Source organism: Hominimerdicola alba (assembly GCF_900109655.1).
GTDB lineage: Bacteria > Bacillota > Clostridia > Oscillospirales > Ruminococcaceae > Hominimerdicola > Hominimerdicola alba_B.
The window spans coordinates 139929-185174 of the sequence record NZ_FOAT01000002.1 but is presented as its reverse complement, the minus strand read 5'-3'; the positions used below and the strand labels follow the sequence as shown (position 1 = coordinate 185174).

The 45246-nt window shown below is 47.6% G+C and carries 44 protein-coding genes and 5 tRNA genes (1 of these 49 cut by a window edge); 23 read left to right on the top strand and 26 right to left on the bottom strand.

Features of this window, described 5'->3' with window-relative positions:
- The first annotated feature begins 61 nt into the window (after positions 1-61).
- The 5 genes from BMY75_RS17840 (at position 62) to BMY75_RS02930 (ending at position 456) form a co-directional block, all read left to right on the top strand.
- Positions 62-132: transfer RNA gene (locus BMY75_RS17840), tRNA-Gln, on the top strand.
- A 4-nt stretch (positions 133-136) separates the two neighbouring features.
- Positions 137-215, top strand: a tRNA-Asp gene (locus BMY75_RS02945).
- Positions 216-220: 5 nt separating this feature from the next.
- Positions 221-292 (top strand) — tRNA-Gln (locus tag BMY75_RS02940).
- Between the two features lie 13 nt (positions 293-305).
- A tRNA-Cys gene (locus BMY75_RS02935) sits at positions 306-376 on the top strand.
- 9 nt (positions 377-385) lie between these two features.
- Positions 386-456 (top strand) — tRNA-Trp (locus BMY75_RS02930).
- Here BMY75_RS02930 and BMY75_RS02925 read toward each other — a convergent pair.
- Positions 431-715 carry a hypothetical protein gene (locus BMY75_RS02925; protein WP_074829478.1) on the bottom strand — a complete coding sequence of 95 codons (285 nt, stop codon included), beginning with the start codon at positions 713-715 and terminating at the stop codon, positions 431-433. The genes BMY75_RS02930 and BMY75_RS02925 overlap by 26 nt on opposite strands.
- A 202-nt stretch (positions 716-917) precedes the next feature.
- Positions 918-2267 carry an MATE family efflux transporter gene (locus BMY75_RS02920; protein WP_074829476.1) on the bottom strand — a complete coding sequence of 450 codons (1350 nt, stop codon included), beginning with the start codon at positions 2265-2267 and terminating at the stop codon, positions 918-920.
- 566 nt (positions 2268-2833) lie between these two features.
- Between BMY75_RS02920 and BMY75_RS02915 the strand changes: the two genes are divergently transcribed.
- On the top strand, positions 2834-4780 hold the full coding sequence (locus BMY75_RS02915; RefSeq protein WP_074829475.1) for a leucine-rich repeat protein: 1947 nt from the start codon (positions 2834-2836) through the stop codon (positions 4778-4780).
- A 109-nt stretch (positions 4781-4889) separates the two neighbouring features.
- On the opposite strand, the gene BMY75_RS02910 is transcribed toward BMY75_RS02915, so the two are convergent.
- From BMY75_RS02910 to BMY75_RS02875, 8 genes are all read right to left on the bottom strand, one after another.
- A complete protein-coding gene (locus BMY75_RS02910; RefSeq protein ID WP_074829472.1) occupies positions 4890-5387 on the bottom strand; it encodes an NUDIX hydrolase in 498 nt (165 codons plus the stop codon).
- 180 nt (positions 5388-5567) lie between these two features.
- On the bottom strand, positions 5568-7202 hold the full coding sequence (ptsP, locus tag BMY75_RS02905; protein ID WP_074829468.1) for a phosphoenolpyruvate--protein phosphotransferase: 1635 nt from the start codon (positions 7200-7202) through the stop codon (positions 5568-5570).
- A gap of 24 nt (positions 7203-7226) precedes the next feature.
- On the bottom strand, positions 7227-7487 hold the full coding sequence (locus BMY75_RS02900) for an HPr family phosphocarrier protein (protein ID WP_074829465.1): 261 nt from the start codon (positions 7485-7487) through the stop codon (positions 7227-7229).
- A 24-nt stretch (positions 7488-7511) separates the two neighbouring features.
- A complete protein-coding gene (locus BMY75_RS02895) occupies positions 7512-8474 on the bottom strand; it encodes a carbohydrate kinase family protein (RefSeq protein ID WP_074829462.1) in 963 nt (320 codons plus the stop codon).
- Positions 8467-9807, bottom strand: coding sequence for a glycoside hydrolase family 32 protein (locus BMY75_RS02890; protein WP_074829458.1), 1341 nt, complete (start codon positions 9805-9807; stop codon positions 8467-8469). The genes BMY75_RS02895 and BMY75_RS02890 overlap by 8 nt, the downstream gene beginning before the upstream one ends.
- Before the next feature lie 27 nt (positions 9808-9834).
- Positions 9835-11679, bottom strand: coding sequence for a PTS sucrose transporter subunit IIABC (locus BMY75_RS02885; RefSeq protein WP_074829455.1), 1845 nt, complete (start codon positions 11677-11679; stop codon positions 9835-9837).
- A 182-nt stretch (positions 11680-11861) separates the two neighbouring features.
- Positions 11862-12854: a LacI family DNA-binding transcriptional regulator gene (locus BMY75_RS02880; protein WP_074829450.1), complete on the bottom strand. Its 993-nt coding sequence runs from the start codon at positions 12852-12854 to the stop codon at positions 11862-11864.
- A gap of 156 nt (positions 12855-13010) precedes the next feature.
- Positions 13011-13820, bottom strand: coding sequence for an MBL fold metallo-hydrolase (locus BMY75_RS02875; protein ID WP_074829447.1), 810 nt, complete (start codon positions 13818-13820; stop codon positions 13011-13013).
- A 300-nt stretch (positions 13821-14120) separates the two neighbouring features.
- On the opposite strand from BMY75_RS02875, the gene hisC reads away from it, so the two are divergent.
- From hisC to tsaD, 5 genes are read left to right on the top strand one after another with little or no spacing between them, the layout of a single operon-like run.
- Positions 14121-15188, top strand: a complete 1068-nt coding sequence (gene hisC / locus BMY75_RS02870; RefSeq protein ID WP_074829444.1) for a histidinol-phosphate transaminase — start codon at positions 14121-14123, stop codon at positions 15186-15188.
- 5 nt (positions 15189-15193) lie between these two features.
- The gene (locus tag BMY75_RS02865; RefSeq protein ID WP_074829441.1) at positions 15194-15724 is read left to right on the top strand and encodes a class I SAM-dependent methyltransferase; all 531 of its coding nucleotides are present in this window, start codon (positions 15194-15196) and stop codon (positions 15722-15724) included.
- Positions 15718-16152 carry a ribosomal protein S18-alanine N-acetyltransferase gene (gene rimI / locus BMY75_RS02860; protein WP_074829438.1) on the top strand — a complete coding sequence of 145 codons (435 nt, stop codon included), beginning with the start codon at positions 15718-15720 and terminating at the stop codon, positions 16150-16152. The genes BMY75_RS02865 and rimI overlap by 7 nt, the downstream gene beginning before the upstream one ends.
- Before the next feature lie 15 nt (positions 16153-16167).
- Positions 16168-16911, top strand: coding sequence for a GNAT family N-acetyltransferase (locus BMY75_RS02855; RefSeq protein ID WP_074829435.1), 744 nt, complete (start codon positions 16168-16170; stop codon positions 16909-16911).
- A 21-nt stretch (positions 16912-16932) separates the two neighbouring features.
- Positions 16933-17949 carry a tRNA (adenosine(37)-N6)-threonylcarbamoyltransferase complex transferase subunit TsaD gene (tsaD, locus tag BMY75_RS02850; protein ID WP_074829431.1) on the top strand — a complete coding sequence of 339 codons (1017 nt, stop codon included), beginning with the start codon at positions 16933-16935 and terminating at the stop codon, positions 17947-17949.
- A gap of 59 nt (positions 17950-18008) precedes the next feature.
- On the opposite strand, the gene BMY75_RS02845 is transcribed toward tsaD, so the two are convergent.
- The 5 genes from BMY75_RS02845 to nrdD form a co-directional block, all read right to left on the bottom strand.
- Positions 18009-18923: an NAD(P)/FAD-dependent oxidoreductase gene (locus BMY75_RS02845; protein ID WP_074829424.1), complete on the bottom strand. Its 915-nt coding sequence runs from the start codon at positions 18921-18923 to the stop codon at positions 18009-18011.
- Between the two features lie 4 nt (positions 18924-18927).
- The gene (trxA, locus tag BMY75_RS02840; RefSeq protein WP_074829419.1) at positions 18928-19236 is read right to left on the bottom strand and encodes a thioredoxin; all 309 of its coding nucleotides are present in this window, start codon (positions 19234-19236) and stop codon (positions 18928-18930) included.
- 5 nt (positions 19237-19241) lie between these two features.
- Positions 19242-19691: a MarR family winged helix-turn-helix transcriptional regulator gene (locus tag BMY75_RS02835; RefSeq protein ID WP_074829416.1), complete on the bottom strand. Its 450-nt coding sequence runs from the start codon at positions 19689-19691 to the stop codon at positions 19242-19244.
- On the bottom strand, positions 19688-20227 hold the full coding sequence (locus BMY75_RS02830; RefSeq protein ID WP_074829413.1) for a glutathione peroxidase: 540 nt from the start codon (positions 20225-20227) through the stop codon (positions 19688-19690). The genes BMY75_RS02835 and BMY75_RS02830 overlap by 4 nt, the downstream gene beginning before the upstream one ends.
- A gap of 237 nt (positions 20228-20464) precedes the next feature.
- A complete protein-coding gene (gene nrdD / locus BMY75_RS02825; protein WP_024858331.1) occupies positions 20465-20737 on the bottom strand; it encodes an anaerobic ribonucleoside-triphosphate reductase in 273 nt (90 codons plus the stop codon).
- 367 nt (positions 20738-21104) lie between these two features.
- On the opposite strand from nrdD, the gene BMY75_RS02820 reads away from it, so the two are divergent.
- From BMY75_RS02820 to BMY75_RS02810, 3 genes are all read left to right on the top strand, one after another.
- Positions 21105-22442: a PepSY1/2 domain-containing protein gene (locus BMY75_RS02820; RefSeq protein WP_074829411.1), complete on the top strand. Its 1338-nt coding sequence runs from the start codon at positions 21105-21107 to the stop codon at positions 22440-22442.
- Positions 22443-22465: 23 nt separating this feature from the next.
- Complete coding sequence (gene rbr, locus BMY75_RS02815; RefSeq protein WP_242940150.1) at positions 22466-23059, top strand: rubrerythrin; 594 nt, start codon at positions 22466-22468, stop codon at positions 23057-23059.
- 134 nt (positions 23060-23193) lie between these two features.
- Positions 23194-23403 (top strand): DUF1858 domain-containing protein, encoded by a 210-nt coding sequence (locus BMY75_RS02810; protein WP_074829405.1) that lies wholly within the window; start codon positions 23194-23196, stop codon positions 23401-23403.
- Between the two features lie 64 nt (positions 23404-23467).
- Here BMY75_RS02810 and BMY75_RS02805 read toward each other — a convergent pair whose 3' ends face one another.
- Entirely contained in the window at positions 23468-26440 is a 2973-nt protein-coding gene (locus BMY75_RS02805; protein WP_074829402.1) for a sensor domain-containing protein, read from the bottom strand.
- Between the two features lie 398 nt (positions 26441-26838).
- On the opposite strand from BMY75_RS02805, the gene queD reads away from it, so the two are divergent.
- The 5 genes from queD to queF are packed head-to-tail and all read left to right on the top strand — an operon-like array spanning position 26839 to position 29695.
- On the top strand, positions 26839-27261 hold the full coding sequence (gene queD, locus BMY75_RS02800; protein WP_074829398.1) for a 6-carboxytetrahydropterin synthase QueD: 423 nt from the start codon (positions 26839-26841) through the stop codon (positions 27259-27261).
- 1 nt (position 27262) lies between these two features.
- The gene (gene queE / locus BMY75_RS02795) at positions 27263-27937 is read left to right on the top strand and encodes a putative 7-carboxy-7-deazaguanine synthase QueE (protein WP_074829395.1); all 675 of its coding nucleotides are present in this window, start codon (positions 27263-27265) and stop codon (positions 27935-27937) included.
- Positions 27938-27939: 2 nt separating this feature from the next.
- Entirely contained in the window at positions 27940-28500 is a 561-nt protein-coding gene (gene folE, locus BMY75_RS02790) for a GTP cyclohydrolase I (RefSeq protein WP_170844234.1), read from the top strand.
- A gap of 8 nt (positions 28501-28508) precedes the next feature.
- On the top strand, positions 28509-29195 hold the full coding sequence (gene queC / locus BMY75_RS02785) for a 7-cyano-7-deazaguanine synthase QueC (RefSeq protein WP_074829388.1): 687 nt from the start codon (positions 28509-28511) through the stop codon (positions 29193-29195).
- A gap of 2 nt (positions 29196-29197) precedes the next feature.
- Entirely contained in the window at positions 29198-29695 is a 498-nt protein-coding gene (queF, locus tag BMY75_RS02780; RefSeq protein ID WP_037288311.1) for a preQ(1) synthase, read from the top strand.
- Between the two features lie 63 nt (positions 29696-29758).
- On the opposite strand, the gene BMY75_RS02775 is transcribed toward queF, so the two are convergent.
- The 3 genes from BMY75_RS02775 to BMY75_RS02765 all read right to left on the bottom strand — a co-directional run bounded on the left by BMY75_RS02775 (position 29759) and on the right by BMY75_RS02765 (position 32626).
- Positions 29759-30100 (bottom strand): phenylpyruvate tautomerase MIF-related protein, encoded by a 342-nt coding sequence (locus BMY75_RS02775; protein ID WP_074829384.1) that lies wholly within the window; start codon positions 30098-30100, stop codon positions 29759-29761.
- 15 nt (positions 30101-30115) lie between these two features.
- On the bottom strand, positions 30116-30643 hold the full coding sequence (locus BMY75_RS02770; RefSeq protein WP_074829382.1) for a nitroreductase: 528 nt from the start codon (positions 30641-30643) through the stop codon (positions 30116-30118).
- A 234-nt stretch (positions 30644-30877) separates the two neighbouring features.
- Positions 30878-32626, bottom strand: coding sequence for a hypothetical protein (locus BMY75_RS02765; protein WP_074829379.1), 1749 nt, complete (start codon positions 32624-32626; stop codon positions 30878-30880).
- 379 nt (positions 32627-33005) lie between these two features.
- On the opposite strand from BMY75_RS02765, the gene BMY75_RS02760 reads away from it, so the two are divergent.
- The 4 genes from BMY75_RS02760 to BMY75_RS02745 all read left to right on the top strand — a co-directional run bounded on the left by BMY75_RS02760 (position 33006) and on the right by BMY75_RS02745 (position 38127).
- Complete coding sequence (locus tag BMY75_RS02760) at positions 33006-35087, top strand: glutamine synthetase III family protein (RefSeq protein ID WP_074829376.1); 2082 nt, start codon at positions 33006-33008, stop codon at positions 35085-35087.
- 357 nt (positions 35088-35444) lie between these two features.
- The gene (locus BMY75_RS02755) at positions 35445-35876 is read left to right on the top strand and encodes a GNAT family N-acetyltransferase (RefSeq protein ID WP_074829374.1); all 432 of its coding nucleotides are present in this window, start codon (positions 35445-35447) and stop codon (positions 35874-35876) included.
- 279 nt (positions 35877-36155) lie between these two features.
- A complete protein-coding gene (locus BMY75_RS02750; protein ID WP_074829371.1) occupies positions 36156-36659 on the top strand; it encodes a hypothetical protein in 504 nt (167 codons plus the stop codon).
- Between the two features lie 454 nt (positions 36660-37113).
- Complete coding sequence (locus tag BMY75_RS02745; protein WP_074829368.1) at positions 37114-38127, top strand: diacylglycerol/lipid kinase family protein; 1014 nt, start codon at positions 37114-37116, stop codon at positions 38125-38127.
- A gap of 55 nt (positions 38128-38182) precedes the next feature.
- On the opposite strand, the gene BMY75_RS02740 is transcribed toward BMY75_RS02745, so the two are convergent.
- From BMY75_RS02740 to BMY75_RS02710, 7 genes are all read right to left on the bottom strand, one after another.
- Positions 38183-39376, bottom strand: coding sequence for a DHHW family protein (locus BMY75_RS02740; RefSeq protein ID WP_074829365.1), 1194 nt, complete (start codon positions 39374-39376; stop codon positions 38183-38185).
- 139 nt (positions 39377-39515) lie between these two features.
- A complete protein-coding gene (locus tag BMY75_RS02735; protein WP_074829362.1) occupies positions 39516-40109 on the bottom strand; it encodes an HdeD family acid-resistance protein in 594 nt (197 codons plus the stop codon).
- Positions 40106-40753, bottom strand: coding sequence for a V-type ATP synthase subunit D (locus BMY75_RS02730; RefSeq protein ID WP_074829359.1), 648 nt, complete (start codon positions 40751-40753; stop codon positions 40106-40108). The genes BMY75_RS02735 and BMY75_RS02730 overlap by 4 nt, the downstream gene beginning before the upstream one ends.
- Positions 40754-41086: 333 nt before the next feature.
- The gene (locus BMY75_RS02725; RefSeq protein ID WP_074829356.1) at positions 41087-42496 is read right to left on the bottom strand and encodes a V-type ATP synthase subunit B; all 1410 of its coding nucleotides are present in this window, start codon (positions 42494-42496) and stop codon (positions 41087-41089) included.
- A gap of 1 nt (position 42497) precedes the next feature.
- Positions 42498-44252 carry a V-type ATP synthase subunit A gene (locus tag BMY75_RS02720; RefSeq protein ID WP_074829353.1) on the bottom strand — a complete coding sequence of 585 codons (1755 nt, stop codon included), beginning with the start codon at positions 44250-44252 and terminating at the stop codon, positions 42498-42500.
- A gap of 115 nt (positions 44253-44367) precedes the next feature.
- Positions 44368-44961, bottom strand: a complete 594-nt coding sequence (locus BMY75_RS02715; RefSeq protein ID WP_074829349.1) for a V-type ATP synthase subunit E — start codon at positions 44959-44961, stop codon at positions 44368-44370.
- A gap of 17 nt (positions 44962-44978) precedes the next feature.
- Positions 44979-45246, bottom strand: partial view of a V-type ATP synthase subunit F gene (locus BMY75_RS02710; protein ID WP_024858292.1) — the 3' portion only. The gene runs 41 nt beyond the window's last position; only the last 268 of its 309 coding nucleotides appear in the window; its start codon lies off the right edge, out of view; the stop codon is at positions 44979-44981.

Here is a 45246-nt window from a genome sequence, read left to right as displayed (position 1 = left end):
TGGTAGAGCGCGGGTCTGAAGAACCCGGCGTCACAAGTTCGATCCTTGTCGAAGGCACCAGTTCCGTTTCGTCTAATGGCAGGACAACAGTCTCTGACACTGTAAATGTAAGTTCGACTCTTACAACGGAAACTACGGCTCCGTAGTTCAGTTCTGGTCAGAACACCTGACTGTCACTCATGAGGTCACTGGTTCGAGCCCGGTCGGAGTCGCCAAATATTTCCGTTTCGTCTAATCGGTAGGACAACGGTCTTTGAAGCCGTGAGTGAAAGTTCAAATCTTTCAGCGGAAGCTTTATGGTATATGACTGTGTAGCCAAGTGGCAAGGCAGCGGACTGCAACTCCGCCAGCGCAGGTTCGACCCCTGTCACAGTCTTTTAATTACAGGAAAGTAGTTCAATGGCAGAATGGCGGTCTCCAAAACCGCAGATCACAGTTCGACCCTGTGCTTTCCTGCTTTATATGATGTTCTATTATAATAGTATAAAAGGACAGACATACTCATATAAAAGCCCCGAAGCGATTCATCAAGTGCTTCGGGGCTTTTGTTTATCTTATTTGTTGGATTTTTCGGATAGTGGCTGTGATCGATGGTTTGAGAGTTTTCGTCCCTCGTTCCTCTGGTCGAGAAATCGGATAACAGTGACTGCGTCGACCGCGTGCCGCGCCTTGATGCGATGGCTCTGCCCTTAACAGTCAGCTTCTGCGCAAACATCCCGCAAGCCTGCTGGCGCGAGGCATATGCCGACGCAATCGCATAAACCGCGCGCTTTATTCCGCGGCATAGATTGCTTGATGTGCAAGTTTGTTGCCGCGAAATTGGCCAACGTTGACTGCGTCGAACGTGTCCGCCCGAGGACCTTTTCGCGAAAAGCTTGACCAAAAGCTCCCCTCTTTGGCAGTTTTTACAGAATCACCTAAATCTTTCGGGAAATCGCCTGACTGTTTTTCTTGAAAACAAAATACGCTATAAAGCACATGATTATCTGCAAAACTGTTGAACATGGTGTCGCAAGACCTATCTTGAACAATGATCCGCCGCCTGTTTCTTTCATGAAGAATGCAACGGGTATCCTAACAAGGAAAGCACCGCAGATGCCCTGCGCCATAACGAAAGTGGTCTTTTCGATTCCGTTATAGAATCCCACAAAGCAGAACAGGAAGCAGGTGAACAGGCAGTCGATGGCATAGGCTTTTAGGTAATCCCATGCGGCGGCAACGGTATCGGGCTTATTGGAGAATACTCCCGCAAGGATATCGCCGCGGAAGAAAGCCACGAAAAACATCACAATACCAAAGATAAGAGATACTGCTATACCGCTTTTCAGGGCTTTAACAGCACGGTCGGTATGACCTGCGCCGTAATTCTGGGCAACGAATGCCGCCATGGACTGCATGAAAGCCAGCGGCACCAGCATGATGAATGCGCAGACCTTCTGGGCTACGCCCACACCTGCCGAAGCGGTAACTCCCAGTTTATTGACTATCGCCATCAAAACCAGGAATGACACACTTACCAGAAAGTCCTGCAAAGCTATTGGTGAACCTATACGGATTATATTAGCCGCATAATTGCTTTCAAGTTTCAGGTCTGACCTGTGGAATTCAAAGGGCAGCTTGGTTCTCCTTATTATAAAGAAGGATATGATAACGCTGACCAGCTGCGCCATTACTGTAGCGAGGGCTGCGCCTTTTGCGCCCATGTGGAACACCGAAACAAAGATCAGATCACCGATGATATTGAACGCACAGGCTATACCCACGGCGATGAGGGGCGTTTTTGAATCGCCCAGCCCCCTGAAAATACTGCCCAGCAGATTATACGCGGTAATAACGATGAATCCGCCGCCGCACACGCGGATATAGCTTTTGGTGAGGTCATAGGCTTCTTCGGGGGCTTGCATTACCTTTGCAAGACCGCAAGCGCCAAGTACGCTTATGACAGTGAAGACCACTCCCGTTATGGCAAATATCACAAGACCCGTGCCAACTGTCTTCGCGGCTTCCTCGGGACGTCGTTGCCCGATACGCTGTGCCACCGCCACTGTGATGCCCATAGAAAAGCTGACGATGAGGTTTGTAAGGGTCTGAAGGATCTGCGAGCCTGTGGATACGGCTGATACATCGGCATCAGAACCGAATCTTCCCACCACCAGCAGATCGACTGCACCGTACATAGCCTGCAGAAACATGGCAAACAGCACAGGCAGCATAAACTTCAGGAGCTTTGGCAGTATAGCTCCCTCGGTAAAGTTATTGTTTTTCATTTATATACCTCCACAAAAAATGCCGGACAAAACAGCAGGCGTTTCAGCCTGCAGTCTTATCCGGCATTACATTTCTATCGAATGTTTTGCCCTCCGAACCAGCATTTGTAATTATAGCACAAGGCTGATTTGGTGTCAATCGTCAAATTGTTGAATCATGGTGTCAGACATTGGCGGCTTTTTATTAAATATCTTACAGTTAGATACAAAAAAACACTATTTGTTTACAAAATATTACGAATTCGCCGAAACTTACGAAAAGCAATTGTGAACTTTTTCGACTTATTTTTACTACATATAGATTTTATTACAAATCAAAACACTATATATAGAAACGAAAATGTTTTCTGGATATAATTAATTAAAAATACTCGCCTATTAATGAAAATTATACTCGAAGTTGCTTGAAGATTGTTACAGAATAATGTATAATTTAATCAGGATAAATGATATGGGTAATTTCAATATAAATTATCAAATTTAACTAGATAGTTAGTTTGAATGTGTACTTTATATTTCGTGGTATAAACAAATAACAAATGGTAATTTGGATGGAGGTATTTATTATGACTAAGAGATTTATTGCAGGACTTATGACTTTAGTATTAGTATTCGGCGGCGCAGCTCTTTCAGACAGCAACAATAACATTATTAATACCTCTATAACTGCCAGCGCAGCTAACAGAGTTGAAGGTTATTTCGAGTATGCTTTCATAGATGACGTAAGAAGCGGCGTTAATATCCTTGGTTACAACGGCAACGAGTCCAACGTTGTTATACCTTCTTATATCAATGGTGCTCCCGTAGTCAGCATAGGCGATTACGCACTTTGTCACAACGGCATGACAAGCGTTACCATACCCGCATCTGTAAAGTCGATCGGAACATACGCTTTTTATCACTGCTCCAACCTTTCCGTTATAAACAACGGCAGCGGTATCAGCGATATCGGAATGTATGCTTTCAGCTGCTGCACTTCCCTTTACAAGATAACCATACCCGGCAGCGTTACTGAGATAGGCTACGGCGCATTTGATTCTTGTTCAAATCTTGAAAACATCAATTTCCCCAAGAACCTGACCAATTTCCACGCTAATGCTTTCGCAGGCACAAAGTGGCTCGCAAACAAGCAGAGACAGAGCGATCTGGTCATCGTAAACGGAACGATCATCAACGGCGCAAACTGCAGAGGTTATGTAAGCATACCCAGCGGCGTTACCGGCATCGGCGACCACGCTTTTGCAGAAAACAGAAACATCACCGGTATCAACATGCCCAGCACTGTTAAGACTATAGGCGCTTTCGCATTCGGATGCTGCGATAAATTAAGAAGCATCAACATACCCAACAGCGTTACCAGAATTGAATACGACGCATTCAAGGGCAGCTCGAATCTTGAAAATATAATCATACCCAGCAGCGTTACCTACTTCGGTTCTGACGCTTTCACAGATACCAAGTGGCTGGCAAATCAGAAGCACAGAAATCCTCTGGTAGTAGTAAACAACATCGTTATAGACGGCAAAAGCTGCTCCGGCAACGTAGTTATACCCAACGGCGTTAAGGCTATATGCAACAACGCATTCGCACTGAACAGCATGATCACTGACGTTTCGATGCCCGGAAGCTTAAGAGAGATCGGCGATTACTCCTTCACTTCATGTACAGCTCTTCAGAAAGTCGTTATACCCTACGGTGTTACTTCCATAGGTTCAAATGCTTTCCTCGAAGCAAGAAGCATCAAGTATGCTGAGATACCCAACAGCGTTACCTACATGGGTCAGGAAGCTTTCAAAGAGTGTTCCGCACTCGAAGCAGTTAACGTACCCGGCAGCGTAGATACTCTTGAACTTGCAACATTCCAGGAATGCCGCAGCCTTAAAGCCGTAAATATCGAAGACGGCGTAAAGACTCTGAAAGAATATGTATTCTCAAACTGCAGCGCACTTACCGATATCTACATCTCAGGCAGCGTTGAAACCGTCGGCTGGCGCACATTCTACGGCTGCAACAGCCTTAACGAAATAACTTTCAACGAAGGTACTTCCTCGATCGCAGCAGATGCTTTCCAGAAGTGTGATTCTATAATGACAGTTACTCTGCCCAAGAGCTTAACAAACATCACTGCAACATCTTTCAACTACAGCATACCCGGCTTCAAGATCAGAGGCTTCGCAGGTACTACCGCACAGAGACTGGCAGCTTATGCAAATGTAGGCTTTGAAATACTTGAAGAACCCATAATCGCGACCGAGATCAAGATCCAGAACAGCGAACCTAAGCTGAACAGCAACGCAAAGAGTGAGACTACTTCCTACAAATATACCGGCAAAGGCGATGTAAACGGCGACGGCAAATTAAACACATCCGATTTTGCCAAGGTAGCAGCTCACATAAAGGGCAAGAAGCTGCTTGACAATGCAAGCGTAGCAGACGTAAACAACGACAACCTCGTTAACATTACCGATCTTTCTAAGATCGCAGCTCACATCAAAGGCAAGAAGATGCTGTGATAATAGAAACGGATCAATAATATAAAAAGCAATAAATCCTCTTATAAATAACCTCCCCCCAAAAAAGTCCCCCGCATATATAATGCGGGGTTCTTTTTTGGTCGACCTCTTATTCAAATCGCTGTTTAAGTTTAATATACTCTAGCAGTGCAGTGTATTCCCGCAGGTATGAACCACGTTTTTCCTCACTGATTTCTGCATACTTCTGATGGCAGGAAAATATATCCACCGCTTCATCTAGTGGGAGCCATTGAGGTTCAAGACCACGTTTCTTCTCTGCTTCTGTCAAGGATATATGCCCGCGACCCGTTACTTCGCATACATAATAATGACTGATATAGCAATATTCCTCGTAGTACTCATGAAGGATCAGGAATTTTTGAACAGGCGATACTATATATCCGGTCTCCTCTTCAACTTCTCTTGCACAACATTCTTCGAGTGATTCATTCTCTTCAAGGCCTCCGCCGGGTATCAGCCACCAACCCGATTGGGTCTCATGTGAAAGAAGGATCTTACCGTTATTTATAATGACAGCCCGACTGCCTGAACGAGTTTTAGTAAAGGTTTCAAAACGGTTTGCACCGAGTATTTCAATTTTTTTCATAATGTTCTTCCTCAGATACGGATTTATACAATAGCGATTATAGCACAAAAGCTGAACTTTGTCAAATAAAACGCAAAGCGGATTCCGACACCGGGCATCGGAATTCCCTTTGATGTATGGCGAGCATATTTTTGCAAAAAAAGACCGCGCAGAGATCGTCTGCACGGTCGTAAAAACATATCATCTGCTGAGATCAAGGCTTCTCACCTTTTCGCGGAGAGGAAGCACATAGGGCGGAGAAACTGAAAGTTCGTCTATGCCCATGCGCATGAAAGTTTCGGTAAGGGTCAGGTCAGCCGCAAGTTCACCGCATATTCCTATCCATGTACCGTTATTGTGGGCGTTCTTTGCCGACATCTCGATAAGGCGAAGCACAGCTTCATGGTGGGTATCGACAAAGGGTTCGAGCCTTGCGTTCTGGCGGTCGCAGGCGAGAGTGTACTGCGTAAGATCGTTGGTGCCTACGCTGAAAAAGTCTACCATCGGTGCGAGAAGATCGCTTATCATGGCAGCGGCGGGAGTTTCTATCATTATGCCTATCTCGGTATCCTCATTGAACCTTATGCCGTCGTTTTTAAGTTCCGCTTTTACTTCCTCGCAGGCAGCTATGCACTTTTCAACTTCCGAAACGCTTGTTATCATCGGGAACATTATGCCCAGATCACCAAAGGCAGAAGCTCGGTACAGCGCCCTCAGCTGGGTCTTGAATATCTCGGGGCGGGTAAGGCATATGCGCACAGCCCTGAGACCCAGTGCGGGATTTTCTTCCTTTTCAAGGCCAAAATAGTCTATCTGCTTATCTGCGCCGATATCAAGAGTGCGGATAATGACTTTCTTTCCTGCCATACTTTCCAGGACTTTGCGGTAAGCGCTGAACTGCTGTTCCTCAGTGGGATAGTCCTCGCTTTCCAGATAAAGGAATTCGCTTCTGAACAGACCTATGCCGCCTGCATCATTGGCAAGCACAGAACCGATACTGCCCACTCCGCCGATATTGGCGAAAATGTTTATTTTGGTACCGTCAAGGGTGACATTTTCCTTGCCTTTCAGCTCCTGTAAAAGCTGTTTCTTTCTAGCGTCCTCAGCCTGCTTTGCGGTGTATTTTGCTATAGTTGCATCATCGGGCGAAACTATAAGTTCACCTGTATGACCGTCAACGATGAGCATATCGCCGTCATGGATATTTTTGAGGAAGTCCTCACCTGCGCATATTACCGCAGGGATATTCATATTTCTGGCGAGTATGGCTGTGTGAGAATTTGAAGAACCGAAGGCTGTGACAAAGGCAAGCACCTTATCCTTGTCAAGAGAAACGGTCTCACTGGGGGCAAGGTCATCGGCACAGATTATCATTTTTTCATCTGAACTGTTCTGCGCCTTTCCGCCGCCTGTCAGGCAAGCGATAAGACGTTCGGAGATATCCTTTACATCAGCGGCACGAGCCTGCATATAGGCATCGTCCATGCTTGAGAACATCTCGGCAAAATTATCAGCTGTGACAGCAACGGCGTATTCGGCATTGACCTTCTGGGTCTCGATGATGCTTTTTATGGAGTCGTTATAGTCCTCGTCATCAAGCATCATCATGTGGACCTCAAATATCTCGGCATTGGCTTCGCCTACCTCTTTGAGGGCTTTGCTGTGTATCTCCTCGAGCTGTCCGACTGCCATTTCCTTGGCAACTTCAACACGCGCGAGTTCTTTTTCTGCATCATCGACAGTCATGCGGCGGACATCGATCGAACTACGGCTGAATACAGATACTTTGCCGACTGCGACCGCACCATAGACTCCTTTGCCATGATAAACGTCCATAACCATCACCGCCCTTTCATTTGTTTAAAGATTAGCGTCCATGAATTCTGCGATCTGCTGAAATGCCTCTTCTTCGTCTTCGCCCTCAATGGTGAACTTGACTGTATCGCCGCATTTTACGCCCAGTCCCATGATCTTCATCAGGGCTGTTCCGCTGACAGGAGGCTTACCCTCTTTCTCGAGTGTCACGGTGCTGGAAAAAGTTTTTATAAGCTTCACCAGATTGCCTGCGGGTCTTGCGTGGATACCTATCTCGTCTTCAATAATGTATGTGAATTCTTTCATAGCAGTTATTCCTTTCGTGTCATATTATTTTATCTGCATCTCGTCCAAAGCAGGATAAGACGCTATCGCACCTTTTCGCTGAACGCTCAGCGCACAGAAACTGTTGGCGAACGTTAAACATTCCAGAAGTTTTTCTTCGGTGATACTCCCAAGGATATCGTCACCCGAGGTGATATCTCTCAGCTTCCACAGAAACGAACCTGTGAAACCATCGCCTGCACCTGTTGTATCAACTGCATTCACCTTTAGCGACGGTGCATAGACCTTAACATTCTCCGTGAATGCATAAGCGCCGTCAGCGCCGCAGGTATAAAGCACAAGCTTCACGCCCTGACCAAAGAGCATTTTTACGCCTGTTTCGATATCATCTGCACCTGTTACATAGCTGAGTTCTTCATCGGATATCTTGACGATATCGCTGAGGGGAATGAACTCGCGTACTGCACCGACAAGTGCTTCTGTGCTGTTCCAGAGATTGAAGCGAAGATTGGGATCAAAGCTTATTATGCCGCCTTTTTCCCGCATTATCCCGATGGCTTTCTTATGCGCCTGCTTCATCGGGAAATCTCCGATATCCACACTGCAGAAATGCAGGGCGAAAACATCATCGAAGTATTCTACCTTTACACTTTCGGCGCTGTACAGCATATCTGCCGAGGGCTTGCGGTAAAATGAGAACGTTCTGCCGCCGTCTTTTTCAAGGGATACGAAAGCTAGAGCTGTATTTGCTTCGTCTGTAAGAGAGATGCAGCTCGTATCCACATTTACAGATTTCAGCTCACCGATTATCTTGTGCCCAAAAGGGTCATCGCCAAGCTGAGTTATCATTTTTGACTTTCCGCCCAGCTTTGAGAATGCCGCGCACACATTTGCGGGAGCTCCGCCGACTTTTGGAGAAAATGCACCCACTTCATCGAATGAACAGCCGCTCCTGTCGGGGATAAAATCGATAAGCGCTTCACCTATCGCTGCAAGCACATTATTCATCGGTTATCACCTCGATCCCGTTTAGTTCATATAAGGTTCCGCTTATGCCTTCAGCCGACAGAGTTATCTCGGTATCCTCGGGGTACATTCTGGCTGACATTACTGTTTCACCGCCGTTGATGTACACTTCAACCGAAGCTTTATCGGCTATGATACGTATATCCCTCAATTCGGGGATATATGCGTATCTTACATCTCTGCCGCAGCCTGCGCTGTCGTTCAGGAATTCAAGTTTGGATTCACTGCCGCAGGATACGAATTGCAGGACGTTATCAAATCTCACCTTTATATCCCCCGCCGCTTTTGCAGCAAGGTCAAACGGGAGACTGATCTTTACCGTATCGCCGCTGTTTATAGGGGCGGCGTTTTTGCGGAGAGAATCAAGTTCTCTCACGGGGTTTTGCAGTATTTTTCCGTCATCGGTAACTGTCAGTTCGCGTGGAAGAGTCAGGCAGTGCTGCCAGCCCAGTTCCACCGTGGGATTGGTATAGGGTATATCCCCTATGCCCTCCCAGCCCAGCAGTATACGCCTGCCGTCGGGTGCTTCAAAGCTCTGGGGCGCATAGAAATCGAAGCCTTTGTCCCATTCAGTAAAATCGGTGAGATTGCCGTTTTCCATACGGTAATGCCCCGAGCTGTAAACATTCTGGTTATCGAACTTTCCGTGAACAAGCCCCTGAGGGGATATGCTCAGGAATCTCTGTCCGTCTATTGTGAATTCATCGGGACATTCCCACATATAACCCATATCATCAGCGGTATATTTTTCAAGGAAAGTCCAGTTTTCAAGGTCATCGGACACATAGTGGAGCACGCAGCCTATATCCTGCAATGTCCTTGCGCCAAGCACCATATGGTACCTGCCGTCTTCCTCCCATACCTTGGGGTCGCGGACATGGCAGGAACATTCTGCGGGGTAATCGGAGTTTCTCAGTAGTATTTTCTTCGGGCTCATATCGTGCCCGTTTTTTGTCGTGACCAGTATAACGTTGGCACCGCGCCCCGATGTTATATAATCGTGGTCGCCGTCCTCTTTGACGTTGCCTGTGTAGAACAGATACAACGTATCGTCTTTAACAAATCCACAGCCCGAATATACGCCGTCCTTATCATCGGGTGTATCGGGGAAAAGCACTGTTCCTGTTGAACGCCAGCTGATAAGATCGGGACTTTTCCAGTGTCCCCAGCATTTTCTTCCGCTGCCTGAGGGACTATCGGGCGAATACTGATAGTATACATGGTATTCGCCCTTGAAATAACAGAGACCGTTGGGATCGTTTATCCAGCCACTTTTAGGCTCAAGATGAAGCTTTTGTCTGAAATCATTTTTCATATACCGATTCACCGTCCGTGGGGATCATCACTTTTGGGTTGTGATCAGTTCGTCATAGTAGTTTATGCCGCCGTCAGCAGTTCTGCGGATATCCTTGAAATCATCTACATTAGTAATGATAACGGGGCTGATAACGCTGTAACCCTTGTTCTTCAGTGTCTGGATATCGAAGGTTATGAGGGTATCTCCGCGGGAAACTCTGTCACCCTCCTTGACATAAGCGTCAAAGCCTTCGCCGCCGAGTTCAACAGTGTTCATACCGATATGAACGAACAGCTCCATGCCGTTATCAAGGGTCAGACCAACAGCGTGATGAGAATCAAACAGTGTAGAAACCTTGCCGTCTGCGGGAGCAACTACCTTGCCGTCCATAGGATCAATTGCTGCGCCCAGTCCGAGTGTGCCTTCTGCAAAGGTCTTATCGGGAACTTCTTCCAGAGCGATAGCTCTGCCGCTCATAGGAGAGTATACACAGTTATCCTTGTACTCCTTAGCAGGAACCTTTTCCTTGGTAGGTGCGTAGAGTATCCAGGAAAGAACGAATGCTACAACTGCTGCTACTGCGAATGTGAGCAGATAGCCGAAGAAGCTGTCGGTTGTGATCAGGAAACCGAATATACCTGTAACGCCGTTTGCAGTTGCGTATACGTTCATCATGGAAGCTACTGCTGCGCCGCAGGCGCCGCCTGCCATACCTGCTACCAGGGGCTTGCCGAAACGTACATTTACACCGAAGATAGCAGGCTCAGTAATACCCATAAATGCGGAAAGTGAAGCAGGAAGAGCCATAGACTTGATCTTCTTGTTCTGAGTCTTGAGAGCTACTGCCAGAGCTGCAGCACCCTGTGCTACGTTAGCTGCTGTTGCGATAGGCATCCAGATGTTCTGACCGTTGTCAGCCAGCATCGAAAGCTCGATAGCGTTGTACATATGGTGAACGCCTGCAACAACTGTAGGAGCATAAACAGCACCCATAACAAATGAACCGATACCGAAAGGCAGGGCGATGAGCCACTGTGCACCGGTAAGTACCCAAGATTCGAGCTGTGCGAACACAGGACCGATAACTGTCATTGTAAGGAATCCTGTTACAAGAACGGATACCAGAGGTGTAACAAAGAGGTCGAACATCTCGGGAACGTGCTTGTGCAGCCATTTTTCAATGACTGACAGCAGAAGGATCGCGATAACTACGGGTATAACGTGACCCTGATAGCCCGATGCGTTGATATTCCACAGACCGAACCAAGACCAGAGTGTGGGAAGACCGCTGCCGTCGCCAACAGACCATGCATTTACAAGATTGGGGTGGATCATTATCATACCGATAACCGCACCAAGATAGATGTTTGCGCCGAATATCTTAGCTGCACTTACAGCTATGAGTATCGGCAGGAATGTTAACGCTGCGTTGGAGAACATATCCAGCAGGGTATACAGATGGCTGTCCGCCATGCTCGGGAATGCCTTTGAAAGACCGCCCAGAAGTCCGCACAGAAGACCTGTGGCAACTATTGCAGGTATGATAGGTACGAATACATCACCAAGTGTCTTGATAGCTCTCTTGTACCAGGGAGACCTCGCCGCTGCCGCTTTCTTAACATCTTCCTTGGAAGCAGCCTCAATGCCTGCAAGCTGTATGAACTCGGCATACACCTTGTTTACAGTACCTGTGCCAAGTATGATCTGAAGCTGTCCTGAAGCCTCAAATACGCCCTTGACACCGTCAAAGTTTTCGAGGTCAGTTTTTTTCACCTTGTTGTTATCAGCTATTACAAGTCTTAACCTTGTTGCGCAGTGTGCTGCACTCGCGAGGTTCTGTTTTCCGCCAATTGCTTCAAGTATTTCAGATGCTAGTATTTTGTAATCCATAGAACCCACCCTTTCTGTTTCCAATTTTTTACTGAAAATGTATCACTTATTTATGTGATAACGCTTTCATATCGTAATCTCATTATAACACAGTTTTCTTTACTTGTCTATTGGCATATAATTAGAATTGCAGAGCGGTTTTCGGTAAGTTTCACACAGTTTCACATTCAATTTTGTACATTTCAGCCAATACGATTTGTTGACTCTCTTTCAATGATGTCATATTCCAGCTGAACTATACGGTGTACCTCGCTGCTCTTTTTCATTTCAGCAAGAAGCATATTCGCACCTTCTCTGCCCGCCGTCTTATAATGCAGGTGAACAGAGGACAGCGGCACATAGAGCACTTTATCAAAGCGCGAATCGCCTACAGCACCGATCATGAGGTCTTCAGGGATACGGATACCGTTTTCACGGCAGTACAGCATAGCGCCCGCCGCGATATTGTCCGTAGCGCAAAACAGGCAGTCGGGCTTTTCTCTGCCCGAAAACATGTGCTTTGCCTTTTCATAACCCGAATCCATGCTGAATCTCGCTATCTCGCAAAATCTGGGATCAAGAGTCAACCCTGCATCGAGGACAGCTTTCTCAAATCCGACCCTGCGGTCTTTTCCCGCCGCCATATCCTCGGGGTTCGCACCGATGAAGGCAGGACGTTTCGCCCCCTTATCCAGCATGAGTTTGGTCATGTGATACGATGCGCCCAGATCGTTATGGCACACACAGTTGAAGCCTTTGAGCTTCTGTCCGACAATTATCGTGGGTACGCGCATTTTTGCGAGCAATGCGCGATGCAGGTCGGTTATGACGCTTGCAAGCAGTATCACGCCATCTACACGGTTCTGCCTGAACAGTTCAAGAGAGCTTATCTCGCGGTTATAGTCGTTGGCAGTGTTCACCAGCAGAAGTTCAAAGCCTTCCTCGCCCAGTACTTCGCCAATGCCCTCGGTTATCCTCGCTATACTCTCACTGGAAAGTTTAGGCAATATGACACCCACGAGCTTTGTCACCTTTGAGCGTACGGTCCGCGCCGAATAACTCGGCACATAGCCTGTTCTTTCGATGGCAGCCTCTATCAGAGCACGTTTATCGTCTGAAAGATAGCCGTCATTGAAATATCTGCTGACTGCCGATACCGATACGCCCGCTTCTTTGGCAAATTCCGAAATATTCATACTGCACCTCCTCGTATGATATTGATTTCATATATTATACCACATATTTCACTAAAAGTAAATATGAAACAAAAAATGTTTACAACTGAAAACAAATTTTCAGACTGAAAAAAGCACCGTATGAAACCTACGGTGCTTTTCACTCTATATCATGTTCTATATCACTTCTTCGCCGCTGTGCAGAGCGATAAGCTTGTCGCCCATTATGGTCTTCATCAGCTCAAAGGCGGGAATACCCGTGCAGTGTCCGCTATAATAAATAGTATCCGTCTGCGCCAGCTCGCGGGCTGTCTGAATGATGACTTCTTTTTCTTCCTCTGTGTGTTCGCCGTCATTCTTCATCATGTGGAAGCCTGTGATAACACGGTCAGGGGCACTGCCGAAGATATCTCTGTATCGGTCGAGGATATTCAGTATGCCGTTATGGGAACACCCTGACAGCAGCCAGCGCTTGCCTTCCTGTTCAATGACAAGGCACTGTTCGTGGGCGAAATCGTCCTGTACTTTTTCGCCGCCCTCATCACGCAGGAGCTTTCTGTTGCCCTGTGGGAAGCATCGTCTGCCTGTTATGCCGCTGAACAGGAAAAGTTCATCATCGAGCCTGACATCACCCTCGATAAGGTGTACATTCGGCAGGGCGAGAATATCCTTATCTATGCCGATATAGCGCTCACCATTATAATGCGGCTCTGCGGCGGACTTCTGCATGATTATCTGTGCCCTGTCATTTATCCGCGAAAATGGCATTATCCCGCCTGAATGGTCATAGTGTCCGTGGCTGAGTATAACGGTATCCACCGCTGTCAGGTCTATGCCGAGGACTTCAGCGTTTTTCACAGCCGCGTCAGTCTGCCCGCAGTCCAGCAGAAGCTTATGCTTTTCAGTTTCGATATATACCGATAATCCGTGTTCTGCGATACAACCCTCATGTCCGCAGGTGTTTTCAACAAGTGTAACTATTTTCATAATTTTCATACTGTCGCCGACAATGTAGCGACTCTCCTTTCTTACTTATTTCGATGATATCATATTCGGACGGTGATGTCAAGGTATTCATAATTATTGACAGAGCGGTGATGTAGTTTGGTAAACATATCCTCGTGCTTTTTCACAAAAAATGCAATAGCCTATTGACATATGTGACGAAGCGTGCTATACTGTTCGTGTTGGTAACATGGTAATACTTTACCACGCTGAATTTGACAGAGGAACGTCGTTGTGATATAATAAATTCGGATATGCCCGAATCGTAAGGAGTGCATTTAAATGAGCGAAAAACTTTGGAGAAAGAACCTGATAAACATTGAGCCCTATGTGGCAGGCGAACAGCCTAAAAACGAGAACATCATCAAGCTGAATGCCAATGAGAACCCCTACCCCCCCGCGTCAGGAGTGCAGGAAGTTCTGCGCAAAAAGGATATTTTCGACCTGAAAAAATATCCCTCGGCAGACGCTGTGCCGCTGAAAGCCGCTCTTGCGGAAAGATACGGTCTTGCACCTGAGAATGTGTTCTGCGGCAACGGCTCGGACGATGTGCTTGCCACAGCTTTCAGAGCATTTTTCAACTCGGATAAGCCTGTATTTTATCCCGATATAACATACAGCTTCTATACTGTATGGTGTGAGCTTCTGAAAATACCCTACGAGACAAAGCCCGTTGACGGTGACTTCCTTATAAATGTAAAGGACTTCTACCCCGAAAACGGCGGTGTTGTTATACCCAACCCCAATGCGCCGACTGCTATCGGTGTGGGCAAGGATTTCATCATCGACCTGCTTGAGCACAACCGCGATGTCATCGTCATCATCGACGAGGCTTATGTGGATTTCGGACGTTACAGCTGTGTCGAGCTTATCAAGGAGTACGATAATCTCATAGTTACCCAGACTTTCTCCAAGTCCCGTTCTCTTGCGGGAATGAGGATAGGTATGGCTTTCGCACAGCCCGAGCTCATCAGCTATATGCAGGCAGTCAAGGACAGCTACAACAGCTATCCCCTTGACCAGCTGGCTATCGAAACTGCTATCGCAAGCCTTAATGATGAAAAGTATTTCAGCGATACCGTTGAAAAGATAAAGGCTACCCGCGACCGCTCTGCAAAGGCTTTCAGGGATATGGGCTTCAAAGTTACCGACAGTGAGACCAACTTCCTGTTTGTATCGCACCCCGATATCCCCGCTGAGGAGATATTCGCATATACCCGCGAAAAAGGCATATTCATTCGCTACTTCAAAAAACCGGTTATCGACAAATGGCTGAGAATAACCATCGGTACGGATGAACAGATGGATAAGCTCATCGCCGCTGTTAAGGAGTGTATCGAAAGCAGGTGAACATTATGTTTCTTGAATACGCCGTCAAGCTGAAAAATGCAATGAACAGGCGCAAGGAAGAAAACGAACACTATGCCGCCGTAAGGCAATTCATAAACGCACCCGCAGGGGGCAAGCTGCTGGATATCGGTCTGGGCAGTGATGTTATGCTGCAAAAACTCAGCGATAAGGGGCTTGACCTTTACGGGGTGGATATATCCGCTTCAGACAGGGAGAGAAGCATCGACGAGATAGCCCTGATGGGGCAGGCAAACATCGAAGAACTGCCTTATTTCGATAATTTTTTCGACTGCGTGACTACTCTGCACACTCCCCCTTTGTGGGAAAACAAAACAGCCGCACTCAAAGAGATACTAAGGGTGCTGAAAGAGGGCGGAAGATTCGTCTGTCTGTTCACTTTTGACAGCGACACAGGTCTAGGTACACCTCCGCGTTCACTGAGAGAAACAGTAAGGCAGGCGGGTTTTGAAAAGGTCGCGGTCAAGATACTGCGTTCGGATGGTTCGTATCTGCTGACAGGAGAAAAGCCATGCTGAAAATAGTACCCATGACAGAGGAAAACGTGGCAGAAGCCGCAGCGCTTTCCGCAGCCTGCCTGAAAGAAGCATGGAGCGAGGAAGTCTGCCGCGCACAGCTGAAAAACGCAAATGACCACACTCTGCTGGCATATTCCGATGGCAGGGCGGCAGGGTTTCTCAGTTGCTGGTACATTGCGGGTGAAGCCGAGATAAACAATATCTGTGTTCTGCCCGAATTCCGCAGACAGGGCATAGCGCGAGCGATGTTTGAAGAGATATTCGCTAAACTTTCAGATGCCGAAAGCTGGGTACTGGAAGTCAGGGAATCGAACTCGGCGGCCATAGCCCTTTATGACAGTCTGGGTTTTGAAAAGGCGGGAGTTCGCAAGAACTTCTATGAAGACCCATGCGAAAACGCCGTTATAATGACTAAGCAAAGCACCTGACCGAGAGGTTTAAGTATGGCAGTATTCAGGAAGATACCACAAAACAGCTACCGTGAATTTATACAAACAGCCGATAAGCTTCCTTTCGGGAAGATATATCCCCTTTCCATAGCCGATGGCAGACAGGCGGGAGATATCTATACCGACGGAAAGGCTGTGCTGTTCCACCATCTGTGCGGTTTCGGGTATGTTGCGGACAAGGCTGATGATACATTTATAAACTGGGTCAAAGACCTTATGCGTAACGGCAGGCGGCGACTGGTGCTGTTTGCTGATGATGGTCTTGCAGAACATTTCGGTGAGGGGTTTGCTGTTGACAGCAGACTTTTCTTTGAGTACAGAAAGCCATCACCGCCAGAGTTTAATCTGCCCGAGGGCTATTCGCTTAAACGGCTTGACAGCGGACTGATATCGCAGATGGAGGGGCGTATCGTACCTGCTTTTTCGTGGGAAAGTACTGAAAGCTTTCTTGCAGGAGGAACAGGCTTCTGCGTGACCTTTGATGGCAGACCCGCGGCGTGGGCATTCTCGGCGGCGGCTGGCGGCAGAGAAGTCGATATAGGTGTTGAGACTGCCGAAGCGTATCGCAGGAAAGGTCTTGCCTATATAGCGGCGGCAAAAACCATCGACGATATACTCGATAGCGGCAGAACGCCGGTATGGGCGTGCCATGCAGGAAATGCAGGCTCGGCAGGGCTTGCAGAAAAGCTCGGATTCGAGCGTATAGGGGAATGTAAGACTTGTGTCATTACACCGTGATTTCACAATACGGAGGATAATATGAAGATCTTAGGAATAGAAAGCTCTTGCGACGAAACAGCGATATCCGTTACCGAAAACGGCAGAACTGTGCTTTCAAACATCGTCGCTTCACAGATAGATGAACACAGGCTGTACGGCGGAGTTGTGCCCGAGATAGCTTCGCGCCGCCATGCCGAAAATATCTCTTGGGTGGCAAAAGCCGCTCTCGAAGAGGCAAACTGCACCATGGACGATATCGATGCCATAGCTGTTACTTACGCCCCGGGACTGATAGGCGCACTGCTGGTAGGCGTAAGCTTCGCCAAGGGACTTGCAATGAGCACCAAAAAGCCCCTTGTGCCTGTGCATCATATCGCGGGACATATCGCTTCCAACTACATCTCCCACCCCGACCTTGAACCGCCTTACCTCTGCCTTGTGGCATCGGGCGGACATTCCCACATCGTTGAGGTGAAGGATTATACACACTACCATGTTGTGGGCAGAACACGCGATGATGCGGCAGGCGAATGTTTCGACAAGGTTGCGAGAACTCTGGGTTACGAATACCCGGGCGGAAAATTCATCGATGCCGCCGCAAAGCTAGGTGACCCCAAAGCCTATGACCTTCCCAAACCCCGCGTGCAGGGCAGCGAATATGACCTTAGCTTTTCGGGATTGAAGACCGCGGTGATAAACCTCGTCCACAACGCCGAGCAGAAAGGTGTTCACATCGACCGTGAGGGTATGGCGGCTTCTTTTCAGGCGACTGTAGCAAAGGCACTGGTGGATAAGACAATGCTCGCCGCTGAACATCTGGGCTACAAGACCATTGGTCTTGCAGGGGGCGTTTCAGCAAATTCGGGTGTGAGAGAACTGCTGCAAAAGGAGTGCGACAAGCGCAGTTTCAAGGTATATATGCCCGAGCTGAAATACTGCGGTGACAACGGCGCTATGATATCCTGTCAGGGTTATTATGACTACCTAGCAGGCAAGCGTGCAGACGGTTCCCTTAACGGCATAGCAACACTTTCGCTTGATGCGATTTCCGAATAAATAACGAAAAAAACAAATCGGAGAAGGCCTCTTTTATAAAGGTCTTCCCCGATTTTTTGTTATGCCTTTTTCTCATTGAGGTATTTTACAGCAGCCATAGCCGCAACTGCACCGTCAGCGGCGGCAGTTACAAGCTGACGCACTTCTTTCACGCGGTTGTCGCCCGCGACGTATATGCCCTCGGTCTTTGTCAGGCAGTTTTCGCCTGCAACAGCATAGCCCTTGTCATCAAGGTCTATCACCGACGAGAAATTCTGGTTTTCGGGAACTCTGCCCACTGCCACGAACAGTCCGCTTGCGCTGATATCACGCACACTGCCGTCCTTGGCGGTTATCTCGATAGCTTCCAGAGCGTTTTCGCCTTTCAGTGCGGTAATATTGCTGCTCAGAAGTATCTCCACATTCTCACGCTCTTTCAAACGCTCGAATTCAGCCTCAGAGCCGCGGAAACTGTCCAGCTTATGAACGAGGTAGACTTTCTCCACAACGTCTGCCAGATAAAGCGCATCTTCAAGTGCGACCCTTGTTCCGCCTGCCACAGCAACAGTCTTTCCGCGGAAGAACGCACCATCACAGGTAGCGCAGTAGCTCACGCCCTTGCCGATAAGCTCGTCCTCGCGGGCTACGCCCAGCTTGCGCTTATCCGAGCCTGTGGCTATGATCACAGTTCCTGCGCGGTAGCTTGCGGTGGGAGTATTCACCTGCTTGTACTCACCCTTATCCTCGATGCCAACAGCCTTTTCAAATACGAACTCAGCCCCCAGTGCCGATGCCTGTTCGTAAAGGCGCATAGCAAAGTCGAAGCCTGAGATATGAGGTGCTGTGGGGTAATTCTCAATGCTGTGAGCGTTGATTATCTGTCCGCCGAAGCTTGCGGCTTCAAGCAGAAGCACCGTTTTATTGGCGCGTCTCGCGTATACTGCGGCTGTCATGCCCGCAGGACCTGCGCCTATGATAACTACATCGTAATTCATAGCATCACCTCAGAAGCTCTTCGATAGCGCCCTTTCCGCGGAAACCTATGCTGCGCTTTGTTTCTGCACCGTCCTTGAAAGCAATAAGACAGGGAATGGAAGATATCCCGAACTGAGCGGCGAGAGCACCCTCATCGTCAACATTTACGCTTACTACCTTTATATCATCACGTGCGGCTGCTATCTCTTCCAGCAGAGGTGCCAGCATCTTGCAGGGACCGCACCAGTCTGCGTTGAAATCAACCAGAACGGGCTTGTCCGACTTCAGTACCACGTTTTCAAAATCAGCTGTTGTTACCTTAATTACTGCCATAACAGTCACTCCTTTTCAGTGTTTTCAATATTGTTGAGAACTTTCATTATCAACCCATAGAGAGCTGCGCCCTCTTCGGGGGTCAGACCTATGCAGCATCTCATCTGCTCGGGTACTGACAGCGCCTTGTCTTTAAGCGCCGAACCTTTCTCCGTCAGCACTATATTCAGGCTGCGCTCATCAGTCTCACTGCGGGTGCGGGAGATATACCCTTTGCTCTCCAGCTTTTTCAGCAGAGGTGTGAGGGTACTGGGGTCAAGCATAAGCGTATCGCCAATCTGATGAACGGTACAGCCGTCCTGCTCCCACAGGTACATCATCACAACGTACTGGGTATAGGTGAGGTCAAGCTCATCCAGTATTGGGGTATATTTACGCGTTACTTCCTTTGCACAGAGATAAAGCGGGAAGCAAAGCTGGTTTTTCAGTCTTAAAGCTTCGTATTTATCGCTCATATATATTTCTTGATCTCCTTTTCAAGCTCTTCGGGCTTAGTGGTGGGTGAATATCTGCCAACTACATTTCCTTCGCGGTCAACAAGGAATTTTGTAAAATTCCACTTGATGTCTCCCGCCTTTTTACAGCTGGTGCTGAGTTTTTCAACGCCCTTCATTATGGTCTTGTTGATAGGGCCTGTTACGCTGTCCTCAGCCATCTGCGATTTCAGGAAAGTATACAGAGGCAGTTCGTTTTCGCCGTTAACCTCGGATTTTGCAAATCTCGGGAACGTGGTGTTATAGGTCAGAGTACAGAACTCATGTATCTCATCATCGTTGCCGGGTGCCTGATGTCCGAACTGGTCGCAGGGGATATCCAGTATCTCAAAACCCTTGTCCTTGTATTCCTCATACAGTTTTTCAAGACCCTTATACTGGGGAGTAAAGCCACAGCCCGTCGCTGTGTTGACTATCAGCAGGACCTTGCCTTTAAGCTCGTCCAGACCAAACTCACTGCCATCTTTTCTTTTCAGTACGTTCTCATAAACTGACATATTACGTTCCTCCTTATAGTTTCAAAAGCATTGTATGCGATTTGTTTTTGTACAATTAATTTGTGTACAAACAAAATATACCACACTTTCTCCCGAATGTCAACACCCTTTACAAATTATTTACATTTATATTTTTCCCGAAATGAGCAAGTATATACAAAATGACAGAAAAAAGCCGTCCCGCGTTAACGGAACGGCTTCTGACAATAAAAAACAAATTATTAAAATTAAAAGTTCTTAGCTAACAACGCCGTGCTTAACTCTGTCTTCAACTTCACTGCGCTTAGCATCATTGAAACGATCGAGAGTGCCGACCAGATAACCTGTGATCCTTCTTATCCTCTGGAAAGGTACAGCAGAGAAATGGTAGTCCACTTCAGCATAATCGCCGTCAAGTGAAATATCTATGGAATCAATAGCCTTACCGGGATAAAGGTCATGTGCTCTGGAAATATATGCCTGCTTCTCTTCTTCGGTAAGCTCACCGTTCTTAACATTTACGTTTATCATGGAACATTCCTCTTTTCTTCATTATGTTGTACTGCGTATATAATCATAGCACAAGATGTTGTATTTGTCAAGCACTTAATCGATTAAATATGCACAATAACACAGTGTATTTTTTGGCAGAGTTCACGAATGACGGTTCATATTTTTGTATGATACGTAAGTTCATCCGCGGTGATAGCGCGGAGTTTCGGGTGACTGCGGGGCATTGTTAAAAAATCTACGATTTGAAGATAGGCACATAGTCGGATACCAGATATTGTGTCTGATGGCAGGTGTGTTTGCAAAATGGCATATGTGTCTTCGTAAAGTGTATATTCAGCCTGTTTACAGCCATACTAACCGTAAATTATGTAAAGGACTGATGCTTTTGTCTATCACAAAACGAGGACTTATCAAACTATCATTGATATCATTCGCGGCTGTCACGGCGCTTTCGGTAAAGAACATCATGCTGATGAAACGTGCCGAATCTGCTCAGCGGGCGGTTAACAATTCCTATACTGCCGCCGTTGAAGAGCTGGCGGGAAGCTGCGAAGATATCACCAACGTGCTTGAAAAACAGCTGTATTCCGGTTCGGGTCAGGTACAGCAGGCACTTGCCGCTGACCTCTGCCGTGAAGCTTCTGCGGCAAAATCAGCACTTGCAAGGCTCCCTGTGGGTCAGATGGATCTTGAAAACACCAATAAATTTCTGTCACAAGTGGGTAATTATTCGATGTCGCTGTCAAAAAAGCTTCAAAACGGCGAAAAGCTCACCGCAGAGGAATACAGCAGTATCTCGAAGCTTTGCAGTTTTTCAAAAACACTGAGTGACAGGCTGTGGGAGCTTGAGGGCGAAGTCGCCTGCGGAGAATTGTGCTTTGAGCGTGCTGAAGGCTTTATGGCAGACGAAGAACCGCCCCATGTCACCGAGGGGTTCACTGATTTTGAGAGCAGTTTTGACGATTATCCCAAGCTTATATATGACGGACCGTTCTCCGATAATATTCTCGAACAAACACCCCGAATGACCGAAAATGCCGAAGAAGTGGACAGGGACTACTGCCTGCAAAGGGCGGCAATGGCGCTGGATATCAACCTTTCCGACCTAACCCAAAGTTCGGAGGTAGGCGGAAAGATGCCCGCTTGGAGGTTCTCGGACGATGATGACGGAGTGTTCTGCGAGGTGACGAAAAACGGCGGATATATCTCGTATTTTCTGAATATGAGAAATGTCGATGCCTCGAAGCTCGCTAAGGATACGGCTGTTGAGAAAGCGGAGGAATACCTCGACCAGCTTGGGATACTCTCCATGGAGATGACCTACTACGAGATACAGAACAACGTGATGACGGTGAATTTCTGCTACAGCGACCTCGGCAAACGTATCTATCCCGACCTTGTGAAAGTCTCGGTGGCGATGGATAACGGCGATATACTGGGCTACGATGCCCGCGGATTTCTTACCAACCATCATAAACGAGAATACAATGACAAGCTGTGTTCGGTGCTGAGAGCGAAAGAGGAAGTCTCACCGAAACTCAGCGTTATCAGCAGCCGCACAGCGGTGATACCCACCGATGGCGGCGGAGAAGTCCTCTGCTACGAATACACCTGTCGGGCAGGAAACGGCCGCAAAGTGCTGGTGTATATAAACGCTGTCACCGCTAAAGAGGAGCAGGTACTTCTTCTTGAAGAAAACGAAAACGGCACACTGACCATCTGATGAAAGGAGAAAAAATTATGGATATGGCAAATTCAAAAACCGAGGAAAATCTCATGAGGGCGTTTGCGGGTGAAAGTCAGGCGCGTAACAGGTACACCTTCGCCCAGAGGAAATTCGCATCTCAGGACTACGCAGTTTCGGAGCTTTTCCGCTTTACAGCCGAGCAGGAGAGGGCACACGCCCAGGTGTTTTATGATTATTTAAAGGAGTTCTCGGGACAGCAGATAAAGGTCTGCGGTGACTACCCTGTTGATATCAGCGATGATCTTCTTACCATGCTCGAATTGTCTGCCGAGGACGAGCGCCATGAATCCGGAGATATCTACCCCGAATTCGCCCGTACAGCCCGCGAAGAGGGTTTTGCCGATATCGCACGGAGCTTTGAGAACATCGCAAAGATAGAGAACGCCCACGCCGAAAGGTTTTCCGCTTTCGCTGACCTTATCCGCCTCGGACAGCTTTACAGCTCTGACAATGAGGAAGTATGGGTGTGCATGAACTGCGGCTTTATTATGACAAGCACTCAGCCACCCGAACAGTGCCCCGTATGTAATGTGCCTCAGGGCTATTATATCCGCCTGAAAATGACCGAATGGGGCATGGACAGCAGCATCTGAATCCTGCCTGAAACGCAGCTGTTATGAACAAACTCTAAAGTATACCGAAATAATCCAATTTTTATCTCGGGGCATCTTTACTTTTCCGGAAATATATGTTATAATATATCAAAACCCAAAAGGAGGAATTCATAATGGCATATTCAGTAACTAAGGATACGGTTATCGGCGATATCCTCGATACAGATTTTGACGTTGCTCCCCTGTTTCTTGAAATAGGTATGCATTGTCTGGGCTGCCCCGCTTCAAGAGGCGAGACTATCAAGGAGGCTTGTGCTGTTCACGGCACAGATGCTGATGCTCTGGTAGAAAAGCTCAACGCTCATTTTGCAGCAAAGGCTTGATATCGAAAACAAAACGGCTGCGGCGGATATCATACCGTCACAGCCGTTTTTTATTTTGTCAGCATCATGTCACAGCTGCCTTTTTTACACCGAAAACCAGCTTTTTGCCGCCCTCTTCACGTATCATTGCCGCCCTTGCGACTACTGACATCGGTCCGTCGGGGGTGGTTATACTGTACTTTATCGTGAAGCTTCCGTCCTTTTCGACACAGTTCATCACGTTCTCTTTAGTGAACTGACTTCTGAATCTCTCGCAGTCTTCCTCACTGTAAATGACCTTATGGCAGGTATCTCTGCCTGCCTTGAAGAAATCCTTGCCGCGTTTTTTAAGACCGTAGCCCTTGTACATATTAGTGGCGCTGTACTCCACGTAATCCTCTGTCACCGGGTCGATGGTATACAGGCATATATAGTCGCCCGAAAGCGCCATCATGCGGGAGAATACAGCCTCATTGCGACGTATCTGCTCCAGCATCTGGTTCTGTTTCATCTGCTGATCCACATTTCGTGTACCGATTATGATATGGTCCGGATCATGCTGCATACGCATAACTTTCAGGCTCATGTAAACGAGCTCGCGATCTGACATCTGCCTGTAGGTTATGGTGAAAGTTCCCTGCTCGTCCAGTTTTTTCAGAACGTTCTCCTTGGTGAACACTGCTATGAAATTATCTGCATCTTCACTGTACAGTATCTTCACGGCATCAGCGCGGCTGGCGGCAAAGAAATCCTTGCCGTGTCTTTCAAGTGCAAGTTCGTCCTCGCCTCGTTTTGAGCTGTATTCCACGAACTCATCATTTCTGAGATCAACATAGTAAAGGCTGGTAAAATCCGCTGCCAGCGCCCTTGCGATGTTTTCATAAGTAGTACCATTGCTGTTGTCCCTTACCGAAAGCACAGCCACTGCAACCGCGTATGTACCATTGGGATTCACCGCTATCCTGCGCATACATGAATGAACAGTCACACTGCCCATCTGCTCATCTACCATGAAAGTATTCCTGTCATTGCGGCAATTAAGCAGAGCTTTCAGGAAAGGCGATCTTTCATCAAGGGTGGTCTCACCGTAGTTGAAAGCATTATCACTTATCTGCATACCAAAATTTCTGTGCATGAACTCTCTGTACGAACTGTTTGAACGTGTAAAGCGCACAAGACCATTTCCTTTAACCTCTATGACTGCCATGGGCATAGAATCAAAGTACTTATCCAGACTGACATTATCGCCCTGTGCCACCGAGGATATATCATGAAGGCTTATCCTGCCCACGATATCGTAGTACTGGGACTGTTCCGGTTCTTCAAAACCGATCTGTATGCCCAGAGCGTATTTTTCCAGTATCTTCTCAACAGGTATGGGCTTCTGGTAATAATATCCCTGAAGCTTTGCGCAGCCTGCCTCCAACAGGAACTTAGCCTGTTCCTCTGTTTCAACGCCTTCACAGACAGTATCCAGTCCCAGGGCGTTCGCCATTCTCAGCAGCTCCGTCAGCATTATCCTGGACTTAGGTCCGTTGTTGAACTGCTGCATGAATCTCATATCAAATTTCAGCAGGTCGAAGGGCATACTCTGCAGCATATCCAGTGAGGAATAACCGCTGCCGAAATCGTCCATCCATACCCTGAAACCAAGGGCACGGAATCGCTCAACCTGTTTTTTCATAAAATCAAAATCATCGCCCAGCACGCTCTCGGTTATCTCTATCGTCAGCATACTGTGATCTATCCCCGCCTTGTCAACGCGGCGGCATATCTCGCTTACGATATCACAGCTGTCGAAATCAGAGCGCGAAAGGTTCACGGACTGTGGCATAAGATTCAGTCCTGCCCCCGAAAGAGTCTTAATCTTCTGTAAAACGCACTCCACCACAAAAAGATCCAGCTTGTATATCAGTTTATGATTCTCCAGCACAGGAATGAAATCACCGGGGGACATAAAGCCCATTACGGGGTCTATCCATCTTGCCAGAGCTTCTTCATCGCATACCCTGCCGTTAACGGCACGGACTATTGGCTGATAGTACACCTTTATCCAGCGTTCCTCTATTGCCTTATCCAGGTTTGCGATGATGTACTGCTGTCTTTCCTCGGCATCCTTCATCTTCATGTCGTAGTAGCTGAATTCGGAAGAATAGAGGTTTTTCAGCGTATCACAGGCAAACTTGGCTCTGTCGCACGCCATACTTGCAACTATGCCATCGAACCAGTGCTTATATATGCCTACGTGTACGGGAAGTGTCTGCACATCTTCCATGGCGGCACATTCCTCAAAAAGGGATTTGAGCTCTGTTTCAATGCCCTCAGCTTTTGTTATGACTGCAAAATGATCCTGTCCCAGACGGCTGGTGTTCTCATTGCCGAAATGCTTAGCCAGCACCCGCGAAAATGCCTGCAGGAGCTTATCACCCTCAGCAAAACCGAATTTGTGGTTATAGTACTTCATGCCGCTGAAATCCATATACAGCATTGCAGGCGTGCCGCCGTCCAGTTCGATCACTTTTCTTTTGTAGGTAGCAAGTTCAAAGAAGTATGTCATGCCTGGCAGACCGGTAAGATGATCGTAGTAGCTGGCTTTCAGGGAACTGTCTTTGTACAGCGCTGTATTGAATGAATCGGTCAGAAGAGATGCGCTCGCTTCATTTCCGCAGCAAACACCTTCATAGGTATACCACACCTGTGCCAGACGTACGCCCGTATCCGTTTGTATATGCTTTGCCTGGGCGTGTATGATATTGTAACTCTCGCCGTCTTTTGCCTTTGAACGGTATACTACATCATATCCGGCAGCGTCAGCGGTAGCAAATCTGTAAGCCGCATCAGCAATGCGCCCTGTGTCATCGGGGTGAGTATCCTTGTACATATTGTGATCCATATCGTAGTAAGCCTTTTCAGGATCATCGTAGCCGAAAAGGTCGCAAAAACCCTTTGAGAGTATCAGCGTGACTACACGTTTATCTATAAACTGGTATATTGCAAAGGGGATATCGGCTTTTTCCATCAAAGCACGTTCATTATCAGTAAAGCGATATCTCTCCATTACATCTCACCTCGCTGTCAATCGTTGCTAAAGTCGTGACATTACATAAATTTTATCACACTTCACAGAAGCTGTTTATTATATTATAACAGACGTTACATTGTATGTCAATGATTTTGATAAAATTAATAAATATAACTTAATATTTTGTTCAAATTTTCCGTTTGAAGTTAAAACTTGCGAATATACGTAAAATTTCCGTTAAATGCCTTGACTTTGGGAAATAATGGTGTTATAATGTATCCCGACAGTTCGCTTGCGCCATCCTGTCATATGTCGGCAACGGCATAAAATCAAAACCAGGGCACATAACGGTATTCGCTTGGGTCTTATGGCTCATGCTGATATTCTGTGCGCCTGCATTTTTTTGCGGACGCATTATTTTTTTGGAGGATAAAATGTATCATCTCAAAACTGAAGCACATTTTGACAGCGCACATTTTCTTGCAGGATACAACGGAAAATGCGCTAATATACACGGGCACAGCTGGAAGATCGAAGCTGAGATATATGGCAGCGAGTTACAGCAGGCGGGAGAAAAGCGCGGTATGCTCATAGATTTCGGCGACCTTAAAAATGCTGTACGCGGTCTGGCTGATTCTTTCGACCATACGCTCATATATGAAAAAGGCAGTCTTAAAGCGGCTACCCTTGTGGCACTTGCTGAGGAGGGTTTCTCCCTTATAGAAGTGGATTTCCGACCTACTGCCGAAAATCTGGCTAAGCATTTTTATGATATGCTGGCAGCGCAGGGATTTGCAGTCAGCAGGATAACGGTATATGAAACTCCCGAAAACTGCGCGTATTACGAGGGTGAATGACATGGGTACATTCAAGCTTGTGGAAAGCTTCGTGAGCATAAACGGCGAGGGCAGGTTCGCGGGTGAACTGGCGCTGTTCATGAGATTTGCGGGCTGTAATCTTCAGTGCGACTGGTGCGATACCAAGTGGGCTAACAGCGCAGATGTGGCATATACCGAAAAGAATGTAAGCCAACTGGCGGATATTGCAAAGTCTGCGGCAGATGAATATGGTCTCCACCGCGTGACCCTTACAGGTGGCGAACCTCTTTTGCAGAATGATATCGCAGAGCTGATAAACGCACTGAACGATATCGGTATAGATGTTGAGATAGAAACAAACGGTTCGGTGGCGATAGCGCCTGTGGCTGAAAAATGCAAGGTGCGTCCCGAGTTCACTATGGACTACAAACTGCCTTCCAGCGGTATGGAAAGCCGTATGTGCCTTGAGAATCTTTCTCAGCTGAAAAACAGCGACACACTGAAATTCGTGTGCGCATCAAGGGAAGATCTTGAACAAGCGGCATTGGTGCTGGATAGGTACAAGCCTGTATGCAAGGTATATCTAAGCCCTGTTTTCGGGCGGATAGAGCCTAAGGACATGGTGGAGTTCATGAAAGAAAAGAAGCTGGGCAGGGTGAACCTGCAATTACAGCTTCATAAGTTTATATGGGATCCAAATGAGAGAGGGGTCTGAAAATGGATAAGGAAAAGATAATGTTTCACATAAAAGGCTTGCTTGAAGCCATAGGCGAAGACCCTGAAAGAGAGGGTCTTAAAGATACTCCTGCCCGCGTAGCGAATATGCTTTCGGAAGTGCTGGAGGGTACTGCCTATACAAACCACGAGATAGCCGAGATGTTCGGCAAGACCTTTACTGCCGAAGATATCGGCGCCGAGGAAGCCATCATCATGAAAGACATCACCGTGTTCAGCTACTGCGAACACCATATGGCGCTGATGTATGATATGACCGTGAATGTGAGCTATATCCCACGCGGAAAGGTACTTGGGCTCAGTAAGATTGCACGTATCTGCGAGATGGCTGCTAAGCGTCTGCAATTGCAGGAAAGACTGGGCAGAGATATCGCGGAGATAATCTCCGAAGCGGCAGGAACTCCCGATGTGGGCGTAAAGATAACAGGCTGCCACAGCTGTATGACGGCAAGAGGTATCAAAAACACCTCCTCCCACACCGAGACACGCACATATCTCGGTGCATTCAAAACTGACAGCGACCTTAAAAGATCACTTGACTGAGGTGCGATATGAAAGCATTGGTATTATTGAGCGGCGGACTTGACAGCGCCACCTGTCTTGCTCTCGCCATAAAAAAACACGGTAAAGAGAACGTCAGAGCCCTTTCTGTATTCTACGGACAGAAGCACGACAAGGAGATAAAGGCGGCGCAGGATGTTGCCGCATATTACGGTGTAACGCTGAAAACTCTCGACCTTGCGCTTATCTTCGCGGATTCTGACTGCTCACTGCTGACAAATTCGGATAAGGAGATACCTCACGAAAGCTATGCCGAACAGCTGACCCACACCGAAGGCAAGCCTGTTTCCACCTATGTACCTTTCCGCAACGGACTTTTCCTGGCTTCGGCGGCAAGCATAGCAATATCCCTTGACTGCGGGGTCATCTACTACGGCGCCCACGCTGACGATGCGGCTGGCAATGCTTATCCCGACTGCTCGCAGGACTTCAACGACGCCATGAACAGGGCAATAACCCTCGGCAGCGGCGAACAGGTGCATATCGAAGCGCCCTTTGTAGGTCTTACAAAGGCTGACGTTGTGAAGATGGGCACCGAGCTTGGTGTGCCTTATGAACTTACATGGAGCTGCTACGAGGGCGGCAGCAAGCCCTGCGGAAAGTGCGGTACCTGCATCGACAGGACGGCGGCTTTTGAGGCTAACGGACTTACAGACCCTCTGCTGAAAGGAGAATGAACATGGCAGGCAGAACAGAAAACGAAAGAGGCAGCATATCTCTGCTTGGTAACAATAACACAAAGTACAGCGCGGACTACGCTCCCGAGGTACTGGAAACTTTCCCTAACAAGCACCCCGACCGTGATTACTTCGTGAAGTTCAACTGCCCCGAATTCACAAGCCTTTGTCCCATAACGGGTCAGCCTGATTTCGCGACTATTTATATTTCATACATCCCCGCTGAGAGAATGGTGGAGAGCAAATCGCTGAAGCTGTATCTGTTCAGCTTCCGCAACCATGGCGATTTTCACGAGGACTGCGTGAATATCATCATGAATGACCTCATAAAGCTGATGGAGCCTAAGTACATCGAGGTATGGGGAAAATTCCTGCCCCGCGGCGGCATTTCCATCGACCCTTACTGCAACTACGGCATAAAGGGCACAAAATGGGAAGAGCTTGCATGGCAGAGACTTGCACAGCATGATATGTATCCCGAGCTTGTAAACAACAGATGATCTAAAAATATACCCCCGCGTTCTGATCCCAGAACACGGGGGTCTTGTATTTACCCAGAAATATCAGAAGTTAGCGCCGTTCCAGCCCCAGTCGGGGGTATCGGTGTAGCTTACATATATACGCGAGGGGCTTATGCCTAACTCGTCACCGATTATCTCAGATATCTTACCTGTGAGCTTGTTCTTGGCAGACCTGTCAGCAGTGCCGTAGATGCTTACCTGTACCATTGCGGCAGGGTCGGAAGTACCCTTGAACCACAGCTTATACTCAGGCTCGATACCTACCATGAGCCAGCTTTCGGACTTGCCGGGTATAGCGGTTATCGCCTGACCCATAGCTGTTTTGATGCTGTCTTCCTTTTCAGCGGAAACCGCTGCGTTGGTTTTGATGTTGATGAAAGGCATATTAAAGACCTCCTATTATTTAATATAGTATATATAGTTTTCCTTGCGGGGCTTTTCTGCGGGGTAGTCGCCCTTGATGTGGCCTACAACACAGTGGCCTATGCCCTCGTAATCACCTGTAATGCCAAGTTTTGCCAGCAGTGCTTTGCCCTCTTCGGATTCAAATTCTTCCTTGGCGCGGTGTATCCAGCAGCTGCCCAGACCAACATCGTGGGCTGCCAGCATGAGATTTCCCATAACAAGGCTGCCATCGTAGATATACGTGCTTGCGCTCTTGTCAGCAAGTACTATTATAACAGCTGGTGCGCCGTAGAAAGGGTCAAAGCTTTCGTCCTTGCCCATAATGCGGGCATTCATTGCTGAAAGCTCATCGCGCACCTTTTTATCGGTCACACAGATCATTATCGGTGACTGCCTGTTCATACCCGTAGCGGCGAAAGTTCCAGCTTTCAGGATAGTTTCCAGCTGTTCCTCGGTGGGCATTTCGTCGGTGAAAGCCCTGACGCTTCTTCTGGAGATTATCTTGTCCATTACTTCGCTCATGTTACTGCCTCCTTTTAGTTCAATGGTTTACCTATATATTATATCACTTTTATGGGGTTTTCATCTATCGGCTGAATGCACGAAATACGAGGTCATAATTTGTGTAAAAAAACGGCGGTACGCCACAGCCAATATCCGGCTACCACAACAAATCTCAGCATAAAAAAATGCCCCAAAGCACGTTTAAATGCTTCGGGACAAAACTTTGTATACGGATATTAATATGCTGTTTTATTACTCTTCTTCGCCGCTCTCAGTATCCGTCTCAGCCGCTTCCTTTTCTTCGGGAGCTTCTGAGGGATCAGCCGATGTCTCAGAAGGCTTTGGAGTTTCCTCAGCCTTGGGTGCTTCGGGCTTATCATTCACAAAATCATCTATGGCATTTGAGATGTTGTTCTCAGCCTTGCGCATGATCTCGCCGAAAGTATTGAAGCTCTCTGCCGCGTTCTCAATAGTGCTTTTCAGCATATCCTTGAAGAAATACCCGCCGCGGGCTTCTTCCTTTTCAGGCTGTACAGTCTTCTCTGCCTTTTCGACCTTTTCAGCCGCAGGCTTTTCCTGCTCACCCGAGGAGGGCGCAGTAAATGTGGAAGAAATGTTGTTGGCGGTTATAGTGCTGCCTGTCTTTATCTTGGAATAGATGAGGTCAAGCGCCTGCTTGGGCAGTGTAACGTTGGTAAGCACGAACTTTATCCTGCCTGCATCGTTGTCTGCATCTATCATGGAATCAACGCCGTCAGCAGTTATCTTCACGTTGGTGAAAGTCACACTGCATCCGCTGCCCACCTTTGCCATCACCATCGAGAGGGCATAAGCCGTCATGGTCATGTTTTCAAATGAAAGGGTACTGCCCGCTGTGGGACTGCCTATCATCATGCAGCTGCGGTCATCGCAAGGGCGGATAGTTACCTCGTTCATTCTGAAAGTGCAGCCGCTGCCTATCTGCAAAAGCTTTTCAGCAAACTCGCTCTCGTTGATATCAAGGGCTGTGCAGGTGATGTTCATGCCGTCCGAACCTGTGGTGAAACCGCCTGCGTTATCACTGCCGTTATCCACATAATCGGGAGCGCTCTTATCACCGCCGAACAGTTCTCCGTCAGGGTCTATACCCTGCTTTACCTGCTCGATAAGGCTTTCGATGTCGAAACCTTTTCTCGCCTTTTCGATGATGTTGTCAACATCAGCACCCTGCTTTGCCATATCTATCAGCTTCCTGAAAGGACTTCCGCCTGCAAATGGGTCACGGAAGATGAATCCGCTGTCCTTGCTTGAAGTATCTCGGCTGAAGAACCCGCGCTTTTTGCCGTTCTCATTGATCCACTGCTGATATGTCATATTTTCAAGCCCTGCATAGGCTTCAACGGACAGAGGTGCTATGAACTTTGCAGGTGCTTTCTCCTGAGTGATGACGATACACCAGTCCTCGGCGCTTTCAGAGTTGAAAGGCAGTTCGAAAACTCTCAGCAGACCTGTTTTGTCACGCTTGCTGATAACAGGCTCGTAGCGGTTCTTATCCAGGGCAAAAGTCAGCCTGTCGTCCCATCTGTTTTCGGGGAAAATGTTCACCAGCGAGACTTCGTCCCCGTCCTCGTTATGTCCGCCAACCATAGCAAATCTGAATGTATAATCGGTGAACTTTTGCAGCTTCATTCTGCTTATTATCTGCGACCTGTGCCTGTCATGGTCGCCTATCTCCCAAACCTCGGCAGTACCGAGTGAAAGGGTTATAAATGTGCGCAGCCCCGAATTGGAGCGGCAGCTTTTGTCAAACGCGAATTTTCTCGCATCAAATTCTATTATCTTGCTCATCTGTTGTTCCTCCGTGTTTATCTCTGCGGTCGGAGCGTGAGCAGATATCAGTCTTATCTCACAGTCGCTGACATACTCTGCCCGACCGTTCTTTACAAGCCCCGCCGCCCTTTTAGGGTAGGTGGTGCCGATCACTTTGCCGTTTTCGTCTGTTACAATAATGTTTTTTGTCATGGGTGTCCTCCCCTTTGTAACTCAAACCTTTTTCTGTTGTACGATGTCCGTTTTTTATTATGGGTGACATCCCCTCATCGTTATCTGTATGATACCACATTTTGCCCCCGGTGTCAATGTAAAATAGGTGAAATTCACGGACAAGCCAAACGATACAAGAATATGCGACAGTATGCAGCCGCACACATTCTCATCCAAACCGATTTGAGCCCTTTGCACCAAATAAATACCATAAAATTCCGACCTTTTGTCCTTTTGGCTGAAAATCAAAAAACCTCTTGACAAATCGGAGATATCGGTGTATACTCATATTTGTTAACAGCAATGGCGCTGTGGACGCTTAGTCCGCAGCGCTTTTTATTATTCTGGAGGGATAATTATGATAAGCGTACCCGAGATATTTGGCTCAGATGTATTCAATGAATCGGTAATGAGAGAAAAGCTGCCCAAGGCAACTTACAAAGCACTGAAAAAGACTATGGACTACGGCGATCCGCTAGCACCCGATGTTGCTAACATCGTTGCAAATGCCATGAAGGATTGGGCAGTTGAAAAGGGCTGCACACATTACACTCACTGGTTCCAGCCTATGACAGGTCTTACTGCTGAAAAGCTAGACAGCTTCATCACACCTGCCGAGGGCGGCCATGTTATTATGGAATTCTCGGGCAAGGAGCTGGTAAAGGGCGAGCCTGATGCTTCCTCATTCCCCTCAGGCGGACTGAGAGCTACTTTTGAAGCAAGAGGTTATACCGCATGGGATCCTACTTCCTACGCTTTCATAAAGGAAAAGACCCTCTGCATACCTACAGCTTTCTGCTCCTACAACGGTGAAGCACTGGATAAGAAAACTCCCCTGCTGAGATCTATGGAAGCTATCAACAAGTCTGCACTGAGAGTACTGAAGCTCTTCGGTTCCGATGCTACAAGAGTTATCTCCAACGTAGGTCCCGAGCAGGAATACTTCCTTGTTGACAGAGAGATGTATTCTCACAGAAAGGACATGATCTTCACAGGCAGAACTCTCTTCGGCGCACCCGCACCCAAGGGTCAGGAGCTTGAAGATCACTACTTCGGTACTATCAAGACAAGAGTTGCCGCTTATATGAAGGATCTGGACGAACAGCTATGGAGACTGGGTATCCATGCCAAGACCAAGCACAACGAGGTCGCTCCCGCACAGCACGAGCTTGCTCCCATCTACGGCACTACAAATATCGCTACCGACCACAATCAGCTGACCATGGAGATCATGAAGCGTACTGCAAGAAAGCACGGCTTCAAGTGCCTGCTCCACGAAAAGCCTTTTGCAGGCATCAACGGTTCGGGCAAGCACAACAACTGGTCGCTTTCAACAAATACAGGCATCAATCTTCTCGAACCCGGCAAGACCCCTGCGGAGAATGCTCAGTTCCTGCTGTTCCTGACTGCTGTTATCAAGGCAGTGTTTGATTATCAGGACGTACTTAGAGCCTGCGTAGCAACTGCGGGCAACGATCACAGACTGGGCGCTAACGAAGCTCCTCCCGCTATAATATCCATATTCCTCGGCGATGAGCTGACAGGTGTTCTGGATTCCATCGTTAACGGCTACAAGTATGAGGGCGAGCACGTTGAGATGGAGATCGGCGTTGACGTTCTTCCTCACTTCGCTAAGGATACTACCGACAGAAACAGAACTTCTCCTTTTGCTTTCACAGGCAACAAGTTCGAGTTCAGAAGCCCCGGTTCAAGACTTTCCTGCGCAGGTCCCAATACAGTACTCAACACCATCGTTGCAAAGGTACTGGACGATTTCGCAGATGTTCTTGAAAAGGCTGATAATTTTCAGGACGCACTGGACGACCTCATCAAGAACACCATCAAGGAAAGCAAGAACATCATCTTCAACGGCGACGGCTATTCTGTTGACTGGGTAGCTGAGGCTGAGAAGAGAGGTCTGCTGAACCTGAAGAGCACCCCCGAGGCTATACCCACATATCTCGCACCCAAGAACGTTGAGCTGTTCTCGAAGTACAATGTTTACAGCGAGACCGAGCTGAGATCAAGAGTTGAGATACTGCTGGACGAATACTGCAAGACAATCAACATCGAAGCTCTGACCATGATAGATATGGCTAAGAAGGATATCCTGCCTGCTGTTGCTACCTATATCAAGGAGCTTGCACAGACTTCCGCACTGGCTAAGGAATGCGGCGCAGATACCTCTTTCGAGGACGATCTTGTAAAGAGACTTTCCGCACTGGCTTCACAGACCTACCGCAGACTTTCCGCACTGGAAGAAGCAGAGATCAAGGCAAAGGATATCGACGATGTTGAAGCACTTGCTAACTACTATCACGATACCGTATTCGTTGCTATGGGCGAGCTGAGAGCTTCCGCTGATGAGATCGAAACTCTGGTAGGTGAGAAGTACTGGCCTTATCCCACATACGGTCAGCTGCTGTTCTACGTTAAATAATCAATTACGTATACAAGAGTGTATGAGGCATCGTTCCTCATGCACTCTTTTTGTTTACGGCTATCCCTTTAGTACACCACTCCAAAGCGATATATAACAATAAACTATCGTGTTGATGATATCCTTTCCCCCGCCTGCAGCGGGGGAAAGGATATCCACCAAGTATTTCAAGTTCCGATATAACACAAATAAATTTGGTGTGTCAGCGGTATAACCATATAATATATATTTGAGATGTATTCTTCCACCTGCCGAAGGCGGGGCACTATAAAGAAGTCTTTTTACGATCGATTTGACAGAGCAAAAATCGTGTGCTATAATTGTTATTAAGATAGATTGGAATTTGTGAGGCTATTAATGAACGTAATGTTATATGATGATAAAGACTGGATCCTTTCAAAAGAGGCATTCTTGATTTATGCTTCGTGTATGCACCATCCGACATATGAGGACTTCAAAAAACAAATGGAAGATTTGTTAAACGCCCCATTTGTGAGTGTATATGTATGCGAGAATCAAGGTGTGAAAACAGGAATGATTATTCTGAAACTATCAGATGCTGTAGCGGAAATCATTGGAATAGCTGTATCTGAAAAAGACCGTCGTAAAGGAATCGGCAGCAATATGCTCCAATATATAATGGAATCAGAGGATTTGGAAAGAATAGAAGCACAAACGGACGATGATTCGATCGGATTCTACCGTAAGTGTGGCTTTGCCGAGGAAAGAATCGTAGTTGAATATCCTGATGGAGTTGCTGTCCGATACAATTGTGTACTAAGCAAATAGACAAATTATGATTTATCATAATGCCCCTGAGCGCCTTTCAACGCTCGGGGGCAAAATTTCTTTATGGCTATCCGCATTTCGGCGCGGCGAAGAATACCGCCGACTATTGATCTTGCCCGTCAAAAGACGGTTCAGTGTGAAGTGTCAGAAGGATAACCATATTTAACAACACAGCATCGCAGATTTTTTTAGTTGATATTTTCGGTTAGGTGTGGTATAATCAGTACAGAAAACAACGAGGGAGACCTCAGACGAGAATATCACCGAGGAGGAGATAGTATGAAAATAACATCTGCTGAAGCAGCTAAGATCCTGAGAGGATACACCGATGAATATAATAATCTCTGCATAGCAGAGCGCAACGGCAAGGAGTACAACGCAGCTGTGGGCGAAGACCCCGACGAACTGCGTCCCGAATACGACTACGCGTCTACTCAGGCACAGCTGGAGGAGCTGGACAGAAAGATAAGAAAGCTGAAACACACCGTGAATGTATTCAACTGCACCACCGAAGTCCCCGGGTTCGATATGACCATAGACCAGGTGCTGGTGTACATACCTCAGCTGAATGCACGTATAACCAAGCTGTTCGCCATGAGGAACGTACTGCCAAAGCGCAGATGCACTTCAAGCAACTACAATAATATCATCGACTACACATACACCAACTACGACCCTGCCCAGGCAAAGGCTGATTACGAAAATGCTCGTAACACCCTGGCAAAACTGCAGACTGCTCTTGACTTGGTCAACAGCACGGTAACAATGGAATTCGAGCCTTGATAAAGGCTTGATATCCCGCTGACGTTCCCAAAAAAGATTTATTCTTTTATGAGTACAGAGATCAGGTACATGGTATAGGTTATTGGTTATTATTTTTGTTATCCGTTATTTAGTAAGGTACAATGTTTTCTCTGATTTTTTACAAAACCGGTGAACGTCAGGAAAGCTTCCGCCGCAGAAGCTCGGTCATAAGCGGCAAGCCCGTCGGGGGATATCCCCTGACGGGTCTTTTTGTGATGTATCTGTTATCATGCTAGGTGAACTAAAAACATCGGCTTAGCTAACATAAGCAAGGTTTATTAACACAAAGGGTATTGACAAGAAAAAAGCGGCGTGATAAAATTAAAATATCAAATAAAAAAATATCCGTGTATACGGCGGGACGGACGTATCACCCCGCCGCTTCGGGAAAACATACTTTCAGAGAACAATATTACATCTATCGGAGGAACAAATGAAAAAACTGCTTTTCGTATTCAACCCCTTTGCAGGTAAAGGTCAGATAAAGAACGAGCTTTTCAATATCGTTGATATCTTTACCAAAGAGGGCTTTGATGTTACGGTCTACCCTACCCAGTGTTCAGGGGACGGCGAGCGCAAGATAAGAGAAGATGCCCACAACTACGACCTTATACTGGCAAGCGGCGGCGACGGCACGCTTTCCGAAGCTGTAAGCGCACTTATCCCGCTGGATAAGAAAGTACCTCTGGGATATATCCCCACAGGCTCTACAAACGATGTTGGTATGTCTTTGGGGCTGCCAAACAAGCCCGTTGACTGTGCAAATGCCATCGCAAAGGGTGTATTCTTCGATTACGATATCGGTCTGTTCAATGGCAACAAGAATTTCGTATATGTGGCGGCGTTCGGCGCATTTACTGCGGTATCCTACGAAACTCCACAGGAGTACAAGAACCGCTTCGGTCATGTGGCTTATATTGTTGAGGCTCTGCGCCGAATCAACGAGATAAGAGGTTACGACCTCACTATCGAGCACGACGGCGAGGTAATCGAAGGCAGTTTTGCACTGGGTCTTATTTCCAATTCCCAGAGCATCGCAGGCATGAAGAATTTCATACAGGACGGCGTTTGCTATGATGACGGTCTGTTCGAGGTCTGCCTTATCAGAACGCCAAACAATGCCATCGAACTCAGTAGCATCCTTGCTGAGGCGGCTATTAACAAGCTGACAGGACCCAACTTTGTAACATTCAAAACATCTCACCTGAAAATAAAGAGCAAACAGCCTCTCGCATGGGCTCTCGACGGTGAATCCGGCGGTGTGCATGACGATGTGGATATACTGAACCTGAAACAAGCTATACGCCTGAAAATAGGCTTCAATGCCATAACCGCCGAGCAGGAATTCGTGCGCCTGCAAGCCCCCGCAGAACGTCTGCTGAAGCTGAGCGCCGAGGAATACTTCAAGACCCACGAGACAGAATCTCTTACCGATGAAGACAACTAATAAGATATAGTAAAAACCCGTCCGACAGGCAATATCCGTCGGACGGGTCTATTTTTTACTGGTTCATATTTGATTCTATCAAAGATATCTTGTCATAACTGCTGGACGATGCCGCACCAAGGGCGAAAAGCACATCTGTTGCACCGACCTCTTTCGCAAAATCAACGGAGTTGATATTGAAGAATCTGTTGTCGCAGAGGTAAATCTTCGAGAATGAGGATGTCAGGAAAGGCACAAGGGCGTTGCCGTAGCTGTCCTTGAATATCACAAGCACTCTGTCGTTGTCAACATCGGTATCGACTTCAAGTATAGTATCGTCTGTACCCACAAATACGGTATAGCTTGCGGAGATGTCGTTGTCCTCAAAGAACAGAGAACTTTGTACACCCTCGCCGAAATAGGTATCGTGAAAAAGCACGTTCAGTGAATCCAGATTTGCAGGCTTGTAGTAAGTGAAGGTATCTGGTGCGTCCTCAAGAGGATATATGCCGTTCACAGAGTAGAACGCGCCAAGATAGCCCTCGCGCTCAACTTTCTCATAAGTGTCCAGTGCTGAGAAATACACTCCTGCCTTTTCAGCGAACACCTTTGAAGCGTAGTAGGCTGCCAATGGCTGCCAGTGGTAGTCACTGCGGGAGTAGAGATACTCACCCTTGTGGTCTTCAAGTGTGGAATTTATTGGCACGCTCTTGCCCGAAGTCATCATGGAATACACCTCATCGGCACATTCTTTCTGGTCGGGGTAGCTGCCCCTGAGGTCGTCGGGGATATAGAATTCCTGCGAAGTGGGTATCATCATCAGGTAGGTATTTACACCGCTTCCCACGCTGTCAGCGTATACATCAACACAGTCCGCCAGATATCTGCCGTTCTCGGAGTTATAATAGTACTCCTCCATAGCGCGAACCTGCGATGTGCCTGAATTCGCCAGTATACAGCCGTTGAAGTACTCATAGGTACCCATTTCGGGCTCAGCAGTGGTAGTAACGGCTTTGGTGGTAGTCTCGGGGGCTTTTGTGGTAGTAGCCTTCGAGGTCTTTTTATCGTCCTTTTTCTTATCGTCAGCGGCGGATTCAGTAGATTCTTCGGGCTTTTCAGACTCAGCGCTGTCCTCATCTATTGTTGGCACAGCTTCGGTGGTCTTGGGCTTCGGGTCAACCACCATGTCCTTATTCTGCCCGATGGTATTTCCACAGCCCGCAAGCATCATCATGGCGGCTGAGCAGGCTGCAAATATCTTAATTTTCATTTATAACACGCTCCTAAAAAACATATTCATGACAAATTATAGTATATCACAGAACAGCCCCTGATGTCAATACCACAGTACGTCAGTTTTGCATAATTAACAAAATAAAAAAGCAGCCCGCGAAGGACTGCTTTTTGCATTAGTTGATATCAATAAAATTCTGTCCGTTATCCCTGTTATCAAATCTGATATCAGGATCCTGCTTATTGCCACCTGTCAGCAGTGTGCCTGTGATGTTGGAAAGTCCCGATATCAGCAGGCAAACGCCCATAAGTCTGAATGCAAAATCAACAGCTATTATAGGATTGATGACCAGCAGCAGACCAGCCAGTGTTGTCAGCACTGCGGAGACCATTGCTTTTGTCCAGCGTGTGCTGCTGTTCTTTCTCAGGTTCATAGCGCCCTGTATATTGGTTATGCCGCTTATCAGCATATAGGCACCGAACACGAAAGCTATAACTTTCGGGATAAAATCGGGTCTTACCATGACGAACACGCCTGCGACGATAAGTACCACTCCGCTTACAAGACCGCTTGCGTTATCGGGGTCGGTCTTGGTACGTATAAAGTACCTCATCAGTGCAACTGCGCCCATTGTAGTGATTATACCGCCAACTATAAGACCTACAACCCTTGTAAACAGATCGGGTCTGATTATCAGCGCCACACCCATCACGATGCAGAAAAGAGAAAGCACCGTAAAGTTGCCTAGTATTTTTTTCATTTTATTCATTGTTGTCCCTCTCCGTTGTTTTCGGTTTCTTTCTTCAGCTTTACCGCCTTTATGACTTTCATTCGCGAGAATTCCTCTCTGTCTTTTTCTTCCAGAGAATCCGCGATGAACTTCACAGTATCGGTATAGCGGGGGATTATGATATTCTGCAGCGCATTTGCTCTGCGCTGTGTTTTCTTTATTGCCACGGAAAGTCTGTAGATGCTGTTCTCAACTTCGGCGAGGGTCACTGTCAGCCTTTTAACTTTTTCAAAGGCTAGAAAAGCCCTGTCCAGCTGAGAATCAGTTCTTGCGAATCCATAGCAGACTTCACGGGGAGTTTCGTGGTAAATGACCTGCGGAAGCTCCACGCCCATAACACTTTTTGAGGAAAGCTCGATACCGTCCTCTATAGGCATACATTCGGCATAGGGGGTTATAACGCCCATTGACATATTCGCCAGTTTCAGCATCTCATAGGCTTCCTTATAGGTATCTTCGATGGAGCTTCTGAGTTCCTTGGCTTTTTCTACCAGCGTCATTATCTCGCGTATAAGGATATTTCTTTTCCTGTCGAGCAGTTCATAGCCCAGTGCCGCCAGCTGAAGATTTTTCTTAGTTGCTATCAGGTTACCTTTTGTCGGGAACACCTGCTGTACAGCCATTTGTTCCGCCCCCTTTCGTGGTGTCGTTTTTTATGACACAGATCTGTTTGTGTCATTATTTTTTTGAATTCTGTATTCTGTCCTAAATTTTGGCGGTCTTATCTGACCGTCTTATTTTTGGACGATTTTGGTTAGCCTTGCCGCCGCTGTCGGGTCGAGCCATTGGATACGTTGGGATGCGGTCGCATACGATCGGTTGCAGTTGTATCCGCTCCCTTTTGGATCTCAAACAAATGTTCCACGTGGAACATTTTGATTTTCATTCATGCTTGGAGTGCGGTGGACGGGTCGCCCCGCGTTATTTCACCTTAGTCCGACTACCCTTTTCGGCTCTTACTTGCTCTGCGTCTTGAATTTGCGCTCGGCTTCTTCATGGTTATAGAACTTATCCAGATGCTCGTCATCAACTCTGTCAAGCTCATTCCTCGGCAGTGTTGAAAGCAGTGCCCAACCAAGATCAAGAGTCTCTTCTATTGAACGGTTAGTCTCAAAGCCCTGATTGATGAAGTGCTCCTCGAAAAGCTCACCGAATTTAAGGTATGCCTTATCCGCCGCAGTAAGTTCTTCCTCACCGATAACGGAAGCCAGCGAACGCGCGTCCTGAACTTTTGCATAAGCCGCAAACAGCTGGTTAGCGCACATCTGGTGGTCTTCTCTGGTATAGCCCTCGCCTATGCCGTCTTTCATAAGTCTTGAAAGGCTGGGAAGTATGGCAACACCGGGGTATATGCCCGTAGCATCCAGGTTTCTGTCCAGAACTATCTGACCCTCGGTGATATATCCCGTAAGGTCGGGGACAGGGTGGGTGATATCGTCGTTAGGCATTGTGAGTATCGGTATCTGGGTAACAGAACCGTTAGCACCCTTAACGATGCCCGCTCTTTCATAGATGGAAGCAAGGTCGGAATAGAGGTATCCCGGATAGCCCTTTCTTCCGGGAATCTCGCCCTTTGAAGAGGAGAACTCACGCAGAGCTTCTGCATATGAAGTCATATCCGTCAGTATAACGAGGATATGCATATTCTTCTTGAACGCCAGATATTCAGCGCAGGTCAGTGCGCATCTGGGGGTAAGTATACGCTCGATTATAGGGTCATTCGACAGGTTGAGGAACATGGCAACTCTCTGGAGAACGCCTGTTTCTTCAAAGCTTCTGCGGAAGTAATCGGCAACGTCATTGGTAACGCCCATGGCGCCAAATACTACTGCGAAATCCTGACCTGCTTCGTCGGCTATCTTAGCCTGACGGACTATCTGCACAGCCAGTTTATTGTGAGAAAGACCCGAGCCCGAGAATATAGGCAGCTTCTGACCTCTGATAAGGGTCATGAGTGCGTCTATGGACGAAATACCTGTATTTATATAGTTTCTTGGGTACACTCTTGATACGGGGTTCAAAGGTTCGCCGTTGATATCGCGGTACTCCTCAGCAACTATCTCGCCGAGACCATCGATAGGCTTGCCTGCGCCGTTAAAGATACGTCCCAGCATTTCACCGCCCAGAGGGAGTTCCATAGGTCTGCCCTCAAAGCTTGTGGTAGTATTTTTCAGCGAGAGCCCCTTTGTGCCCTCAAATACCTGCAATACCGCCTTATCCTCGTATACCTCAACAACACGCGCCAGACGGTGAGTGCCGTTATCCAGCTCGATATCGGCTATCTCGTCATAGCTTACGTTCTTACATTTATCGAGAACGACCAGAGGTCCGTTTATCTCGCTGAGACCAATATATTTTATATTCAACTCAGACCACCTCCGCGTTCTTGTACCACTCGTTCATATCCCTCTCGTAGTCGTCAAACATTTCAAGCTTGTCATTGGGGATATCGTACTTTATCTTTATGAGCTTGTCAGCCCAGCCGTTGGACATTATCCTGTCGATGGCAACGCCCTCTGCGAGAGCATCTTTTGAAAGCTCGAAGAATCTGAGTATAGCCTTCATCATGCGGTACTGCTTTTCAAGAGGGACATAGGTATCGTCCTTATGGTAAGCATTCTGCTGAAGGAAGCCTACACGTACTACTCTTGCGACCTCAATAAGCAGCTTCTGGTCATCGGGGAGCACGTCTGTACCCATCAGCTTGACAATCTCCATCAGGCTGTTTTCCTCAACCAGTATATTTGATATCTGCTGTCTTACCTCCATAAAATCGGAGGCAACGTTATCACGGTAGTACGCTGAGAGGTCGTCGGTATACTCTGAATAGCTTGTATTCCAGTTGATGGCGGGATAGTGTCTTGCATAAGCCAGCGCCTTATCCAGCGCCCAGAAGCACCTTACGAAACGCTTGGTGTTCTGTGTAACAGGCTCGGAGAAATCCGAACCCTGAGGAGATACCGCACCTATTATGGTAACAGAGCCCTCTGCACCGTTCAGTGTCTTAACGTAGCCTGCTCTCTCGTAGAATTCTGATATACGCGAGGGCAGATATGCGGGGAAGCCTTCCTCAGCGGGCATTTCTTCCAAACGTCCCGATATCTCACGGAGAGCCTCAGCCCAACGGGAAGTGGAATCTGCCATTATAGCTATATGATAACCCATATCTCTGTAATATTCTGCCAGAGTGATACCTGTGTATATGGAAGCCTCTCTTGCCGCAACAGGCATATTCGAGGTATTTGCTATCATGGTTGTTCTGTCCGTCAGGGGACGCTGTGTCTTGGGGTCTATCAGCTCGCTGAATTCCTCAAGTACCTGTGTCATCTCGTTGCCGCGCTCACCGCAGCCTACGTATACGATGATATCCGCATCGCACCACTTAGCTATCTGGTGCTGGTTCATGGTCTTGCCTGTACCGAATCCGCCCGGGATAGCGGCAGTGCCGCCCTTAGCCACAGGTACTACGGTATCGATTATACGCTGACCTGTTATCAGCGGTCTCGACATAGGCATTCTCTCCGCACAGGGGCGGGGTGTTCTTATAGGCCATTTCTGGCAGAGGGTCAGTTCCTCTTCCCTGCCGTACTCATCGCGTATCCTGCATATAACGTCATTGACGGTATACTTGCCTGTCACAGCTGTCCATATTACCTCGCCGCCCTTTGAAAGAGGCGAAAGCATACACTTATGTGTGATTAGTGCAGTTTCGGGACAGGTAGCATATATCTGACCCGGGAGAAGCTTATCACCGCGCTTTACTTTAAATGTTACATCGAACTTTCGCTCGGTATCAAGCGCGGGGACGTTAGCGCCCTCAGATATGAACGCACCGCTTATCTCCTCCAGCTTTTTCAGAGGTCTTTCGATGCCGTCATACATATTATCAAGTATTCCGGGGCCGAGAGTTGCCGCCATAGGCGCACCCGTGCCGTAAACAGGTTCACCGGGTTTCAGTCCCGTGGTAGTCTCGTAGACCTGCAAAGTAGTTTCCTTGGCGCTTACGCGGATAACCTCGCCTATCAAGCGCTTCTCGCCCACAAAAACCATTTCCTGCATGGCAAAGCTCTTGGTATTGCGCACCGTAACGACAGGTCCGTTGACCGAATATATCTTATCCATTGTTTCCGTACTCATTTTATTCACGCCCTTTATGTGAACTCTACCAAAGCCCCGAGGGAGTTCGGTATATATGATGAATCACAGCGTATGACATACGATCATGTCATCTGCTGTATTACAGGTCAGTGCCGAGACCTGCCTTGCCTGCAAAGCCGCTCTTCTGTCTGTTGAACTCGTTATCGAAAGTGCAGTCCAGCGCCAGATTATCTTCGGGGAATACCACCATGAGTCCTCCCAGCAGTATACCTGCGCTCTCGGTGACAGTAAATCTGCCGCCGCAGGTAAGCGCGGGAGCGTACCTCATATCAGCCGCCGCTACACGTACCTCGCCCTTTTTATTGGGGTATACCGCAGCACACTCGGTAACGCGCCTTACAAGCAGCTTCTCATAATCAGCGCTCTGCCTGAAAGCTTCCAGCTTTTCCTTTACATTCGAGAACACTCTGTCTATGACTTCCTGTCTGGCGTTCAGCACATTCCTGCGCTGTGCCAGCCTGCCTGCGGATTCCGCTCTCTGTGCAGCCTCTTTCTGCTCCTTTTCAGCCTTAGCCCTGCTCTGCTTGACAAAATCTCTTGCCTCAGCTTCAGCCTCAGCCAGTACCTCGGCGCACTGTTCTTCGGTCTCCCTGATTATCTCAGCAGCTTTTTCGGCAGCTTCATCGAATACTGCCTGCTTGAATTTTTCCAGCTTTTGTGTCTGATCAGTCATTGTAATCCTCCAACGCTTTACAGCTTTATGCCCACAGCCTCAGCCAGATACTTGGATATCGTATCGGAGATATTCGCTGTGGCGTGTCTGTCGGGTATCTCAACAATAAGGGGAGTCGCACGGTTGAGCTTGTAGTCCATGACCTTATCGGGGCACTCTTTCAGCGCTTTTTCCGTCATCAGGACTATTCCAACGTCCTTCATTTCCATGGCTTCATCCAGTGCCTGTGCTACCTCTTTTTCACCGTGGACGACCTTGCCCTCGATACCTGCCAGCCTCATACCC

What these genes read in the sequence shown, in the direction of transcription:
- queE (WP_074829395.1), top strand. Translation starts at nt 27,263, where the DNA reads ATGGGTACATTCAAGCTTGTGGAAAGCTTCGTGAGCATAAACGGCGAG.
- BMY75_RS02730 (WP_074829359.1), bottom strand. Translation starts at nt 40,753, where the DNA reads ATGGCTGTACAGCAGGTGTTCCCGACAAAAGGTAACCTGATAGCAACT.
- BMY75_RS02885 (WP_074829455.1), bottom strand. Translation starts at nt 11,679, where the DNA reads ATGGATTACAAAATACTAGCATCTGAAATACTTGAAGCAATTGGCGGA.
- BMY75_RS02715 (WP_074829349.1), bottom strand. Translation starts at nt 44,961, where the DNA reads ATGACTGATCAGACACAAAAGCTGGAAAAATTCAAGCAGGCAGTATTC.
- nrdD (WP_024858331.1), bottom strand. Translation starts at nt 20,737, where the DNA reads ATGATAAACGTAAATGTTAAGAACGGTGAGCTTACCGAAGAAGAGAAG.
- BMY75_RS02740 (WP_074829365.1), bottom strand. Translation starts at nt 39,376, where the DNA reads ATGAAAATTAAGATATTTGCAGCCTGCTCAGCCGCCATGATGATGCTT.
- BMY75_RS02865 (WP_074829441.1), top strand. Translation starts at nt 15,194, where the DNA reads ATGTTTCTTGAATACGCCGTCAAGCTGAAAAATGCAATGAACAGGCGC.
- BMY75_RS02835 (WP_074829416.1), bottom strand. Translation starts at nt 19,691, where the DNA reads ATGAGCGATAAATACGAAGCTTTAAGACTGAAAAACCAGCTTTGCTTC.
- BMY75_RS02910 (WP_074829472.1), bottom strand. Translation starts at nt 5,387, where the DNA reads ATGAAAAAAATTGAAATACTCGGTGCAAACCGTTTTGAAACCTTTACT.
- queC (WP_074829388.1), top strand. Translation starts at nt 28,509, where the DNA reads ATGAAAGCATTGGTATTATTGAGCGGCGGACTTGACAGCGCCACCTGT.
- queD (WP_074829398.1), top strand. Translation starts at nt 26,839, where the DNA reads ATGTATCATCTCAAAACTGAAGCACATTTTGACAGCGCACATTTTCTT.
- BMY75_RS02915 (WP_074829475.1), top strand. Translation starts at nt 2,834, where the DNA reads ATGACTAAGAGATTTATTGCAGGACTTATGACTTTAGTATTAGTATTC.
- BMY75_RS02745 (WP_074829368.1), top strand. Translation starts at nt 37,114, where the DNA reads ATGAAAAAACTGCTTTTCGTATTCAACCCCTTTGCAGGTAAAGGTCAG.
- BMY75_RS02895 (WP_074829462.1), bottom strand. Translation starts at nt 8,474, where the DNA reads ATGAATAATGTGCTTGCAGCGATAGGTGAAGCGCTTATCGATTTTATC.
- BMY75_RS02925 (WP_074829478.1), bottom strand. Translation starts at nt 715, where the DNA reads ATGTTTGCGCAGAAGCTGACTGTTAAGGGCAGAGCCATCGCATCAAGG.
- BMY75_RS02775 (WP_074829384.1), bottom strand. Translation starts at nt 30,100, where the DNA reads ATGCCTTTCATCAACATCAAAACCAACGCAGCGGTTTCCGCTGAAAAG.
- rimI (WP_074829438.1), top strand. Translation starts at nt 15,718, where the DNA reads ATGCTGAAAATAGTACCCATGACAGAGGAAAACGTGGCAGAAGCCGCA.
- BMY75_RS02805 (WP_074829402.1), bottom strand. Translation starts at nt 26,440, where the DNA reads ATGGAGAGATATCGCTTTACTGATAATGAACGTGCTTTGATGGAAAAA.
- BMY75_RS02770 (WP_074829382.1), bottom strand. Translation starts at nt 30,643, where the DNA reads ATGAGCGAAGTAATGGACAAGATAATCTCCAGAAGAAGCGTCAGGGCT.
- rbr (WP_242940150.1), top strand. Translation starts at nt 22,466, where the DNA reads ATGGCAAATTCAAAAACCGAGGAAAATCTCATGAGGGCGTTTGCGGGT.
- BMY75_RS02900 (WP_074829465.1), bottom strand. Translation starts at nt 7,487, where the DNA reads ATGAAAGAATTCACATACATTATTGAAGACGAGATAGGTATCCACGCA.
- BMY75_RS02755 (WP_074829374.1), top strand. Translation starts at nt 35,445, where the DNA reads ATGAACGTAATGTTATATGATGATAAAGACTGGATCCTTTCAAAAGAG.
- BMY75_RS02765 (WP_074829379.1), bottom strand. Translation starts at nt 32,626, where the DNA reads ATGACAAAAAACATTATTGTAACAGACGAAAACGGCAAAGTGATCGGC.
- BMY75_RS02810 (WP_074829405.1), top strand. Translation starts at nt 23,194, where the DNA reads ATGGCATATTCAGTAACTAAGGATACGGTTATCGGCGATATCCTCGAT.
- tsaD (WP_074829431.1), top strand. Translation starts at nt 16,933, where the DNA reads ATGAAGATCTTAGGAATAGAAAGCTCTTGCGACGAAACAGCGATATCC.
- hisC (WP_074829444.1), top strand. Translation starts at nt 14,121, where the DNA reads ATGAGCGAAAAACTTTGGAGAAAGAACCTGATAAACATTGAGCCCTAT.
- ptsP (WP_074829468.1), bottom strand. Translation starts at nt 7,202, where the DNA reads ATGGACGTTTATCATGGCAAAGGAGTCTATGGTGCGGTCGCAGTCGGC.
- BMY75_RS02920 (WP_074829476.1), bottom strand. Translation starts at nt 2,267, where the DNA reads ATGAAAAACAATAACTTTACCGAGGGAGCTATACTGCCAAAGCTCCTG.
- folE (WP_170844234.1), top strand. Translation starts at nt 27,940, where the DNA reads ATGGATAAGGAAAAGATAATGTTTCACATAAAAGGCTTGCTTGAAGCC.
- BMY75_RS02760 (WP_074829376.1), top strand. Translation starts at nt 33,006, where the DNA reads ATGATAAGCGTACCCGAGATATTTGGCTCAGATGTATTCAATGAATCG.
- BMY75_RS02880 (WP_074829450.1), bottom strand. Translation starts at nt 12,854, where the DNA reads ATGAATATTTCGGAATTTGCCAAAGAAGCGGGCGTATCGGTATCGGCA.
- queF (WP_037288311.1), top strand. Translation starts at nt 29,198, where the DNA reads ATGGCAGGCAGAACAGAAAACGAAAGAGGCAGCATATCTCTGCTTGGT.
- BMY75_RS02890 (WP_074829458.1), bottom strand. Translation starts at nt 9,807, where the DNA reads ATGAAAAATGATTTCAGACAAAAGCTTCATCTTGAGCCTAAAAGTGGC.
- BMY75_RS02720 (WP_074829353.1), bottom strand. Translation starts at nt 44,252, where the DNA reads ATGGATAAGATATATTCGGTCAACGGACCTGTCGTTACGGTGCGCAAT.
- BMY75_RS02845 (WP_074829424.1), bottom strand. Translation starts at nt 18,923, where the DNA reads ATGAATTACGATGTAGTTATCATAGGCGCAGGTCCTGCGGGCATGACA.
- BMY75_RS02875 (WP_074829447.1), bottom strand. Translation starts at nt 13,820, where the DNA reads ATGAAAATAGTTACACTTGTTGAAAACACCTGCGGACATGAGGGTTGT.
- BMY75_RS02830 (WP_074829413.1), bottom strand. Translation starts at nt 20,227, where the DNA reads ATGTCAGTTTATGAGAACGTACTGAAAAGAAAAGATGGCAGTGAGTTT.
- BMY75_RS02855 (WP_074829435.1), top strand. Translation starts at nt 16,168, where the DNA reads ATGGCAGTATTCAGGAAGATACCACAAAACAGCTACCGTGAATTTATA.
- BMY75_RS02735 (WP_074829362.1), bottom strand. Translation starts at nt 40,109, where the DNA reads ATGAATAAAATGAAAAAAATACTAGGCAACTTTACGGTGCTTTCTCTT.
- BMY75_RS02750 (WP_074829371.1), top strand. Translation starts at nt 36,156, where the DNA reads ATGAAAATAACATCTGCTGAAGCAGCTAAGATCCTGAGAGGATACACC.
- trxA (WP_074829419.1), bottom strand. Translation starts at nt 19,236, where the DNA reads ATGGCAGTAATTAAGGTAACAACAGCTGATTTTGAAAACGTGGTACTG.